The organism is Joostella atrarenae (assembly GCF_021764745.1).
Taxonomy (GTDB): Bacteria; Bacteroidota; Bacteroidia; order Flavobacteriales; family Flavobacteriaceae; genus Galbibacter; species Galbibacter atrarenae.
This window is the reverse complement of the sequence record NZ_JAETXX010000003.1, coordinates 1-57671: the sequence shown is the minus strand read 5'-3', so window position 1 is coordinate 57671 and position 57671 is coordinate 1. Positions and strand designations below refer to the sequence as shown.

The 57671-nt window shown below is 32.3% G+C and carries 57 protein-coding genes (1 of these 57 running past the window's edge); 19 read left to right on the top strand and 38 right to left on the bottom strand.

The window, feature by feature from the left end; genetic code table 11:
* From JM658_RS06940 to JM658_RS06930, 3 genes are all read left to right on the top strand, one after another.
* Nucleotides 1-77: the 3' end of an MATE family efflux transporter gene (locus JM658_RS06940; protein WP_236958527.1), read on the top strand. Its footprint begins 1300 nt before the window's first position; the window shows 77 of its 1377 coding nt (coding positions 1301-1377); the start codon falls outside the window, past its left edge; it ends in the stop codon at nucleotides 75-77.
* Nucleotides 78-157: 80 nt separating this feature from the next.
* Nucleotides 158-388: a hypothetical protein gene (locus JM658_RS06935; RefSeq protein WP_236958526.1), complete on the top strand. Its 231-nt coding sequence runs from the start codon at nucleotides 158-160 to the stop codon at nucleotides 386-388.
* Between the two features lie 3 nt (nucleotides 389-391).
* Nucleotides 392-958, top strand: coding sequence for a phosphatase PAP2 family protein (locus JM658_RS06930; RefSeq protein ID WP_236958525.1), 567 nt, complete (start codon nucleotides 392-394; stop codon nucleotides 956-958).
* A gap of 74 nt (nucleotides 959-1032) precedes the next feature.
* Here JM658_RS06930 and msrB read toward each other — a convergent pair whose 3' ends face one another.
* The gene (gene msrB, locus JM658_RS06925) at nucleotides 1033-1530 is read right to left on the bottom strand and encodes a peptide-methionine (R)-S-oxide reductase MsrB (RefSeq protein ID WP_236958524.1); all 498 of its coding nucleotides are present in this window, start codon (nucleotides 1528-1530) and stop codon (nucleotides 1033-1035) included.
* Nucleotides 1531-1662: 132 nt separating this feature from the next.
* On the opposite strand from msrB, the gene JM658_RS06920 reads away from it, so the two are divergent.
* Nucleotides 1663-2169, top strand: coding sequence for a GTP-binding protein (locus JM658_RS06920; protein WP_236958523.1), 507 nt, complete (start codon nucleotides 1663-1665; stop codon nucleotides 2167-2169).
* 60 nt (nucleotides 2170-2229) lie between these two features.
* Here JM658_RS06920 and JM658_RS06915 read toward each other — a convergent pair whose 3' ends face one another.
* Together JM658_RS06915 and JM658_RS06910 are read right to left on the bottom strand one after the other, a co-directional pair.
* A complete protein-coding gene (locus JM658_RS06915) occupies nucleotides 2230-2730 on the bottom strand; it encodes a hypothetical protein (RefSeq protein WP_236958522.1) in 501 nt (166 codons plus the stop codon).
* Nucleotides 2731-2800: 70 nt separating this feature from the next.
* The gene (locus JM658_RS06910) at nucleotides 2801-3670 is read right to left on the bottom strand and encodes an alpha/beta fold hydrolase (RefSeq protein WP_236958521.1); all 870 of its coding nucleotides are present in this window, start codon (nucleotides 3668-3670) and stop codon (nucleotides 2801-2803) included.
* Nucleotides 3671-3810: 140 nt separating this feature from the next.
* On the opposite strand from JM658_RS06910, the gene glgB reads away from it, so the two are divergent.
* The 4 genes from glgB (at nucleotide 3811) to JM658_RS06890 (ending at nucleotide 10499) form a co-directional block, all read left to right on the top strand.
* Complete coding sequence (glgB, locus tag JM658_RS06905) at nucleotides 3811-5721, top strand: 1,4-alpha-glucan branching protein GlgB (RefSeq protein ID WP_236958520.1); 1911 nt, start codon at nucleotides 3811-3813, stop codon at nucleotides 5719-5721.
* A gap of 58 nt (nucleotides 5722-5779) precedes the next feature.
* A complete protein-coding gene (locus JM658_RS06900; protein WP_236958519.1) occupies nucleotides 5780-8179 on the top strand; it encodes a glycoside hydrolase family 31 protein in 2400 nt (799 codons plus the stop codon).
* A gap of 61 nt (nucleotides 8180-8240) precedes the next feature.
* Nucleotides 8241-9062: a M48 family metallopeptidase gene (locus tag JM658_RS06895; protein WP_236958518.1), complete on the top strand. Its 822-nt coding sequence runs from the start codon at nucleotides 8241-8243 to the stop codon at nucleotides 9060-9062.
* A 129-nt stretch (nucleotides 9063-9191) separates the two neighbouring features.
* Nucleotides 9192-10499 carry an MFS transporter gene (locus JM658_RS06890; RefSeq protein WP_236958517.1) on the top strand — a complete coding sequence of 436 codons (1308 nt, stop codon included), beginning with the start codon at nucleotides 9192-9194 and terminating at the stop codon, nucleotides 10497-10499.
* Here JM658_RS06890 and JM658_RS06885 read toward each other — a convergent pair.
* Both JM658_RS06885 and clpB read right to left on the bottom strand, forming a co-directional pair.
* A complete protein-coding gene (locus JM658_RS06885; RefSeq protein WP_236958516.1) occupies nucleotides 10492-11085 on the bottom strand; it encodes a TetR/AcrR family transcriptional regulator in 594 nt (197 codons plus the stop codon). The genes JM658_RS06890 and JM658_RS06885 overlap by 8 nt on opposite strands.
* 295 nt (nucleotides 11086-11380) lie before the next feature.
* Nucleotides 11381-13987, bottom strand: coding sequence for an ATP-dependent chaperone ClpB (gene clpB / locus JM658_RS06880; protein WP_236958515.1), 2607 nt, complete (start codon nucleotides 13985-13987; stop codon nucleotides 11381-11383).
* Between the two features lie 213 nt (nucleotides 13988-14200).
* Between clpB and ytxJ the strand changes: the two genes are divergently transcribed.
* Both ytxJ and JM658_RS06870 read left to right on the top strand, forming a co-directional pair.
* Nucleotides 14201-14587, top strand: a complete 387-nt coding sequence (ytxJ, locus tag JM658_RS06875) for a bacillithiol system redox-active protein YtxJ (protein WP_236958514.1) — start codon at nucleotides 14201-14203, stop codon at nucleotides 14585-14587.
* A 3-nt stretch (nucleotides 14588-14590) separates the two neighbouring features.
* Nucleotides 14591-14989 carry a GNAT family N-acetyltransferase gene (locus JM658_RS06870; protein WP_236958513.1) on the top strand — a complete coding sequence of 133 codons (399 nt, stop codon included), beginning with the start codon at nucleotides 14591-14593 and terminating at the stop codon, nucleotides 14987-14989.
* A gap of 107 nt (nucleotides 14990-15096) precedes the next feature.
* Here the strand turns inward: JM658_RS06870 and fahA are convergent, their stop codons facing one another.
* Complete coding sequence (gene fahA, locus JM658_RS06865; protein WP_236958512.1) at nucleotides 15097-16401, bottom strand: fumarylacetoacetase; 1305 nt, start codon at nucleotides 16399-16401, stop codon at nucleotides 15097-15099.
* 111 nt (nucleotides 16402-16512) lie between these two features.
* Here fahA and glyA point away from each other — a divergent pair, with 111 nt between their 5' ends.
* A complete protein-coding gene (gene glyA, locus JM658_RS06860; protein WP_236958511.1) occupies nucleotides 16513-17787 on the top strand; it encodes a serine hydroxymethyltransferase in 1275 nt (424 codons plus the stop codon).
* A gap of 57 nt (nucleotides 17788-17844) precedes the next feature.
* Here glyA and JM658_RS06855 read toward each other — a convergent pair whose 3' ends face one another.
* The 4 genes from JM658_RS06855 to JM658_RS06840 form a co-directional block, all read right to left on the bottom strand.
* Nucleotides 17845-18375, bottom strand: coding sequence for a DUF3124 domain-containing protein (locus JM658_RS06855; protein ID WP_236958510.1), 531 nt, complete (start codon nucleotides 18373-18375; stop codon nucleotides 17845-17847).
* A 92-nt stretch (nucleotides 18376-18467) separates the two neighbouring features.
* Nucleotides 18468-19307, bottom strand: coding sequence for an OmpA/MotB family protein (locus JM658_RS06850; protein ID WP_236958509.1), 840 nt, complete (start codon nucleotides 19305-19307; stop codon nucleotides 18468-18470).
* A gap of 106 nt (nucleotides 19308-19413) precedes the next feature.
* Nucleotides 19414-20427, bottom strand: a complete 1014-nt coding sequence (locus JM658_RS06845) for a glycosyltransferase family 2 protein (RefSeq protein WP_236958508.1) — start codon at nucleotides 20425-20427, stop codon at nucleotides 19414-19416.
* 43 nt (nucleotides 20428-20470) lie between these two features.
* Nucleotides 20471-20917 carry a type I restriction enzyme HsdR N-terminal domain-containing protein gene (locus JM658_RS06840; RefSeq protein ID WP_236958507.1) on the bottom strand — a complete coding sequence of 149 codons (447 nt, stop codon included), beginning with the start codon at nucleotides 20915-20917 and terminating at the stop codon, nucleotides 20471-20473.
* Between the two features lie 59 nt (nucleotides 20918-20976).
* Between JM658_RS06840 and holA the strand changes: the two genes are divergently transcribed.
* On the top strand, nucleotides 20977-21981 hold the full coding sequence (holA, locus tag JM658_RS06835) for a DNA polymerase III subunit delta (protein WP_236958506.1): 1005 nt from the start codon (nucleotides 20977-20979) through the stop codon (nucleotides 21979-21981).
* A gap of 6 nt (nucleotides 21982-21987) precedes the next feature.
* On the opposite strand, the gene JM658_RS06830 is transcribed toward holA, so the two are convergent.
* Complete coding sequence (locus tag JM658_RS06830) at nucleotides 21988-23025, bottom strand: GMP reductase (RefSeq protein WP_236958505.1); 1038 nt, start codon at nucleotides 23023-23025, stop codon at nucleotides 21988-21990.
* Nucleotides 23026-23164: 139 nt separating this feature from the next.
* On the opposite strand from JM658_RS06830, the gene JM658_RS06825 reads away from it, so the two are divergent.
* Nucleotides 23165-24100: a mechanosensitive ion channel family protein gene (locus tag JM658_RS06825; protein ID WP_236958504.1), complete on the top strand. Its 936-nt coding sequence runs from the start codon at nucleotides 23165-23167 to the stop codon at nucleotides 24098-24100.
* A gap of 60 nt (nucleotides 24101-24160) precedes the next feature.
* On the opposite strand, the gene JM658_RS06820 is transcribed toward JM658_RS06825, so the two are convergent.
* Together JM658_RS06820 and JM658_RS06815 are read right to left on the bottom strand one after the other, a co-directional pair.
* Nucleotides 24161-26572 (bottom strand): alpha-ketoacid dehydrogenase subunit alpha/beta, encoded by a 2412-nt coding sequence (locus tag JM658_RS06820; RefSeq protein WP_236958503.1) that lies wholly within the window; start codon nucleotides 26570-26572, stop codon nucleotides 24161-24163.
* 305 nt (nucleotides 26573-26877) lie between these two features.
* Entirely contained in the window at nucleotides 26878-29697 is a 2820-nt protein-coding gene (locus JM658_RS06815; RefSeq protein WP_236958502.1) for a gluzincin family metallopeptidase, read from the bottom strand.
* 176 nt (nucleotides 29698-29873) lie between these two features.
* Here JM658_RS06815 and JM658_RS06810 point away from each other — a divergent pair, with 176 nt between their 5' ends.
* Complete coding sequence (locus JM658_RS06810; RefSeq protein ID WP_236958501.1) at nucleotides 29874-30401, top strand: DinB family protein; 528 nt, start codon at nucleotides 29874-29876, stop codon at nucleotides 30399-30401.
* A 68-nt stretch (nucleotides 30402-30469) separates the two neighbouring features.
* Here the strand turns inward: JM658_RS06810 and pheT are convergent, their stop codons facing one another.
* Nucleotides 30470-32896, bottom strand: a complete 2427-nt coding sequence (pheT, locus tag JM658_RS06805) for a phenylalanine--tRNA ligase subunit beta (RefSeq protein WP_236958500.1) — start codon at nucleotides 32894-32896, stop codon at nucleotides 30470-30472.
* 282 nt (nucleotides 32897-33178) lie between these two features.
* On the bottom strand, nucleotides 33179-35281 hold the full coding sequence (gene recG, locus JM658_RS06800; protein WP_236958499.1) for an ATP-dependent DNA helicase RecG: 2103 nt from the start codon (nucleotides 35279-35281) through the stop codon (nucleotides 33179-33181).
* A 161-nt stretch (nucleotides 35282-35442) separates the two neighbouring features.
* On the opposite strand from recG, the gene JM658_RS06795 reads away from it, so the two are divergent.
* From JM658_RS06795 to JM658_RS06775, 5 genes are all read left to right on the top strand, one after another.
* On the top strand, nucleotides 35443-36162 hold the full coding sequence (locus JM658_RS06795; RefSeq protein ID WP_236958498.1) for a response regulator transcription factor: 720 nt from the start codon (nucleotides 35443-35445) through the stop codon (nucleotides 36160-36162).
* A complete protein-coding gene (locus JM658_RS06790) occupies nucleotides 36146-37534 on the top strand; it encodes a sensor histidine kinase (RefSeq protein WP_236958497.1) in 1389 nt (462 codons plus the stop codon). The genes JM658_RS06795 and JM658_RS06790 overlap by 17 nt, the downstream gene beginning before the upstream one ends.
* Nucleotides 37535-37631: 97 nt before the next feature.
* Nucleotides 37632-38102: a hypothetical protein gene (locus JM658_RS06785; RefSeq protein ID WP_236958496.1), complete on the top strand. Its 471-nt coding sequence runs from the start codon at nucleotides 37632-37634 to the stop codon at nucleotides 38100-38102.
* Nucleotides 38103-38120: 18 nt separating this feature from the next.
* Nucleotides 38121-38597 carry a hypothetical protein gene (locus tag JM658_RS06780; RefSeq protein ID WP_236958495.1) on the top strand — a complete coding sequence of 159 codons (477 nt, stop codon included), beginning with the start codon at nucleotides 38121-38123 and terminating at the stop codon, nucleotides 38595-38597.
* Nucleotides 38581-39342: a YoaK family protein gene (locus tag JM658_RS06775; RefSeq protein WP_236958494.1), complete on the top strand. Its 762-nt coding sequence runs from the start codon at nucleotides 38581-38583 to the stop codon at nucleotides 39340-39342. Before JM658_RS06780 ends, JM658_RS06775 begins: the two co-directional genes overlap by 17 nt.
* 152 nt (nucleotides 39343-39494) lie before the next feature.
* On the opposite strand, the gene JM658_RS06770 is transcribed toward JM658_RS06775, so the two are convergent.
* The 23 genes from JM658_RS06770 to JM658_RS06665 all read right to left on the bottom strand — a co-directional run bounded on the left by JM658_RS06770 (nucleotide 39495) and on the right by JM658_RS06665 (nucleotide 57515).
* On the bottom strand, nucleotides 39495-40679 hold the full coding sequence (locus tag JM658_RS06770; RefSeq protein WP_236958493.1) for a YHYH protein: 1185 nt from the start codon (nucleotides 40677-40679) through the stop codon (nucleotides 39495-39497).
* 155 nt (nucleotides 40680-40834) lie between these two features.
* A complete protein-coding gene (locus JM658_RS06765) occupies nucleotides 40835-41743 on the bottom strand; it encodes a bestrophin family ion channel (protein ID WP_317207862.1) in 909 nt (302 codons plus the stop codon).
* Nucleotides 41744-41916: 173 nt separating this feature from the next.
* Nucleotides 41917-42315, bottom strand: a complete 399-nt coding sequence (locus JM658_RS06760) for a DoxX family protein (RefSeq protein ID WP_236958491.1) — start codon at nucleotides 42313-42315, stop codon at nucleotides 41917-41919.
* 802 nt (nucleotides 42316-43117) lie between these two features.
* Nucleotides 43118-43591 (bottom strand): cupin domain-containing protein, encoded by a 474-nt coding sequence (locus JM658_RS06755; RefSeq protein ID WP_236958490.1) that lies wholly within the window; start codon nucleotides 43589-43591, stop codon nucleotides 43118-43120.
* Nucleotides 43592-43745: 154 nt separating this feature from the next.
* Nucleotides 43746-44195 (bottom strand): glycosyl-4,4'-diaponeurosporenoate acyltransferase CrtO family protein, encoded by a 450-nt coding sequence (locus tag JM658_RS06750; protein WP_236958489.1) that lies wholly within the window; start codon nucleotides 44193-44195, stop codon nucleotides 43746-43748.
* Nucleotides 44196-44401: 206 nt separating this feature from the next.
* Entirely contained in the window at nucleotides 44402-44935 is a 534-nt protein-coding gene (locus JM658_RS06745) for a YcxB family protein (RefSeq protein WP_236958488.1), read from the bottom strand.
* 159 nt (nucleotides 44936-45094) lie between these two features.
* Nucleotides 45095-45655, bottom strand: a complete 561-nt coding sequence (locus JM658_RS06740) for a DUF1643 domain-containing protein (protein WP_236958487.1) — start codon at nucleotides 45653-45655, stop codon at nucleotides 45095-45097.
* A gap of 30 nt (nucleotides 45656-45685) precedes the next feature.
* Nucleotides 45686-46117 (bottom strand): hypothetical protein, encoded by a 432-nt coding sequence (locus JM658_RS06735; RefSeq protein WP_236958486.1) that lies wholly within the window; start codon nucleotides 46115-46117, stop codon nucleotides 45686-45688.
* A gap of 433 nt (nucleotides 46118-46550) precedes the next feature.
* Nucleotides 46551-47093: a hypothetical protein gene (locus JM658_RS06730; protein WP_236958485.1), complete on the bottom strand. Its 543-nt coding sequence runs from the start codon at nucleotides 47091-47093 to the stop codon at nucleotides 46551-46553.
* 116 nt (nucleotides 47094-47209) lie between these two features.
* On the bottom strand, nucleotides 47210-48067 hold the full coding sequence (locus tag JM658_RS06725) for an IS3 family transposase (RefSeq protein ID WP_236958484.1): 858 nt from the start codon (nucleotides 48065-48067) through the stop codon (nucleotides 47210-47212).
* Nucleotides 48067-48438, bottom strand: a complete 372-nt coding sequence (locus JM658_RS06720; protein WP_236958483.1) for a transposase — start codon at nucleotides 48436-48438, stop codon at nucleotides 48067-48069. Before JM658_RS06720 ends, JM658_RS06725 begins: the two co-directional genes overlap by 1 nt.
* Nucleotides 48439-48686: 248 nt before the next feature.
* Nucleotides 48687-49145 (bottom strand): hypothetical protein, encoded by a 459-nt coding sequence (locus tag JM658_RS06715; RefSeq protein WP_236958482.1) that lies wholly within the window; start codon nucleotides 49143-49145, stop codon nucleotides 48687-48689.
* Nucleotides 49146-49353: 208 nt separating this feature from the next.
* Complete coding sequence (locus JM658_RS17115) at nucleotides 49354-49593, bottom strand: hypothetical protein (protein ID WP_317207861.1); 240 nt, start codon at nucleotides 49591-49593, stop codon at nucleotides 49354-49356.
* Between the two features lie 41 nt (nucleotides 49594-49634).
* Entirely contained in the window at nucleotides 49635-50096 is a 462-nt protein-coding gene (locus JM658_RS06710) for a DUF4184 family protein (RefSeq protein WP_236958481.1), read from the bottom strand.
* Nucleotides 50097-50424: 328 nt separating this feature from the next.
* Nucleotides 50425-50877, bottom strand: a complete 453-nt coding sequence (locus tag JM658_RS06705) for a WapI family immunity protein (protein WP_236958480.1) — start codon at nucleotides 50875-50877, stop codon at nucleotides 50425-50427.
* Nucleotides 50878-51296: 419 nt separating this feature from the next.
* Nucleotides 51297-51821, bottom strand: coding sequence for a hypothetical protein (locus tag JM658_RS06700; protein ID WP_236958479.1), 525 nt, complete (start codon nucleotides 51819-51821; stop codon nucleotides 51297-51299).
* Between the two features lie 198 nt (nucleotides 51822-52019).
* A complete protein-coding gene (locus JM658_RS06695) occupies nucleotides 52020-52856 on the bottom strand; it encodes a toxin-antitoxin system YwqK family antitoxin (protein WP_236958478.1) in 837 nt (278 codons plus the stop codon).
* 206 nt (nucleotides 52857-53062) lie between these two features.
* A complete protein-coding gene (locus tag JM658_RS06690; RefSeq protein ID WP_236958477.1) occupies nucleotides 53063-53860 on the bottom strand; it encodes an HNH endonuclease in 798 nt (265 codons plus the stop codon).
* A 176-nt stretch (nucleotides 53861-54036) separates the two neighbouring features.
* Nucleotides 54037-54774: a TraB/GumN family protein gene (locus JM658_RS06685; protein WP_236958476.1), complete on the bottom strand. Its 738-nt coding sequence runs from the start codon at nucleotides 54772-54774 to the stop codon at nucleotides 54037-54039.
* 313 nt (nucleotides 54775-55087) lie between these two features.
* Nucleotides 55088-55372, bottom strand: coding sequence for an addiction module antidote protein (locus JM658_RS06680; protein WP_236958475.1), 285 nt, complete (start codon nucleotides 55370-55372; stop codon nucleotides 55088-55090).
* Between the two features lie 3 nt (nucleotides 55373-55375).
* Nucleotides 55376-55675, bottom strand: a complete 300-nt coding sequence (locus tag JM658_RS06675; protein WP_236958474.1) for a type II toxin-antitoxin system RelE/ParE family toxin — start codon at nucleotides 55673-55675, stop codon at nucleotides 55376-55378.
* A 346-nt stretch (nucleotides 55676-56021) separates the two neighbouring features.
* The gene (locus tag JM658_RS06670; RefSeq protein ID WP_236958473.1) at nucleotides 56022-56858 is read right to left on the bottom strand and encodes a uracil-DNA glycosylase family protein; all 837 of its coding nucleotides are present in this window, start codon (nucleotides 56856-56858) and stop codon (nucleotides 56022-56024) included.
* A gap of 228 nt (nucleotides 56859-57086) precedes the next feature.
* A complete protein-coding gene (locus JM658_RS06665; protein ID WP_236958472.1) occupies nucleotides 57087-57515 on the bottom strand; it encodes a hypothetical protein in 429 nt (142 codons plus the stop codon).
* Between the last annotated feature and the right edge of the window lie 156 nt (nucleotides 57516-57671).

The following is a 57671-nucleotide window of genomic DNA, read 5'->3' as shown; positions in this document are numbered from 1 at the left end:
GTCTCACCATTGCCGCGATATTTTTGTACTTTAGATTTAATTATCTAACAAAAAAACTCATTGCTTCTCAGGAATAAGTTCCTTTGAAGGGTAGAAGTATATTATATAATAGAAGTACTAAAATATTCAGAAATAACAAGAAATAATTACTTAAAAAATGGAATTACCAAAATTTATATTAGGAGATAACACAGACTATCCAGATGCTATTTTTATAATTCATACAGAATATCCGCAGTTTATAATTAACCTTGAGAATGACGAAGTAGAATGGTTAGAAGATTTTTCTGCTGAAGATGAAAAAGAACTTACGACAGAAGCGGAGAGTCTTATTGAAGCTGCAAATCAGTTCTACGATCGTGAGGTGAGTAGATACGGAGATGCTTAGAATATGGAGACGTTAATAGATAAAGATCAGCAGCTTTTTTTATACTTAAACGGACTAGGAAGTGAGCCGTATGATGCCTTTTGGATGTTTATGACAGATAAATGGTCTTCTATCCCTTTATATGTTTTTCTCCTCATTTTATGTCTTCGTACATTAAAATGGAAAAAAACAATTGTAGTTTTAGTATTAGTTGCTTTAATGATAGGTGTTACAGATCAATTAGCTAATGCCTTTAAATATGGTTTTGAACGACTAAGACCTTGCCATGAGGAGAATATTGTTCCTTTAATGAGGTTAGTAAAATCATATTGTGGCGGACAGTTTGGGTACTTTTCTGCACACGCATCTAATTCGTTTGCAGTAGTTACTTTCTTTTCTATTCTTTTGAATAAAAATTATAAATGGTTGCCAATGGTTTTGGTAATATGGGGAATTACAGTGGCTTATAGTAGAATTTATATAGGAGTACATTATCCATTAGATGTAATAACAGGTATATCTATTGGAATGATTTTGGGATTACTTTTCTCAAAACTTTTTAAGTATATAATCAAGCGTTTTGCTATATAGAAAAAGCAGTTACTTTTCTGTGTTTTAAATAGAAAAGTAACTGTTAATTACATAGTAATTATATACTGTAAATTTTATTTTTCGTCTGGAACAAAATTTAAAGCGACTCCATTTATACAGTGTCTTTTTCCAGTTGTTTCTCTCGGCCCATCATCAAATACATGGCCTAAATGTCCACCGCATTTTGCACAATGTTCTTCGTCTCTGGGAACACCAATCTTATTATCAACCCCATAGGCTACATTTCCTTTTATAGCTCTATCGAAACTAGGCCATCCAGTACCAGATTTAAATTTATCTTCACTTCTAAATAGTGGAGTAGCGCAGGCAGCGCATACGTATGTTCCTGTTTGCTTGTTTTCAAGAAGTTCACTCGTAAAAGGACGCTCTGTTGCAGCTTTTCGTAAAACAGCATACTCGTTTGGAGTGAGTATTTCTTTCCACTCAGCATCAGTCTTAGAAATAGGAAATTTAGAGCCTTCTTTAGTATTAGCTTCGTGTTTATTATCTTGAGCTTTAGTATTACAGCTAAACAGTAAAATAAGGATAAAAGGGAGAAATATATTTTTCATATAAATAATGTGTATTTTAAGGTTACTTACGTAGTTTTAGTCGAATTAGTTTTAAATTCCTTTCAAATTTATACTTTATATAAGTTACTTTTAGAGATATTATAATTTATAGGCTAAAAAATTAATATATAAATGTCTACAACTAACACGATTGTTTTAAGACCGAGGTTTAAAAAGGAATTATCTATAAGGAGTGAAACTGTTTTAAAGACCTTTGAAAATAGTAAAGTAACACAGCAAGATTTTATAATTACTCGTATCGATGATCATGTATTTATAAAATATCCTAAGGCAAAGCAACATTTTTGGTCTCCACAATTGCATTTAGAGATTAATGCTATAGATGAAAATTCTAGTTTGTTGTACGGACTCTTTGGACCCAATCCTACCGTTTGGAGTTTATTTATGTTCTTTCACTTTATGGTTGCGGCATTATTTATAGGAATTGCTGTTTGGGCTTATACAAATTGGTCTTTAGATAAAACTTATAGTATGCAATTGAGTATTATGATGCTATTAGTTTTAATATGGATAGCATTGTATTTTATAGGAAGCGTAGGGAAAAATTCAAGTAAGAAAGAAATGCACGAATTATATGCCTTTATGAATGTTATAATTCAGAAAGAGCGTAAGGAATAACTATTGTATAAAAAAAGCCCGAAGATATCTTCGAGCTTTAAGAATATATTATTTATTTTTTTAATTCATTTTCTGTATAGTGCTGATATTAGCAGCTTCCATAACTTCATTGATATTAGAAGTATCAACCTCGTTAATCAAATCTGAAGGTACTATAACAACTCTAAAAGTCTGATTGCTTAATAAATCTTCCCCAAAAGCTGAAAAATTTGAAGTTTCAGCAATAATATTGATATCACTTAGGGTAAAGTTAAATCGGTGTCTTAAGTCGTCTCCAGTATCAGGATTAAAGAATACTGTTGGTAACGGCTCCCATACATCTTGACCATTAAAAACCGATTCTAATCTATATGCGAGCATTACATCTCCTTCAACTAAAGGCGGGTCAAATGTAGCTTCGAATACATTGCTAGTTTCAGAGAAGCTTACATTATTATATTCAAATGTTTCTCCAACGATGTTAACACCGTCCATTCCGTCCAATCCATCTCGGCCATCTTCTCCACTACAAGAAGTAAGTATAAGTGCTGATACAAATAAAAGTGTGATTATTTTTTTCATAATGATTTGTTTTGTTAATCAATTGCAAATGCTATGCCATTATTTTTAATGGTTTAAAAATACTATTTTTTTATGAATGTTCTTTTATAAACTCCACAAGCTTCTGTATTACTTTTTGGTCTCCAAGGATCTTACGGTGCCCAAGTCCTTCGCTAACATACAGTTGTGAATTTTTTAAAATCTGGTGGATATTTTCAGATGAGGAAAGAGGGGAGTCTAAATCATTTTTATCATGCATCAATAGCACGGGAATATCAACTTTTTCAGCAACAATACTCGCTGAATAATTATTTACATCTTCCATAGCGAGCTTATCTAAATCTGTTTTGATGATATCTCCAATTTTCTCTTTCAGTCCTAATTTAGAGGTAAAGTCGTAAATAATATCATCTATTTTATCTCCGCTACCAATTAGCACCATAGCATTTAATTGGAGTCCATTTTTTACAGTGTTTAAAAGTGTCATGCTTCCAAAAGAATGACCTACGGCAGCTTCAAAAGGGCCAAAATTCTTATCGATTTCCATTACAGCATCAATAAACTCTAGCATATTTGTAGTTTTTCCACCAGAGAGACCATGTGCAGGGCCATCAAAACTTATCGTACTGTAGCCTTCTTCTAATAGTCTATCTGCAATTTTAGAAAGCTGTGTCCCGCGGCCGCTCCATCCATGAACAAGTAAAATCTTTTTAGAACTTACTCCATACTTATAAATTACAATCTCCCTGTTTATAGATGGAACAAACATCGGCTCTTTAATGGCCTCAGTTTTCATTTTTTGCTCTCTCTTAGGAGTAGGATGTTTTATTGGAGTTGCAAATAGTTTTGATACATATTTACTAGCTATCTTCGGAGAAATAAACTGTAACGTTTTTGCAGAATAGGTAATTAGTCTTGGAATTTTTATGGTCTGCTGATAGTTTTCTTTCTTAGTTGACATTTTAAAAATCGATTTAAGCTGCAATGTATTAATTTTAATTCCTTTTTTTATACATTTAAGAAGCAGAAAAAATAAAACCAAAAGATGAAAAATAAGCTTTGCAATGATAGAAACACCATTTTAAATAGCTATTTTGTAGTATGATGAAAGTGATACCACATAGTTTATTTACGGAATTTGACATCGATTTATTTAAATCAGGAACCCATTACCGACTTTATGAAAAGTTGGGAGCTCATATTATAGAAAAAGATGGCGTTAAAGGCTGCTATTTTGCCGTTTGGGCACCAACTGCTAAAGCTGTTTCTGTGGTTGGAGATTTTAATTATTGGCAAAAGGGAGAGCATCCTCTTCATGTAAGGTGGGATGAGTCTGGAATTTGGGAAGGTTTTATTCCTGGAATAACAAAAGGTACCATTTATAAATATAAAATAGTTTCTAACAATCAAGATATAGAAACTGAAAAGGCAGATCCATTTGCCTTTTATAGTGAGCAATCGCCAAATACAGCATCTGTAGTTTGGGATACTTCGCATAAGTGGAAGGATATCGATTGGATGGAGAACAGAAAAAATATTAATAATCTAGATAACCCTTTTTCTGTTTATGAAGTCCATATCGGTTCTTGGAAACGTAAAATTGAAGAGGCTGGTAGATCTTTAAACTATTTAGAGCTTGCAGAAGAGCTTGTTTCTTATGTTAAAGAAATGAACTTTACACATGTGGAGTTCATGCCTGTAATGGAGTTTCCTTACGATCCTTCTTGGGGGTATCAAATAACAGGCTATTACGCACCTACTTCTCGCTTCGGAAAGCCTGAAGAGTTTATGGTTTTAGTGGAAAAACTGCATGAAGCAGGAATAGGAGTTATTTTAGATTGGGTGCCTTCTCATTTCCCTGATGATGCCCATGGATTAGGATTCTTTGATGGTTCTCACCTTTATGAGCATCCCGATAGAAAAAAAGGATATCATCCAGATTGGAAGAGCCTTATTTTTAATTATGGAAGAAATGAAGTGCGTGCTTTTTTAATTAGTAATGCTATTTTTTGGCTTGATAAGTTTCATATCGACGGATTAAGAGTGGATGCTGTAGCTTCGATGATTTACCTCGATTATTCTCGTGAAGATGGGGAGTGGGATCCAAATATTTACGGGGGAAGAGAAAATTTAGAAGCTATTTCTTTTCTGAAGGAAATGAATAAAGCTGTCTACGCTAATTTTGAAGGAGTACAAACTATTGCAGAAGAATCGACTTCTTTTTCTATGGTTTCTAAGCCTGTTTATTTAGGTGGTTTAGGATTTGGAATGAAATGGATGATGGGATGGATGCATGATACACTAGAATACTTTAAAAAAGGTCCCGTTCATAGAAAGTATCATCAGAATGATCTTACCTTTAGTATGACATATGCTTTCTCAGAAAATTTTATGCTACCATTAAGTCATGATGAAGTGGTACATGGAAAGAGCTCTATTTTTGGTAGGATGCCTGGAGATGAATGGCAACGCTTTGCAAATTTAAGATTGCTTTTTGGGTATATGTATACACATCCAGGAACAAATCTTATGTTTATGGGAAGCGAGTTTGGGCAATCTGATGAATGGAATTTTCAAAGAAGCTTAGATTGGCATTTATTGCAGTATGAGGGACATAAAGGAGTGAAATCTTTTATTGCTGATTTAAATAAGCTTTACAAGGAAGAGCCTGCACTTTATGAGAAGCAATTTAGTAGTGAAGGCTTTCAGTGGATTAATTTTGACGATGCTAATAATTCTGTTCTCTCTTATATTCGTAAAGGGCATTATGTGGAGAACGATCTAATTGTAGTCTGTAATTTTACACCTATAGTTAGAGAGAATTATAGAATTGGATTACCGAGTAAAGGTAATTTAAAGGAGCTTTTTAATAGCGATAATACTAAATATCATGGTAGTGGAATTGAAAATAGTAAAACGCTTCAAATAGAAGAATTTGCCTATAATGGAAGAGATTATTCAGTAGAAATTACATTACCACCATTATCAGTTGTGGTTTTTAAAATTAAATAAATATAGTATTCAGTCTTGATGTTTTCTTTTTTTCAAAGGGACTTTAAAAAACAATTTTATGATTACTAATACTGAACTAGAGTATAAAGGAAACCTATTTCCTTCTCAGATTACATCTCATAAAAAAGAGGTAGATAAAATAACATTCTATACTAAAAATAATGTGGCGCTGCAGATTTCTTTTCTAAGAGATAGTGTATTGCGTTTTAGGTATGCTGCAGAACAAGATTTTGAAACAGACTTTTCTTATGCTATCTGTGATGATGCTACTTATGGATATAATTATCTTGGAATTGAAGAGAAAGAGGATCATTTTACCATGCATACTTCTAAACTGGAAGTTCGTGTATCTAAAAAAGACCTTCGTTTAGCAATTTTAGACCTTGATGGTAATATTTTAAATGAAGATGAATTAGGTTTCCATTGGGAAGAAAGTTATCATTATGGAGGGAATATTGTAAAAATGAGCAAGTTTTCCCAAGAGTCGGAAAGTTTTTATGGAATGGGAGATAAGCCTTCTCAATTAAATCTCCGAGGAAAACGTATTGAGAATTGGGTAACCGATCAGTTTGCGTATAGTAAAGACCAAGATCCTTTATACAAAAGTGTTCCTTTTTATATAGGAATGCATCACGATACTGCCTACGGTATTTTTTTCGATAATACCTTTAAAACTCATTTTGACTTTTGCAACGAAAGAAGAAATATAACAAGCTTTTGGGCAGATGGAGGAGAGATGAATTATTATTTTATCTATGGACCTTCCGTAGCGGAAGTTGTTGTAGGCTATACAGATTTAACTGGTAAGCCAGAATTACCTCCATTATGGACTTTAGGTTTTCATCAATGTAAATGGAGCTATTATCCAGAGAGTAAAGTAAAAGAAGTCACTAATAAATTTAGAGAATTGCAGATTCCATGTGATGCTATCTATTTGGATATCGATTATATGGATGGCTTTAGATGTTTTACATGGAATAAAGATTACTTTCCAGATCCTAAAAGAATGGTTGCCGAACTTGCTGAAGATGGATTTAAAACAATAGTAATTATAGATCCTGGTATAAAAATCGACAAAGATTATTGGGTTTATAAAGAGGCTGTAGAAAATGATTATTTCTGTAAACGTGCAGATGGCCCTTATATGAAAGGTAAAGTATGGCCTGGAGAATGTAATTTTCCTGACTTTACAAATCCTAAAGTTAGAGAATGGTGGTCTGGATTGTATAAAGAATTGATTGCAGATATTGGAGTAAAAGGGGTTTGGAATGATATGAACGAACCTGCAGTAATGGAGGTTCCTGGGAAAACTTTTCCAGATGACGTTCGCCATAATTATGAAGGTAATTTTTGTAGTCATAGAAAAGCACATAATATTTACGGTATGCAAATGGCGCGTGCTACATATGAAGGACTTAAAAAGTATTCTTTCCCAAAGCGACCGTTTGTAATAACAAGAGCGGCGTATTCTGGAACACAGCGTTACACTTCTTCGTGGACTGGAGATAACGTTGCTACATGGGAACATCTGTGGATTGCAAATGTGCAGGTGTTGCGTATGGCGATGAGTGGGATGTCTTTTACAGGCAGTGATATAGGAGGTTTTGCAGAGCAACCTTCAGGAGAATTATTTGCTCGATGGATTCAGTTAGGGGTTTTTCATCCTTTTTGTAGAGTCCATTCTAGTGGAGATCATGGAAATCAAGAACCTTGGTCTTTCGATGATGAGGTGACAAATATTACAAGGAAATTTATAGAGTTACGTTATCAATTACTCCCGTATTTGTATACTATGTTTTATGACTATACGGAAAATGGAATTCCAATGTTGAAATCGCTTGTTTATTTTGATCAAGAGGATCCGCATACACATTACCGTAATGATGAATTTATTTTCGGAAATCAGATATTAGTATGTCCTATTTTAGAACCCAACTCAAAAGGACGAAGAATGTATATTCCTAGAGGAAATTGGTATAATTATTGGGGAGGAGAGGTTTCTAAAGGAGGAAAAGAATGTTGGGTAGAGGCAGATATTGATAAAATTCCAATTTTTATAAAAGAAGGAGCCATTATCCCTAAATATCCTGTTCAACAATATGTAGGGGAGAAAGAAATCGAAGAGTTAACATTAGATGTTTATTATAAATTAGGAAAAGAAGAATCTAATGTTTTTGAAGATGCTGGTGATGGGTATGATTATAAAAAGGGACGTTATAGCTTAAGAACTTTTAAGTTAACAGGAAAAGAGAATCAGTTAATTATACAGCAATTTAAAGAAGGAAAATATGAAACTCCTTATGATTGTTTTAAAATAAATTTAATTGGTTTGCCGTTTAAAATACATGCAGTAGAAATTGATAATGTAGAAATTCTTATGGAAGAAGTAATGATTAATGGAGATGGTAACATGACAATTCAGAAAGAATTTACTCAACTTCATATAAAAGGATTCTAATATTTTATTATTTTCGTATTGTAAATAAATATCATTTTGTAAGTATAATAAATAAAAGATAATGAAAAAGTATATATCTATAGGGGTTTTTATCTTGTTAGTAATTGGTTGTTCAACGAATCCGTTTACAGGAAAGAGCACTTTAAACTTTAAGTCTAATGATCAGATTTTTCCAACTGCTTTTGCTGAATACGATAACTTCTTACAAACCAATAAAGTTGTAAAAGGTACCGCTGATGCAGAAAGTATAAATAGAGTAGGGCAGCGAATTGCTAAAGCAGCAGAACGTTGGTTCAATGCAAATGGTTATGAGGGGTATTTAAAAGATTACCGTTGGGAATATAACTTAGTAGATGACGAAACTGTAAATGCTTGGTGTATGCCTGGAGGAAAAATAGTTTTTTATACAGGGATATTGCCTATCACACAAACCGATACAGGAATAGCTGTAGTAATGGGGCATGAAGTTGCACACGCATTAGCAAATCACGGAGCACAACGTATGAGTGCTTCTACATTACAGCAATATGGAGCGTTAGCAGGAAATGTTGCATTAGGAATGAGCGGAAGTAGTGCTCAAACTTTAGACATTTTTAATCAAGCATATGGTATTGGTTCTCAAGTAGGAGTTATGTTGCCTTTTAGTAGAAGTCATGAAACGGAAGCTGATGCTATTGGGTTACGTTTAATGGCAATTGCTGGTTATAATCCAGATGAGGCTTCTAAGCTTTGGGAACGTATGAGTGCTCAAAGTGGAGGAGAAGCGCCTTCAGAAATAATGAGTACACACCCTTCTAACGAAAGTAGAATTCAGAATTTAAAAGCATTAGCACCAGCAGCAAAAGAAGAAGCTGCAAAGTTTGGTGTAACTTCATTTAAGTAAATATTTTTTACTTCAGAAGTTTTATAAATAAGTATATTTGGAGAGAGTGTCTGAAAAGTTGAATATCTCTAATGTTGTTTTGATAACAGCTTAGAAAACTTTTCAGGCTCTCTCTTTTTAATTATTATTATGGCAACATTACAAAAAGGAAGTAAAAAGTTACTTAATGCATGGGCATTCTATGATTGGGCTAACTCAGTTTATAGTTTAACAATAGCTTCCGCTATATTTCCTTTATTCTATGGGGCGCTATTTAGAGATGCTGGAATAGAAAAGATAACCATCTTTGGAGGAGAAATTGCAAGAGGTCCTTTAATTACATATGTAACTTCTTTTGCCTTTTTGGTAGTTTCTGTATTGACACCATTATTGTCTGGAATTGCCGATTATGCAGGAAATAAGAAGTTTTTCTTGAAAATGTTCTGTTATATAGGTTCGTTAGCTAGTATCGGACTTTATTGGTTTAATCTTGAAAATATCTATTTGAGTTTAACTATTTATTTCTTCGGATTGATTGGTTTCTGGGGGAGTTTAGTTTTTTATAATTCATATTTACCAGATGTGGCCTATCCTGAGCAGCAAGATAGATTGAGTGCCAAAGGGTATTCTTTAGGCTACATTGGAAGCGTATTTCTATTATTACTTAATTTAGTAATGATTATGAAATATGAATGGTTTGGGTTTTCTGGACCAGGAGAACCAACAAAAATCTCTTTTGTATTAGTAGGGGTATGGTGGGCAGTTTTTAGTCAATATTCATTTTATTATTTACCTAAAGGGAATGGTAATAAAGGGAAAATAACAAAAATAGTACTTTTTAATGGTTTTAAAGAGCTTAAAAAAGTATGGAATAAACTAGGAGAGAATATCAGATTAAAAAAATACCTAGCAGCATTCTTTGTATATAGTATGGGGGTTCAAACCGTAATGTTAGTAGCTTCTTATTTTGCAGAAGAGGAATTAGCTTGGGAAAGCGATAGCCAAAGAACTACAGGTTTAATAATTAGTATTCTATTAATCCAGTTAGTTGCGGTAGCAGGAGCGATATTGACCTCTCGTGTTTCTGAGAAAATAGGAAATATTAAAACCTTAATTATTATAAATATTATTTGGGTAGCTCTTTGTTGTACTGCTTATTTTGTAGTTACTCCAGAGCAGTTTTATGTTACTGCTGCTTTCGTAGGGCTGGTGATGGGAGGAATACAAGCTTTATCTCGTTCTACATATTCTAAATTTTTACCAGAAACAAAAGACACAGCATCTTTTTTTAGCTTTTACGATGTTGCTGAAAAAATAGGGATTGTAATAGGAATGTTTCTTTATGGTTTTATGGCGCAGATAACAGGAAGTATGCGTGCATCAATTCTTATTTTAGGACTGATATTTTTAATAGGAGTATTTTTATTGCTGAAAATTCCAAAAGAAAAAACTACTTAAACCGCTGATTGATGGTGTCTAAAATAACATTTAAGCAGTCGTTTATATAAGATTTGTCATTTGTAGTCTGACTCATAAATATGGCTCCTTGGATTAAGCTGAAGAATCTTTTACCATAAACATCGCCATATATTGTATTCCGGATTTCCCCTATCTTTTTTGCTTCATTTATTTCATGACTTATAAAACTTTCAATTTTATTAATGCTTTCTTGTACTTTTTCTAAAAGCTCAGGATGCATATTTTTAGCATCGGCACCTGTGTTTATAATTGGGCATCCTCCAAAATCACTTGTAAAATCATAATAGTTTTTATAAAATTTCACAAAAAATATAAGACGCTCTAAAGGAGTTTCTCCTTTATTCATATATAATTCTAGCCTTGAGAGGATGGTGTTTGAGTTGAAATCGAAAGCATATAAAGAGAGCTTTTCTTTGTTCTCAAAATTACCATAAATGGCACCTTTTGTAAGTCCTGTAGCCTTAGTGATATCGTTTAAACTAGTAGCAGTATATCCCTTTTTATTGAAAATTGGAGCAACTGTTTTAATAATAAACTCTGTAGTTTTCTCTGCTTTAGATGTCATTGTAAAAGGTGTATAATCAATCAAATATAATAAATAATACTGAAAGGTATCTTTTTTTGAAGACTTGAATTTATTTCTAGGAATACCGTATGGTTATTTCTGTTGTAACATGCTTATAAAATTCATCTATAAAATAAAACACCCGTGATATAAATACCACGGGTGCCTTAACTAACCAACCAACTTAAAATTAAATAATTCTCGAGGAATTATCTAACCTAATCTTAAAAACATATCATTTTAACTAACAGTTTATCAGTCGGTTAATATGTTTTAAACTTACACGCTTTGAATGTTAATTTTCTATTAAATCAGATTGATTTCTAAAAACTAGTTCTCCATCAAATTCATCTAATAGAATAATGCTATCAGCGTTGACTTCCCCTTTCAAGATTTCCTTAGAAAGGTTGTTTAAAACCTCTTTTTGGATAACTCTTTTTACGGGTCTTGCACCGTATTGTGGGTCGTAACCAAGTTTTGCTAAATGAGCAATAGCTTCTTCTGTAGCATCTAGCGTTATATTTTGTTTAGCAACCATTTTTGTAATTCCTTTTATTTGTAAGCGTACAATAGATTTAATATTGTCTGCAGTAAGTGGTGTAAACATTACTATATCGTCAATACGATTTATAAATTCTGGTCTTACACTTTGTTTTAGTAATCCTAAAACTTCAACTTTTGCAGCTTCTGTTGCACTTTCTACATCTTTGGTTGCTTCAAATTTCTCTTGGATAATATGACTACCAATATTACTTGTCATTATAATAATAGTATTCTTAAAATCAGCCAATCGTCCTTTGTTGTCTGTTAATCTACCTTCATCTAATACCTGTAATAAGATATTAAATGTATCTGGATGCGCTTTTTCTATCTCATCTAAGAGCACAACAGAATAAGGTCTACGTCTTACCGCTTCTGTAAGTTGTCCGCCTTCATCATAACCTACATATCCTGGAGGAGCTCCAACAAGTCTACTTACCGAATGACGCTCTTGGTATTCACTCATATCAATACGAGTCATCGCACTTTCATCGTCAAATAAGTATTCTGCTAAAGCTTTTGCAAGCTCAGTTTTACCAACTCCTGTAGTTCCTAAGAATAGGAAAGAACCAATTGGGCGGTTGGCGTCTTGTAATCCAGCACTACTTCTTCGAATTGCGTCAGAAACAGACTCAATAGCTTCTTCTTGTCCAACAACTCTTTTGTGAAGCTCACTTTCAAGGCGTAATAACTTCTCACGATCACTTTGTAGCATTTTAGTAACAGGAATACCTGTCCATTTACCTACTACTTCCGCAATATCTTCATTGGTAACCTCTTCTTTAATAAGCGTACTTCCATTAGATTGCTGTACTTCTAGTTGCTCTTTTAGTTTTTCTAACTTCTCTTGAGCTTCTTTTATTTTACCATATCTAATTTCAGCAACTTTCCCGTAGTCACCATCTCGTTCTGCACGTTCTGCTTCTGCTTTAAAATGTTCTATGCTTTCCTTTGTAGTTTGAATATCATCTACAATATCTTTTTCTCCTTTCCATTTCGCATAAATCTCATTTCGCTCTTCTTTTAAGTTAGCCAACTCCGCATTGAGCGATTTTAACTTACTTTCATCATTTTCTCTTTTTATAGCCTCAATTTCAATTTCCAATTGCATGATTTTTCGATCGAGAACGTCTAAATCTTCAGGTTTGGAGTTTATCTCCATTCTGATTTTAGAAGCGGCCTCATCCATTAAATCAATGGCTTTATCTGGAAGAAAACGATTCGTAATATAGCGTTGAGATAACTCTACAGCAGCAATAATAGCTTCATCTTTAATACGAACTTTATGATGTGTTTCGTACTTTTCTTTTATTCCACGCAATATGGAAATCGCACTTTCTGTATCAGGTTCGTCTACAATTACCTTTTGGAATCTACGCTCCAAAGCTTTGTCTTTTTCAAAATATTTTTGATACTCATCTAAAGTAGTAGCCCCAATAGCACGAAGCTCTCCTCTTGCTAATGCAGGTTTTAAGATGTTAGCAGCGTCCATAGCCCCTTGTCCACCTCCAGCGCCTACTAAAGTGTGTATCTCATCAATGAAAAGAACAATATCTCCATCTGAAGTAGTAACTTCTTTAATAACTGCTTTTAGTCGCTCTTCAAATTCTCCTTTATATTTTGCTCCCGCAATAAGAGCTCCCATATCCAAAGAAAAAATCTGTTTATCTTTTAGGTTTTCAGGAACGTCTCCTTGTATAATTCTATGCGCTAACCCTTCTGCAATCGCAGTTTTACCAACTCCTGGCTCTCCAACTAACATCGGATTATTTTTTGTTCTACGAGATAAAATCTGTAAAACTCTACGAATCTCTTCGTCACGGCCAATTACAGGATCTAGCTTTCCTTCGTCTGCAAGCTGGTTGAGGTTTTTAGCAAATTTATTTAGAGAGTTATAGGTATCTTCGGCACTGGCAGAAGTTACTCGATCTCCTTTTCTTAACTCATCAATTGCAGTTTTTAAAGCTTTCTCTGTTACTCCTTGATCTTTTAAAATCTGGGCGATTTTACTCTTAGATTTAAAAATTGCTAAGATTAAGTGTTCAACAGAAACAAATTCATCATTCATTTTTTTAGCAATGATACTAGCTTCGTTGAGTGTGCTTCCTGCGTCTCTAGACAACATAAGTTCTCCTCCTTCAACTTTAGAGAAACTGTTTAAGGTGCTATCTAATAATTGCTTTAATAGCGTAATATTTACATTTAGTTTCTTCAGAAGAAAAGGCAATACATTTTCGTCTACATCAAATAACGCTTTGAATATATGTTCGTTTTCTATTTGCTGGTGTCCATAGCCTTGCGCAATCTGTTGCGCTTGCTGTATGGCTTCTTGTGATTTTATGGTGAAATTATTTAAATTCATTATATCTATAGTTTATTTTTGTTTGGTATTAATCAATTAACGTACCTTTTTTAAATACTGTCTTTTTGGCGCATTTAAGAGTTAATGAGCTGACTTTTTGACTGGATGTAAGTTTTGTTATCTTTTGTCAACTAATGAAATAGCCTTATATTCTCAAATTAATTAGTTACTTTGAGTTTTAAATTTTGAATAAGAATTTTATACTATAAATTTATGAATTTTTTTAAATCGATCTTCGGAGGAACTGAAGAAAAAGATGATAAATCCCTTAATTGGAATCCTTTAATTGCTACTGATCAGTTTGCTGAAATTAAAGAGGAATCAAAATCTATATGTGTGGTTATATTTAAGCATAGCACAAGATGTGGTATCAGTAGGTTTGCACTTAATAATTTTGAAAACTCTTATGCTATTTCAGAAGAAAAAGCAAAACTTTATTATTTGGACATCTTGAGTCATCGTGATGTATCTAATGCACTTGCTCAGGAGTTTAATGTAATACATGAAAGTCCACAGTTATTGATAGTTAAAAATGGGAAGTCTGTTTATAATGAATCCCATGGGCAAATAGATGCAGATAAAATTGCTGAGTTTATATAGCAAATGATTCATTTAATTAAAACCGACGCTTCTAATCTTGATTTCATTGATTTAGTGAAGCATTTAGATGTCTATTTGGCTAAAATGGACGGTGATGCACATGAGTTTTATGATCAATATAACAGAATAGAAAACCTAAAGGAGGTAATAGTAGTTTATAAAAATGGGGAAGCTGTTGCTTGCGGTGCAATAAAACCTTTTGATGCTGCAACAGTAGAAGTAAAGCGAATGTATGTGAATCCAGATTATAGAGGAGAAGGAATTGCTACGACTGTTTTATTGGCATTAGAAAAATGGGCACTAGAACTAGGTTTTTCAGAAGCAATATTAGAAACTGGAAATAGTTATCATGATGCAATTGCACTTTATATTAAAAATGGATATTTTCAGATTCCCAATTAGGGACAATATGTGGAAAGCGATTTAAGCGTGTGTTATAAGAAGTATTTAAAAAGGTAAAATAAAATAGGCTGTCGAATTTGACAGCCTATTTTTATAAAAAAAAGATATTATTTCTTAACCTTTTTAGGATTGTTTGGATTGTAAGGAGGAAGTAGTTTATTAGAAACCTCTCCAAAACCAATTCGAACATTATCATTCTTACAATAACCTCTCATGGTAACAGTATCCCCATCATTTATAAACTTACGTTCAGTTCCATCTTTCATTTTAATAGGCTTTTCACCTCTCCAAGATAGCTCTAACATAGAACCGTAAGAATCTGGTGTTGGACCAGAAATTGTTCCACTTCCCATCATATCACCGCTATTTACTTTACATCCATTTATTGTATGGTGTGTAAGTTGTTGAGCCATGTTCCAATACATATGTTTAAAATTACTATTGGTAACGGTAAGTGGCTCGCCGTTTTCAGGAGTTACATCCACTTGTAAATTGATGTCAAAGCTTTTCTTTCCTTCATGAATTAAATACGGTAAAGGCTGTGGATCTTGTTTTGGACCTTCTACTCTAAAAGGTTCCAAGGCATCTAATGTTACGATCCATGGCGAGACAGAAGAAGCAAAATTTTTAGCTAAAAATGGTCCAAGAGGAACATATTCCCACTTCTGAATATCACGAGCACTCCAGTCGTTAAATAAAACCATTCCAAAGATATAATCTTCCGCTTCTTCTATCGGAATAGGTTCTCCTAATTGATTTGCATCTGTAGTAATAAAGGCCATCTCTAGTTCGAAATCTACAAGTTTTGATGGTCCAAATACTGGTTCCGTAGCGCCAGCAGGCATCGTTTGTCCTTTTGGTCTGTGAATCGGAATACCAGAAGGAACAATAGAAGAACTTCTTCCGTGGTATCCAACTGGAATATGTAGCCAGTTAGGAAGTAAAGCATTATCAGGATCACGAAACATAGTACCAACATTGGTAGCATGCTCTTTACTACTATAAAAATCAGTGTAATCTCCAATCTGCACAGGAAGTTGCATTTCTATTTCATCAAGTCCAAAAAGGACTATCTTTCGATGCTCTTCATTGTTTTTAAGAGTTTCATTTTTTATATCAAAAATCTCAGCGATTCTATTTCTTACCAGTCTCCATGTTTTTTTTCCATCAGAAATAAAATCATTTAAAGTATCCTGTAAAAAGATATCATCTGTTAATGGGATTTCATTAAAATATCCTAATTGATGCAGTGCTCCAAGGTCGATTGCAGTATCACCGATACGTGTACCGATAGTAATTACATCGTCTCTAGTTAAAAAAACACCGAAAGGAATATTTTGTATTGGGAAATCAGATTCTGGTTGAACTGTTAGCCAAGATTTTCTATTTGGATTGTTTGCTGTATCAGACATGACAATTTTGTTAATTATTGTTTGATAAATTAGAATTTAAAGGTAGCATTTTCTATTAATTAACCGAATCTATTTTATATTTTTGAGCATTCTTTAACGAAATATTCCGAAATGAAAAGAGACGAACAGATTTTTGATCTTATAAAGGCTGAAAAAAAGCGACAATTAGAAGGTATTGAGCTAATTGCATCAGAAAATTTTGTGAGCGAGCAGGTTATGGAAGCTGCCGGTTCTGTATTAACAAATAAATATGCTGAAGGATACCCTGGAAAACGTTATTACGGTGGGTGTGAAGTTGTAGATGAAATCGAAACTATAGCAATAGAGCGTGCTAAAGAGCTTTTTGGTGCAGCATATGCTAATGTACAACCACACAGTGGATCGCAAGCTAATACTGAAGTTTTTGCAGCTTGTTTAAAGCCAGGAGATAAAATTTTAGGTTTTGATCTTTCTCATGGAGGTCACCTTACACATGGGTCTCCAGTAAATTTCTCTGGGAAATTATATAATCCTGTGTTTTATGGAGTAGATAAAGAAACAGGGCGTTTAAATTATGATACTATTGCTGAGGTTGCAGAAAAAGAACAACCAAAATTAATTATTGCTGGAGCTTCTGCTTATTCTCGAGATATTGATTTCGAAAAATTCAGAAAGATAGCAGATAGTGTAGGAGCTATTTTAATGGCAGATATATCTCACCCTGCTGGATTAATTGCAAAAGGAATTTTAAATGACCCTATTCCTCACTGTCATATTGTAACAACTACAACTCATAAAACTTTAAGAGGACCTCGTGGTGGACTGATATTAATGGGGAAAGACTTTGAAAATCCTTTTGGATTAAAGTTGAAAAATGGTAATCTTAAAATGATGTCTTCTCTTTTAGATAGTGCTGTATTCCCAGGAAACCAAGGAGGACCTTTAGAGCATATTATTGCCGCTAAAGCAATTGCTTTTGGAGAGGCATTAAGTGAAAACTTCTTACATTATATCGTTCAAGTAAAGAAAAATGCAGCAGCAATGGCTCAGGCATTTGTAAAAAGAGGTTATAATATTATTTCTGATGGAACGGATAATCATATGATGTTAATCGACCTGAGAAATAAAAACTTATCAGGGAAAGAAGGAGAAGAAGCGTTAGGGAAGGCTAATATAACAGTAAACAAGAATATGGTTCCTTTTGATGATAAGAGTCCATTTGTTACCAGTGGTATTAGAATTGGAACTGCTGCAGTAACTTCTAGAGGTTTAGTTGAAGAAGATATGGAAGCTATTGTTAACTTAGTTGATGAGGTTTTAATGAATCGTGAAGATGATACTAAAATCGAAGCAGCTAAGAATCATGTATACCGATTAATGGCAGACAGACCTTTATTTAAGGCTTAAGCTGTAATTATTTATAATATTATACTAAAAGGCTCTGACCAAATGGTTGGAGCTTTTTTATTTTGTTCTTACTCCTTGTGTAGAAAAAGACAATCCTTGTTGTCCTGCAGTAGAAATCATTATTCCTTCAAAGTGTGGAATAGAACTGTTTTTTTGAGCTGCCCAATCAAAAATAAAATTAGCACCAGAACCTCCGTGGTTATCGTCCTTAGCAATTACAATCTCTAAAGTTTCTAAAGGAGCCATATAAACAGAACTTTTCATATAAGATCGTATTAACGCCCCTTTATGATCGTAATAATCTGCTTTTTTAATATAAATGGTGTCCTTGTCGCTAGTATTACGAATGCTAACCGTAGTTGTAAGATCGTGTTTACCGTGTAGCGTATAACTATATATTTGAGAATAGATAGATAAGTACGTCTGTCCGTTTATCAAAGAGTCTTTAGCGGGGATGGAAGCAGTTCTTTCGCTCCAATCTACCATTTGTATGGTTTCATCTGTTCCCTCTGTATTTGTTTCACAAGAAATCATAAGGAAGATGCTGAAGATTACTAATGTGTATTTTATAATGTATTTGTTGCTCATTTTGTGCGTTTGATAAATAGAAAAATAAAGATAATAAAAAAGCACCGCCAATGGCGATGCTTTGATATAATTTATCTTGTTAGAACGAATCCTTAGTTAATTTTAGGATCTTTCATTCCTTCTTCAATCATACTGTAGAATTGATCTAACTTAGGTAGAATAACAATTCTTGTTCTACGGTTTTTAGCTTTTCCGTCTTTAGTATCGTTAGAAGCTACAGGAACGTATTGGCTTCTACCAGCTGCAGTCATTCTTGCAGGAGCAACACCAAATTCATCTTGTAAAATTCTAACAACAGAAGTAGCTCTTAAAACACTTAAGTCCCAGTTATCTTTAATTGCAGCTGTACGGATTGGCACTGTATCAGTGTGTCCTTCAACCATAAATTCGAAATCTGGCTTGTTTTTAACAACAGTAGCAACTTTTCCTAATACTTCTTTAGCTCTTGAAGATACTGTAGTACTTCCGCTAGAGAATAATAATTTATCAGAAATGTTTACATAAACAACTCCTTTTTCTACGCTAATATTGATATCCTCATCATCTAAGTTACCCAATACACCTTTTAAGCTTTGTACTAAAGCTAAGTTTACAGAGTCTCTACGAGTAACAGCATTTTGTAATTTTCTGATCGTAAGATCTTTTTCTCTTAAACTTTCTAAAGATTTTTCTAAGTTATCTGCTCCTTTAGAAGTTAAGGTTGTTAAATTACCCATGTTGTTAATCAACTCCATGTTATTACTCTTAAGCAATTCCATCTGCTCTTTGTAATTTTCTTTTTCAGCTAGACAAGAGTTTAACTTAACAGTAGCAGAATTTAAAAGATCTTGAGTCTCTTTATGCTTAGATTGTAACTCAGCATACTTTTTAGAAGATACACAAGATGTTAGAAAAATGGCACTCATGGCACCTAATAAAAGAATTTTTTTCATAATTATAATTTTACTTAATTAACGTTTTAACATTTTAGAACAAAATTAGATAAAAAGCAAATGTAAGTACAGCGTTTTTAGTTAATTTTCTCTTAAATGAATGCGGTTATGACGGGCTTTTCTTGTTTGTAATTTCATCATAGAACCTCTCCTGTTTTAAGAAGTAACTAATTACCACAGAAGTACATTCAAAATACTTAATATCTTTGTTTATACAATCTCTCTTTTTAAAGATTTTTATAAAGTTGTAGTAATAACTGAAATGTGCTTTTATTATTGCAAATAGATGTAAGAATTTTAATTGAAATAAAAAGCGAACACCAGCAATACCATCTAAAAACAATCTAGCAATTATTAGTGGAAAAACCTTACGTTTTGGAAGATTTTTTGTAATTGAAAATAATGAGTTCCTAAAGTTTAAAAAAGTTTTTTTAGGATTCATATTTCCTAGAGTTGCTCCTCCTACATGGTAAACTTTTGAAGTGCCTATGTAAAGTATTTTATAATTTCTATTATGTGCCCTCCAGCATAAATCTATCTCCTCTTGGTGTGCAAAATAATCTTCATCAAAGCCTCCTAGAGAATTAAAAACTTCTTTTTTAATAAACATACAAGCTCCCGTAGCCCAAAAAATTTCTTTTACGTCGTTATATTGACCTTTATCTTCTTCTAACGTTTGGAAGATTCTTCCTCTACAAAAAGGATAACCTAAGCGATCCAAATAACCTCCAGCAGCTCCAGCATATTCGAATAAGTTTTTATTTTTAAAGTCTAATATTTTTGGCTGAAGTATAGCAACATCTTTATATGTTTTAAAAGCTTCTTCGATTGGAATTAGCCAGTTTGGAGTTACTTCAATATCTGAGTTTAATAGACAAAAAACATCTTCATCTACGTGTTTCAAGGCTTCATTATAACCTTTAGCATAACCTCCGTTGCTTTTATTCTGAATGATTTTAATAGCAGGGTAGTGCTCCTGTAAAAAAGAAATAGAATTATCTGTTGAAGCGTTGTCTGCAACATAAATTGTAGCATTTTGAGAATAACTGATTACTGATGGTAAAAACTTTTCTAAAAGTGAGCTACCATTCCAATTCAGTATAATAACAGCTATTTTCATTCGCAATATAAAATTCTATGTGAGAGATTTAAACGGTTGCAAATTAACGCATATATGATGGAATATCCTTTAGAAATATGTATTTTTCTTGTTCGTAATCCATTTTACAGTAATAGTGATCCAAACCATTGGTAACCATTAAATATTCTGCTTTTATGGTAAGATTATAACGTGCAATCTGATCAAATGTTTCTTGAGTGATTTTTATAGCAGGCGCTTTGCATTCTACAATCAATCGAATGCTTCCGTCTGAATTGTACACTAATACATCATATCTTTTTTTTAACCTGTTGATTTGTAGTTCCTTTTCAACATTTATTAATGATTTAGGGTAGTTTTTTTCAGCCATTAAAAAAGAAACTACGTGTTGGCGAACCCATTCTTCGGGTTGTAATTGGATAAATTTTTTACGGATAGGATCAAAAATATGGACTTTATTTTCGCTATTTTTGAATCGAAATGTATATGCTGGAAAATTCAGTTGTTGCATGATAACAAATATCAGAAATAACAATTTAAAGAGATAAAAAAAATATAGATTCTTTTTCTATGGATGAAATAAAAAAGATTGTGAATGATGTAAGGGCAGGGAATATAAAACCTATTTATTTTTTAATGGGGGAAGAGCCTTATTATGTAGATAAGATTTCACAATTCATGGAAAAATCTATTTTATCTGAAGAAGAAAAGGGCTTTAACCAAGTCGTTTTATATGGGAAAGATGTTACAATCGATGAGATTGTTTCTAGCGCAAAGCGTTACCCAATGATGGCAGAGCGCCAAGTTATTATTGTTAAAGAGGCGCAAAACCTTTCACGAGTAATAGATCAATTGGAAGCATACGCTTTAAACCCGCAGCCAACTACAGTTTTGGTAATTTGCTATAAGTATAAAAAGCTTGATAAGCGTAAAAAGGTCTACAAAGCAATTGCGAAATCTGGTTATATTTTTGAAAGTAAAAAGCTATATGAAAATCAAATTGGGGATTGGATCCGTCGTGTTTTAGCTGGGAAAAAATATAAAATAACTCCTAAAGCCACACAGATGTTGGTGGAGTTTTTAGGAACAGACCTTGGGAAGATTAATAACGAGCTAGAGAAATTACAACTTGTAATTCCGAAGGAAGAAGAAATTACTCCCAAACATATCGAAGAGAATATTGGGATTAGTAAAGACTACAATAACTTTGAGCTCCGTAAAGCAATAGGGGAGCGAGATGTTGTAAAAGCGACTAGGATTGTGACTTATTTTTCTCAAAATCCAAAAGATAACCCACTGATAGTAACAGTTTCTTTACTTTATAACTTCTATTCTCAATTATTACAATATCACGGTTTAAAAGACCATTCCAAAGGCAGTGTTGCCAGTGCTTTAAAAGTAAACCCATATTTTGTTGGAGAATATCAAACAGCAGCCAGAAATTACAATATGAAACAATGTAGCCATATTGTAGCCCACTTGCGAGACATCGATTTAAAAAGTAAGGGAGTTGGTGCTGGGAGTATCTCTCAGGCAGATTTATTGAAAGAATTGCTTGTTGCTATTTTTGGCTAACGCTTTCTATGAAAAAATCTCGTTGTGTTGCTCTTGCACTCTAATAAAAGTAGTGCGTTTAGTAAGCTCTTTTAATCTGCTAGCTCCAACATAAGTACAGGTAGATCGTAAACTTCCTAAAATATCTTGAACGGTGTGTATTACATCTCCACGATAAGGAATCTCTACGGTTTTTCCTTCGCTAGCTCTATAATTGGCAACGCCTCCAGCATGTTTATTCATGGCTGTTTCTGAGCTCATTCCGTAAAAAGCTTTATACTTCTCTCCATTTCTTGAAATTATCTCACCTCCACTTTCGGTATGTCCTGCTAACATTCCTCCAAGCATAACAAAGTCTGCACCACCGCCAAAAGCTTTTGCTATATCTCCAGGAATTTTACAACCTCCATCAGAAATAATATGTCCTCCAAGACCGTGCGCAGCATCTGCACATTCTATAATAGCAGAAAGCTGAGGATATCCAACACCTGTTTTTACGCGTGTTGTGCATACGCTTCCAGGTCCAATCCCAACTTTAATAACATCTGCACCTGCTAGAATAAGCTCCTCGACCATTTCTCCTGTAACTACATTTCCGGCCATTATTATTTTATCAGGATGGCTGTTACGTGCATACTTTACAAAATCTACAAAATGTTCGGAGTATCCATTAGCAACATCAATACAGATAAGTTTTATTCCTGTATGAACACTTAAAATCTCCTTTAGTTTTTTTGCATCTTCTTTGCTCGTACCAGAACTAATAGCGATATAATTAAAAATATCTTCATTTTTATCAGCTAAAAAAGAGGTCCAATCTTCAAGAGAATAATGTTTGTGAATAGCAGTTATAAGTTCTTGTTTAGTTAGAGCAGTGGCCATTTCAAAGGTTCCAACGGTATCCATATTCGCAGCGATTATCGGGACTCCATTCCAAATAGTATCACTGTGTTTAAATTTAAATGCTCTGTTGAGTGTAACCTCGCTTCTAGATTTTAAAGTAGATCTTTTAGGGCGAATCATTACATCTTTAAACCCTAACTTTAATTCGTTTTCAATTCTCATATCTACACGCTATAATTTGTTAATTTAAATTTAGGAAATTATATTCTGAATGTCGTGTATATAATCAATTTTAAAATATTTTCTAACAGTAGTTTTTATTTAGTAATTTTAAGAAGACTATTCATTTAAAATCAATTTCATGTTCTACTTACTAATCGTTAATCAGGGGGCTTATGAAAAAATATCTGACTCCACAGAGAATTACTTTCGTGAATTTATAAAAGCAGTTCCGCTATATATTTTAGGGTTGTTAATTTTAATATTAGGAATTTTTATCGCAGGATGGATTGGAGAGTTTGCTAAGCGAAGAATTCAGAAAAGAACACACGATCCATTAATGAGTAAGTTTCTAGGAAGAGGAATCCGCTTTATTCTTATTTTAATTTTTATCATGCTTGCATTGGATGCAGCAGGATTAGGTAATATTTCCGCGGGGATTTTGGCAGCAGCAGGAGCTAGTGCTGTAGTTTTAGGATTTGCTTTTAAAGATGTGGGTCAGAATTTTATTGCTGGAGTAATTTTAAGCTTTAATCGCCCTTTTGATGTAGATGACACGGTAGAAATTGGAGATATTTTCGGGAAAGTAAAGACCTTAGAATTTAGATATACAAAGTTGAAAACATTTGATGGTAAAGATGTGTATATTCCTAATAGTGATGTAATTACGCGTCCTGTTACTAATTATACGGAAGATGGATTTTTTAGGTATGACTTTATAATTGGGATTGCTTATGAGGATAATATTGATGGAGCTAAAAAAGTTGTATTAAAGGCTTTAAGCGAAGAGCCGAAGGTAATGAGTGATGAAATACATCAAAACTTTGTTACTGAAGACAAATTAGATACAAGCACAGTGAATTTAAAAGTTTTCTTTTGGGTAGATACGAAGGAATTTGGAATGCAAGCTCTAATAACAAAAGGGAATGTGGTTAGAAGAGTAAAAGAAGCCTTAGAAGATGCTGGTTATTACATGCCAGCAGATATCCAAGAAATTAAATTATATGGTAAGGAAGCCGAACTTCCAATTAGCTTTATAGATAAGCTTAAGGCAGATGAAAATAAGAAAAAAGAATAAAAAAATAGCAGCTATAGACAATAATCAGTAGCTGCTATTTATTATATTTCAATAAAGAAATTATCTTATTTTCGGATATTTCTCTGGGTTTGTTTCGTGCATAATAGCATATACTTTTTCAAAGATATCTTCTGCATTAGGTTTAGAGAAATAATCTCCATCACTAGAATATGCTGGTCTATGTGCCTTTGCAGTCAATGTTTGTGGAGCGCTATCTAAGTATTTATATGCATTTTGATTTTCTACAATCTCTTGTAAAATGTATGCAGAACATCCTCCAGGAACATCTTCATCTACAATTAGTAGTCTATTTGTTTTCTTGACACTTTTAATGGTGTCATGATTTATATCAAAAGGAAGTAAGGTTTGTGCATCTATAATTTCAACATTTATGTCAACTTCTAGAAGCTCTTTTCCTACTTGTTCTACAATTCTAAGAGTGGAACCATAAGAAACAATTGTGATATCTGTTCCTACTTTTACAGTTTCTACAACACCAATTGGAGTTCTAAGCTCGCCTATGTTTGTAGGTAACTTCTCTTTTAATCGGTATCCATTTAAGCTTTCGATAACAATTGCAGGTTCATCACTTTCCATCAAGGTATTATAAAAACCTGCTGCTTTTGTCATATTTCTTGGAGTAAGGATATACATTCCTCTTAAAAGATGTATTAATCCTCCCATTTGAGAGCCAGCATGCCAAATTCCTTCCAGACGGTGGCCACGAGTTCGAACAATTAACGGCGCTTTTTGTTTTCCGAGTGTACGATATAAAAGACTAGCTAAATCATCACTTAAAACATATAAAGCATATAAGATATAGTCTAAATATTGGATCTCAGCAATTGGACGTAGACCTCTTAAAGCCATTCCTATTCCTTGCCCAATAATAGATGCTTCACGAATACCAACATCAGAAACTCTTAATTCTCCATATTTTTTCTGAAGACCTTCTAACCCTTGATTTACATCTCCAATGTTTCCGCTATCTTCTCCAAATACAAGCGCATTAGGATTGTTTTCAAATAGCTTATCAAAGTTATCTCTTAAGATAATACGCCCATCTACCATTTCACTATCGTCTTGATAGGAAGCGGGTACTTCAGCGATATTTGTAACGTTATTTTTTGTTTCGCTATACAGATGAGAGCTATACTCTGGTTGTGTACGAGTGTAAAAAGATTCTATCCAATTTATTAATTCAGTCTTCGCCTCCGATTCTTCGTGTACAACGTAGCGTAATGCTTTTCTTGCATTAGAAAGAATATTTCTTTTAGAAGGTTCGTCTAAAGAAATAAGATCATTTTTTAATCTATTGATGAAGCTTTTATTACTGCTACTATTGGCAAGATCAGAAAGTAGAGAAACAACATGTTTTTTCTCTGATTTTATAGGAGTTAAAAATTCACTCCAAGCTTCTTTTTTACCATCGCGAACTTCTTTCTTAATCTGTTTTTCTAACTGACTAAGTTCCTCTTCTGTGGCAAAATTATTTTTTATTACCCACTCACGGAATTGAACATTACAATCGTATTCTTTTTCCCACTTAAGTCTATCTTCAGATTTATATCTCTCATGAGAACCAGAAGTAGAGTGTCCTTGCGGTTGAGTAAGTTCTATAACGTGCAATAAAACAGGAACATGCTCTTCTCTAGCAATAGCTCCAGCTTTATTGAAAGCTTCAATTAAAGCGGGGTAATCCCATCCTTTAACAACGATAATTTCGTATCCGTCTTGGGTTTCTGTTCGTTGAAAACCTTTTAAAACTTCAGAAATATTTTCTTTTGTAGTTTGGTGTTTTGCATGTACAGAAATTCCGTATTCATCATCCCAAACACTAATTACCATAGGAACTTGTAATACTCCTGCGGCATTTACTGTTTCAAAAAAGATCCCTTCACTAGTACTAGCATTACCTATAGTTCCCCAAGCTACTTCATTTCCGTTTACAGAAAAACCTTCATTATTCGTTTCTCCAACGTTTCTGTATATTTTAGAAGCTTGCGCTAACCCCAATAAGCGAGCCATTTGCCCTCCTGTAGGAGAAATATCGGAGCTACTATTTTTTTGCTGCGTTAGATCTTTCCATGTTCCGTCGGGATTATTACTTTGTGTAAGAAAATGACCTCCCATTTGCCTTCCAGCACTCATCGGTTCTTTTTCTATATCTGTATGGGCGTAGAGTCCGGCGAAGAAATTTTTAATACTTAATTCGCCAATAGCCATCATAAAAGTTTGATCGCGGTAGTATCCGCTTCTAAAATCACCATTCTTAAATGCTTTGGCCATTGCCAGTTGCGGAAGCTCTTTACCATCACCAAAAATACCGAATTTAGCCTTTCCGGTTAAAACCTCCCTTCTTCCTAATAAACTACATTCGCGACTAGTAACCGCGATTTTGTAGTCGTTAAGTATTTGATCTTTAAAATCTTCAAAGGAAATATCTTGTTTTGTTTCGGGTTTTGTTTGCATAGGTTTTTTTATGTGACGCTAGCAAAAATAGCCAAAAAGAATGGGTTATGCAATTAAAAAAAAGGCTTATAAAATGATAATATTTCAATATAAAATGTTAAAATTGAAATATCTTCAATAAAAGTGTTTTATAAGCGGTAAATAGTGCTTTTTTGTAATTTTTTTATGATTTTAAATGAAAGACTGTTTTTATAACAATAATTCTAATCTATTACATTTTACTACTTATTTCTGATATAATTAGAATAGCCTTTGAATGAGACCTTTTAATTTAAACTATTGATTGCTAAATTTCAGCTAAGCAATTAAAACCATTTTCTAGTAAAGAGACCGATTAGCGTTTTAGGACTTAACGTGACAATAAATCTAATTTTCTCATCATATCTCGGTTGTGCAACTTCCCAACCATTGTTGGAATAAACAGGGAAATAGAGTTCAAAATAATCGGTTACAAGGTTGAGACGTATTCCAGAATCATATACAAAGCGAGCGTTTTCATTCTTATTACGAATCATTCCTATATCCCCATAAACCTCTATCCAACGCCAAAGGTTAAAACTCGCATTAGAAGTAACAATCCAATCATTAGCATAAGGATTTGGGAGTTTAGACTTAAAACCACCTTCAGCAATTATGAGCTGCTGACTAAAAATACCAGTTTCTTCGGAACGCCCTAAATAATCATAATCGAATAGGTAATCTGTAGGTCGGTCTAAAGCAAAGCTGAAATAATCGGAGTTTGTTTCGTTATAAATAAATTTCCCAGCAAAGAAGCGGATATTTAATTGACGGTTGCTTTCAAATAACTTTCTGTATTCCCAGTTAAAGGAAACTTTTGAAAATTCGCTTGCAACCTGTAAATCTACAAACCAAGATTTATAGTTTATTATTCCGTTATTTCCGTATGCATAACGAGCATTAAAAACACTATAGTCTGGATCTGTATTGATGTCTGGAGAAAAATCTCTAATAACATTTACATACCTCATATTAAATAGCTCTCGCTCGTTAGAACGATAATCGTCATTTCTAAAGCGAAAAGTAAGTGAAGGTGTGATTGTGCTGTAGCGCAAACCATCTGCATAATGAAAGGATGATCCTGCAACAAATGCATCAATAAGATACATATTATCATGATTTACATACTTTCGATATCTTAGAGATCCAGAACCTACAAAGGCATTCTCTCCAAAGGCATAAGATGGTTGTAAATCATATATAAAAGGTTTTGCTAAGAATGTTTTGTTGTAAAGTCTTATTCCAGGCGTTATCCCATCATAAATATTAAACCTTAAAACAGGTACGTAAAAAATCTGGTTGTAGTATGGATCTTCAGTATCCTTAAAGAACTGAACTTTTAACTTTCTATTGGTGGAGAAAAATCCGTTAACAGACTTCCAATTATCACGCTCATTAAACTCTGGTATTACTCGGTCGTAATTTAGAACTAGCCTTTTTACGTCTTTCCTAGGAACCAATACATTTTGTGTTTTCTCAATGTCGGAATACCAATTTTTAAATAGAATAGAATCATTTTTATCGATTCCATACATAGTTATTGGAACATTTGTATTTCGCTTATTTTTTAAAGTAACTAATAGGGAATCGTCTGTTTTTTTAAAGCTCTTAATCTTAAAATCTATCTTCTTATCTGTAGAAACGTAGGTGTCAAAAAACCAATCTATATTTTTTGGAGCATCTTCCTTTAGAATAGCTTCAAAATCCTCTTCATGTGTTACTTCTGAATTATTTTCAGCATAGAACTGTTTTATTTTTCGATCTATATATCCATCTCCCAAATAGCTATTTAAATACGCTAAACCAACACCAGATTTGTAGCGGTTAGCAATCTTTTCATTGAATTTAATTAGCGAATCTCGGGGACTGTCCAAAGGCTGATCAGAATAAGTTCTAGCCATTAGCATATACAAATACGGATATTGATCGTTAAATGTCATTTGCGCCAAGTGGAAAGAGCGTAACCCCCATATATTAGAGAGCTTTCCAAGGAGTTTCATGTCTTTGTAGTAAGTATCTACATACTTCATTAAAAGATAAGTCTCAATACCGTCTTTTACCCAATTCTCTTTTCTATTGTCAAGATAGATAGTGTTATTTAAATATTCGTTTAGCGTTGTTTTAAGAAGCTTTAATTCGTACTGAAAGTCTTCAGGGAAAGGCCTTAAAAAAGCAGGTAATTGATTGAGGCCATAAAGAGGGTTTCTTTTATAATCTTCTTTAGAAACTAATATTCTTTTGTGAGGATAAGCTCCTAAATTACTATAGATAAAATCAACAACACGCTCGGCAGAAATTGTCTTAGTAACTTTATTAAGATCTTTACTTTCTATATTTGAAATGAGTTCTAATTTGTCATTCTTAAATATCGAATAATCGTGTTCTTTTAAAAGATAAAGTTTTAAATCTCCTCTATTTTCTCCTTTTAAGTGTGCCGTTGTAACAGAATCATTTTTTTTACTTTTATCATTCTCAAAATCACTAATCAGATTGTATTCAGTGGGGTAAGAGAAATCGACTTCAATCTCTTTTGTCAAGGTATTTAGGTCGTTTAAATTTTTGTTATGGTATTTTTTCCACCCATTATCATAAATAGCGGGTGTAATATGCCAATAACGAAGCTTGTAATTATTTTCATCTGTATATCCGTAACCAGTAAATTGTGTGCTCGGTAGATGTACTTTATAGGAGAGTTTTAAAGAATATGACTTTCCAGGGTAGATAGGAAATTTTAATTGAACTTTAATAAGGTCGTCTTCATCGGTACGTTTCCAATCTAAATAATTAAAATTTTTATCAGTAAGAGTTAGTATTTCAGTAATTCCACGATCTTCTTTTTTTGCTAGATGAAGACTTTTATTAAACTCTTCTCCAAAGCGTTTTGCAAGTGCTGTATTTTTATTAGAATATGCATTATTCCAATCGTATAAATACACAGAATTAAGGGTGTCGTTGCTTGTATTAAAGAAAGTTATTTCTTGTTGAATTTTTATAAGATGCTCTTTTGCAATAAGAGAGGCATTTATTTTCTGATTGCTTTGAGAATACATCGTGGCAATACATAACAAAGCAAATAGGAGGGAGTATGTTTTAGTCTGGTTCAACATTAACGATTATTCGGTTAAGGGATATTGTTTTTAAAAGTTTGGTTAAGGTTGAAACTCTTTCTCATTCTTAGGTTTTCTTGTGATGGTTACAATATTATGCAAAAAAAATTAGAATATAACATAGGTATATGAATAAGCATTGTTAAATTAGTGTCAATCATAAAATAGTAGTTTAAATGCATATTTCAGAATTAAATAAGTCAACATATAATGAGTACTATCAAACCTATATAAATACTTTAAAAGAAGTAGAATTAGTTTCTGAACTGCAAGCCCGTCTCGATTCTCTTGTGCCTATATTAGAAGCTATAAAAGTAGAAGATTATAATTATAGTTATGCAGCAGGTAAATGGAGTATTAGGGCCTTGCTTCTTCATATAATCGACACAGAACGTGTTTTACAATACCGTGCGTTTACATTTGCTAGGAATAATGGAAGTGCTCTTAATGGTTTTGAACAAGATGACTATGTTGTAAATTCTTATCCCAACTTAAGGTCTAAGTCAAGTTTAATAGATGAATTTATAACTGTTAGAAAGAGTTCTATTTCTTTATTTTCTTCATTTGATAAAGAAATATTTAATAATGCAGGAAAGATAGAAGGGAGTCCAATGTCTGTTGGTGCAGCTGGATTTATAATTTGTGGACACCAAAAGCACCACGAGAATGTTATTATTGAAAAATATTTACCTTCTTTGAAATAAGAATATAGAAGGCAATAAAAAAGAGGCTGTTAAAGCAGCCTCTTTTAATATTATATGAATAGAGTTTGTTACCTTAAAGTAGCTCCTAATTGATGCTCAAAACTACCTTGTAACTTTCTCATTACTTTGTCTATTTGTTTATCGGTAAGGGTTTTCTTTTCATCTTGTAAAGTAAAGCTAACCGCATACGATTTTTTACCTTCAGGAAGTTTATCACCTTCATAAACATCAAATAGGTTAACGTCTTTTAAAAGACTCTTCTCGCTATTTTTTGCAAGGTTATAAATTTCCTCAAAACTTGTACTCTTATCTACTAGCAAGGCTAAATCTCTTTTTACTTCTGGGAATTTAGAGATTTCAGAAAAAGAAACATGTTGTTCTTTCGCAAGCTCTATAATAGCATCCCATTCAAAATCAGCATATAAAACCTCTTGTTTGATATCAAAATGCTTTAAAATACGCTTGTTTACAATTCCAAAGGAAACAATCTTCTTCTTTTTAAGCTTGTAATTTAATCCTTCAGAAAAAACATCTGAAGTTACAGGCTCCGATTTAGGAATATCAAGACCTAAACGTTCCAAAGTTGTATTTATAATTCCTTTAAGGAAGAAGAAATCACTCTTTTCATTTTTTAATCTCCAGCTTTCCGAGTGCTGATCCCCAGTGATTAAAATACTCAAGTGCTTGTTTTCTATTCTACCGCTTTCATAATTATGATAGGTTTTTCCAAATTCAAAGAATTTTAAAGAACCACTTCTACGGTTAATATTATAGCTAAGCGCTTCCAATCCACTAAAAAGCATCGATTGGCGCATCACCGATAAGTCGTTACTTAAAGGGTTTAGCATCGTTACATCAAAAGTAGATTTATTATCATTGCTTAGCTCCATATATTTTGGAGTGGTAAGCGAATTAGCAAGAATCTCATAGAATCCTAATGCCGCTAATTGGTTCCCGACAACATTTTGTAGTTTATGATCTTCAAACTTAGAAGTGCTAGCAATAGAAGCGTTTAATTTTTGTGTAAAAGCTATATTGTTATAACCATAAACACGTAAAATCTCTTCTATAACATCAACCTCACGTTGAACATCTACGCGGTATGACGGAATTGTAAGTCCGATTCCTGTTTCTGTAACGTTATTAATTTTAATCTCAAGAGAACTTAAAATAGATTTAATAGTATCGGTAGGGATATTCTGACCGATAAGACTATTTACCTTTTCGAAAGTTAAGAACACTTGGAAATCTTCAAATTTCTTAGGGTAGAAATCTTCAGCATCACTAGAAATTGTACCTCCAGCAACCTCTTTAATTAATAATGCGGCTCTTAATAAAGCGTATCTTGTATTGTTAATATCAATTCCTCTTTCAAATCTAAAAGAAGCATCGGTATTTAAATTATGTCTTTTCGCTGTTTTTCTTACGGAAACAGGATTAAAGTAAGCACTTTCTAAAAATATATTTGTTGTATTTTCTGTCACTCCAGAATTTTCACCTCCTAAAACTCCAGCAATACAAAGAGGCTTATCTGCATCACAAATCATAAGATCGTCTTCATGTAGCTCTCTTTCTACTTCGTCTAGCGTAGTAAATTTAGTTCCTTTTTCTAGTGTTTTTACAACTACTTTATTTCCACTAATTTTATTAGCATCGAAGGCGTGTAATGGTTGCCCTAACTCATGTAAAACATAATTTGTAATATCTACAATATTGTTTTTGGGAGTAATTCCGATAGCTTTTAATCTATTTTTAATCCAATCTGGAGATTCTTGAACCTTAACTCCAGAGATAGAAATCCCACAGTAACGTGGACAAAGTTCTTTGTCTTTTACATCGACTTCCATTCTTAAAGTACGGTTATCCACGTGGAAACTACTTACAGAAGGAGTAATAAGTTCTTGAGAAATTTCCTTTTGTAGCAATCCTGCTTTAAGATCTCTAGCAACACCATGATGACTCATTGCATCTGCACGGTTTGGAGTAAGACCAATTTCAAAAACAACATCGTTTTCTACTTTAAATAATTCGGCACATAATGTTCCTGGCTCCAAACTCTCATCAAGAACCATAATTCCATCATGACTCTTTCCTAATCCGAGTTCATCTTCAGCACAAATCATCCCGAAAGATTCTTCCCCACGGATTTTACCTTTCTTTATCTGCCATGCTTCTCCTTTATCATCGTATAGAGTAGTGCCAATAGTTGCTACAGGTACTTTTTGTCCTGCTGCAACATTAGGAGCACCACATACAATTTGTAAAGGTTCTGCGGCTCCAATATCAACCTTTGTTAACTTAAGACGGTCTGCATTTGGATGTTGTTCACATTCTAATACATGCCCAACTACAATCCCTTTTAATCCTCCTTTTACTGATTCAAAAGTTTCAACGCTTTCTACTTCTAATCCTAAATCGGTTAAAAGTTCTGCTGTTTTATCTGCTTCCCAATCAAGATGAATAAATTGCTTTAACCAGTTGTATGAAATTTTCACTTGCTACTTTTATTTATATATGTTGCAAAGATAATAATCCACTTCATAATAAGAACCCATCAGCAATTTTTCTTTTGATAGAAATATGGCTTATACGTCTTGTCATATTTTTTTATTTCTGAATAAGAAAAGTAAGTTATTATGGATGTAACACAGACTTAGAATATGATATCGCAAACCTTTGTTTTGCTCTAAGTTTTTTATTTTCAGTTAAATATGAAGTATTTTAATAAAGGTTATTTGTAATAAAATCCCTCTATTATCTGAAGCGTCTAGAAAGCATCAGCTTATATAATTCCAAATATTCTTATATTTTACGAGCTGCTGATACGTATATCTTAGTATTTTATTTTTTTCTAATGCCAAACTAGGATCTTCTTTAAGCACACGAAGAGCATAATAACGAGCAGATTTTAAAATCTCATTATCTTTAATAATATCAGCAATTTTTAAATTTAAAACACCACTTTGTTGTGTTCCCATAATATCACCAGGACCTCTTAATTTTAAATCTACTTCTGCGATTTCAAAGCCATCATTTGTACTGACCATGGTTTCTAGCCTAGTTTTAGAATCGCTAGATAATTTATGACCTGTCATTAAAATACAAAAACTCTGTTCTGCACCACGCCCAACACGACCTCTTAATTGGTGTAATTGTGATAACCCGAAACGCTCAGCACTTTCAATAATCATTACGGAAGCATTCGGGACATTCACTCCAACTTCAATTACCGTTGTAGCAACCATAATTTGCGTATCGCCATTTACAAAACGTTCCATTTCATAATCTTTATCGGCAGTTTTCATTTGCCCATGAACAATAGAAACCTGATATTTTGGCTGCGGAAACTCTCTAGCAATGCTTTCGTAACCATCCATTAAGTCCTTATAATCGAGTTTTTCAGACTCCTGAATCAGTGGATATACCACATAAATCTGTCTTCCTTTTTCAATTTCATCTTTTATGAATCGGAATACCTTTAAACGATTGCTATCATAACGGTGAACCGTTTTTATAGCTTTCCTTCCTGGAGGAAGTTCATCGATTACAGAAATATCTAAATCTCCATACAAACTCATTGCCAATGTACGTGGAATAGGGGTTGCAGTCATTACCAATACATGCGGTGGAATACTATTTTTACGCCATAATTTAGCACGTTGTGCAACTCCAAATCGGTGTTGTTCATCGATAATTGCTAAGCCTAGATTTTTAAACTTTACTTTATCTTCTAATATAGCATGCGTACCTATTAATATATTTAGGGTCCCATCTTCTAATTGCTCGTGGATTTCTCTCCTTTGTGCTGTTTTTGAAGAACCTGTAAGTAATTTTACTTCAATATTTAATGGCGCTACAAGCTCTAAGATTCCGTTATAATGTTGTTGTGCTAAAATCTCTGTTGGCGCAACCAAACAAGCTTGGAAACCATTATCTATGGCCAATAGCATTGTCATTAAGGCAACAATAGTTTTTCCAGAACCCACATCTCCTTGAAGCAATCTATTCATCTGTGCATTACTTCCTAAATCATTTCTTATCTCTCTAACTACTCGTTTTTGAGCGTTTGTAAGCTCAAAAGGAAGATGGTCTGCATAAAAAGTATTAAAAAGTGTACCCACTTGATCAAAATTAAAACCTTTAATCTTGTTTTTATGGGTTAGATTTTTTGAAATAAGTTGCAGTTGAATGTAAAAAAGCTCTTCGAATTTAAGTCGGTATTGAGCTTTAGCAAGGAGCTCCTGACTCTGTGGAAAATGGATATTAAAGAGCGCTTTACTTTTAGAAATAAGCTTAAGTTCTGTTAACAATTCCTCAGAAAGAGTATCAAAAAAGCGTGCTTTAGTTTCAATAAAAAGCTGTTGCATTATTTTATTGATCACACGATTGCTAATCCCTTTATTGGAAAGTTTTTCCGTAGATGGATAAACAGGTTGCATGGCGGTACGGAGGTTATTTTCATGCTCCGAAAGTAGTTCCATTTCTGGGTGAGGCATTGTAAAACCATTGTACCAGTTTGTTTTTCCGAAGATAACATACGGCTGGTTTATTTTTATACTCTCACGAATCCATTTATGCCCACGAAACCAAACCAATTCCATTTGTCCAGTTTCATCTATAAAAGTAGCTACAAGTCGTTTTCCTCGCTTTTGTTCAACTGTTTTTAAGCTTGTTATTTTCCCAATTACCTGTACATCGGCATTGTTACGCTGCAATTCATTAATCTTATAATAGCGAGTTTTATCAATATACCGATTCGGGAAAAGGTTTACCAAGTCTTGGTATGTGTGAATGCCGAGTTCCGTACGCAGTAAATCAGCACGGTTTGGACCAACTCCCTTTAAATAATCTATAGGTGTTTGTAAGATACTCGGATTCATAATTACGAAGATAGGAGTTCCTTATAAAGTGTGAAAGTTTTATTCTTTCTGAAACATATAAAGTGTTTAAAAAAGCAGAAACTATTGATTGAATAATGAAAATTTGTATCTCAATGTGATGTAAAATGTAGTTTTATTTTGTGTATTTTTACGATCGCATTATGGGAAAAGAAAAGAAGAAAATTTTATTAGTGGAAGACGATCCTAAGGTATGTTCCTTTATAAATAAGGGGCTTACCGAGAAAGGCTTTGAGGTTTCTATCGCTTTAAATGGGAGTGAAGGGTTTCGTTTAGCTACTTCTTCTGAGTTTGATTTACTGATACTCGATATCATGCTTCCAGAAATGAATGGAATGGATATCTGTAAAGAAATCAGAAAAAATAATGCTAATATTCCTATTATATTTTTAACTGCACTTGGAAGTCCAGAAAATATAGCCTTAGGTTTAAATACTGGAGCTGATGATTATTTGGTTAAACCATTTAAATTCATTGAATTAACAGCCAGAATAAATAGTTTGTTAAGGAGATATACCAATAATAAAACTCTTGCCAATCAGGCATCTAATATATATACATTTGAAACTATTGTTGTAAATGACGCTGCTAAAACGGTTCATAGAGACGATATTAAAATAAATCTTACTTCCACAGAGTATAAGCTTTTATTGGCCTTTATAAAATCGCCAGGAATTTTACTTTCTAGAAATGAACTTTTGGATAATGTATGGGGCGTAAATTTTGATATAGGCACAAATGTGGTAGATGTTTATGTAAATTACCTTAGAAAGAAGCTAGAAAAAGAAAATCAAACACGTCTCATTCATACAGTTATTGGAATGGGATATATTTTAAGAACTAACGATGAAGACACAAAATAGGATAATAATATTTCTAACTTCTGTTTTCTTCGCTTATATCTTAATTTTTAGCGCAGTAATTTATTATTCTATAAGTAGTTACGCATATACCGATTTCTATAAAAGATTGGAGATTAGAGCTATTACAATGGCAAAAATTCAATTAGAGAATACTCAGGATATAGATGTTGTTAAAGAGATTCGCCAGGATTTTTTGGAAAAGCTTCCTGATGAAAAGATAACCCTTATTGATCTTGATAAAATCCACGATTCTGAAATATTACTTAAGAAAGCTAAAATTCCAGAATCCTTTATCCGACAGATAGAAGAGGAGGAGAGAGCTTTTTATAAGCAGAATAACACCTTTTATTCAGGGATAAAATACGAGAATTATATTGTGGTTGTTTCGGCGCAGAATTATTATTCTGAACACCACATGGTTCATTTAAGAAATCTACTATTCTTTTCTTTACTTATTTCGGTATTGATAATAATATTTATAGCGTATTTCTTTTCTAGGACTGTAATGCAACCGATAAGTAAAATCATTAAAGAAGTAAAAAAAATAGGTACAGAAAGTCTTAATTACCGTTTGGATGAGTCGCAAAGCAATGAAGAGATGAAAAGTTTGGCGACTACTTTTAACGATATGCTTAACCGATTGGAAACTTCTTTTGAAACGCAAAAGAACTTTATTAGCAACGCCTCTCATGAGCTTAATACGCCTTTAACTTCTATTATTGGAGAAGCAGAAGTTACTTTATCAAAAGATAGATCTTCCGAAGAGTATAAGCAATCGCTTATAACAATTTTAGAAGAAGCAGAGAAGCTGAATAAAAAGACCAAAGCCCTATTATTTTTAGCGCAAACGGGATATAATAAAGGGAAAATACAACAGGATAGTGTGATCCGTATGGACGAGCTTGTTATAGATGTAAAGACCACGGTTGAGAAGATATATCCGGAAGCCAATATTCATTTGGACTTTAATATGTTGCCCGAAAATCCTTATCATTTAAAGGTAAAAGGGAATGAACAGTTGCTACACTTAGCCATTTCTAATATCGTAATGAATGCCTGCAAATATTCTGATAACGCTCAAGTAGACATTATTTTGGCAGCCTCCGATGTTAATGTAATATTGATTATAAAAGATTTAGGAGTAGGAATTCCAGAGAATGAATTGGGTTATATTTACGATCCATTTTTTAGGGCTTCTAATACCGAAGAATTTTCTGGCTACGGAATTGGCCTGCCATTAAGTAGAAATGTTATTAAGCTTCACAGAGGAAATCTGGTTGTTAGCTCTAAAGAGAATGAAGGGACAACAGTAGAAATATCGATTCCTATAAACAGTGATTTCCTTCATAAGAGCTTTATAAAAACGATATAAAACATTAGAAAAGAGAAAATTCTAATGAGATTCTAATGTCGTCTTAATTCCTTTCTTAGACTGTAGATATAGTTTTGTTTTTATAAAATAACAAACTATGAAAAGAATATTAGTCCCTACAGATTTCACAATTCAGTTTTTATCCCTTTTAAAAAAAGTAATTAATAGTCAAACAGAAAAAGTAAATATACTTTTAATATATAATGCGCCTGTTTCTGGTTCTATAACCGAACTATTATTCTTTTCAAAGAAACAGCAAATAGAGAAACTTCAAGAGGAAAAATTTAATGAGGCTTTAGAGATCTTATCTAATAAGAATGCAAGTGTTATAAATTCTATTTCTATGGATTTATATCAAGGATTCACAAAAAATGCTTTTGATAGTTATATAAAGGCAAAGCGAATAGATGAAGCCTATATTCCTATGGCAGTAAAAAAAGAAAAGGAGAAGAACTTCCTTTTAATCAATACTATAAGAAGGGCTAATTTAACTATTACAGAAGTAGAAACTCCATTAGAAGTAATATATCAAGCTCAAGGATCTTTTGCAAAATTACTGACTTCATAGAACACAAAATTAAAAGATATGAAAAATAAAATCGCTGTTATCTATCTGCTTTCATTTACACTTATTATAGTAACGATAGCGCTTGTGTTAAAGTCAAGTACTTCACCAAATAAGGAAATAGTAGGGGTTTGGGAAGAAACTTCTTGGCGTTATGAAAAACTTCCTGTAAAGAATAATAAGTATATAGATGAAGCCATAAAAAAGGATATAACAGCGGGTTTAATTATTCATGAGGCAGAGACATGGGAGTTTTTACCAAACGGAGAAGTGTTACTTTCTAGTGATGATATAAAGAAAAAATTAGAGTGGAGGTTAAAGGGGAGAGGGCACATATTAAAATTAAAATATCCAGATTTTAAGAATGAACATTATAACCTCTATAAAATAAATGATAAAGAAATGGAGCTCCATTTCCAGTCTGATATTCAGGCAAGGGGAATAGTGAAGTTAACTTTTAAGAAAAAAGAAGCGATAGATTATGTTGAGAAAATTTAGTAATAGTAGAACCGTTAAGGATAATATTCAGTTAGGGTCGTTATCAGCTTTTTCGGCAGGAATGGTTAATGTTACTTCTGTAATTATATTCTTCGCATTTACATCGAATGTAACGGGTCATTATGCAATTTTTGCTGAAGAAGTAGCCAAAGGAAATTGGAATGGCGCTGTTATTGTTTTCGCTTGGATCTTTTTATTCTTTATTGGGAACTTTTGCTCCAATCAAATTATTATAAACTTCAATCATAAAAACTCCTATCTAGCTCATTCATTACCATTATTTCTTGAAATTATATGTCTTTTTGCTGTGGGAACTTACGGGGAGTTTTATTATCAAGAGACTTTATTGGAAACAGAAATTATGGTTGGACTCATGTTATTTGCTATGGGACTCCAAAATGGACTAACAGCTAGTATTTCCAACTTCTCAGTGAAAACTACACATATGACGGGGCTTACCACCGATGTTGGTATACTTGCTTCGATGTACACAAAAAAGAAGTATCGAAATAATAAACAGCTCAAAGAAAAAGGAAAAGTACTGCTTTCTATAGCGCTGGCATATATAACGGGGGGAATCTTTGCAGGAGTTATTTATCTTAAAATTCAGTTTATGGTATTTTATGTTGCTTGTTTTGCCATTTTTATCATCATTGGTTATGAGTATTATAAATTAAAAATAAACAAGCTTATTAGGCGTAGACGTAAGCAACCTATTTCAGCAAAATATAAAATAGTAGATTAAAAATTAGCAATAGCAGCGTTCCATTAGTACTGTGTTGTTTTGGTTAGTTAGGAGTGTTAACTCCGTGTATAAAATCAATCCATTTCCGCCAGAATGGATTGATTTTTTTTATAAATAGAAAGCTAATTAAATAGCAATATTATGTTACTTCTCTACTCGTTAACCTCTGTATATCCAGGCAATCCGTGCAGACATTTTATAATCTGATTTCCACCAGGTTCTCCAGCGTGGTAATGATATCCTCTAGTCTCATCTGCATGTCCGCCACATTCATCCAAATCATCTGGTTTATGTCCGTGCTCATTTGCTAACGCATAAATTCCAAATCCGTCGATGGCATATCCTATCATTGGAGCGTGTACATCTGTTTGAGAAATCTCTTTTGTAGAACCTGTTGCCGCATGGTAGTGGTAACCTCCGTGCGGGTTAACATGTCCGCCGTGGTCATCCAAAGGAGCAATTGTATGTGCCGCTAATATGGCATGCGTAGGCGCAGGCGGGTCGTAATTAACACCGTTAAATGCAATTCCTATTCCCCCTTGTCCAAAATCTTGAGTAGAATTAAGGTATTTTGGAGTAACAGGAATAACAAACGTTGTTACCTGATCTTTAAAATATTCTGGCAAACACTCTACGCAATAGTTATGATATTCTTCATCTACATTAGGTTTTGCAGCAGATAAGCATCCTTCTTCCGTATCTGTTACTTTTACCGTCCCATCTTCTCTATATAATTTCCACTGCTCATCACTATAAAACTCATCTAGGTTTGCGATAAAATGCCCAGAAACATCATACACTTTATCATCTTGAAACCATATTCCTGCTTTTTCCATTCCATCTTCAATATGCCTAGGACACCAAGGTCCCATTTGATGCTCTGTAGCTTGAGAGTTGGTCTTAATAACGTAGCAAAGCGTTTCAATTCCATTTAATTCTACCGTTTTCTTATTGATTCCTCCTATAATATTTTCAGCAATAAAGTAATCTGTATTTATAGGAATTACTTTAACAGTGGTATTTATTTCTGCTGATAAATCTTTTTCAGTATCATCTGGATGTGGAGGTCGATCTCCTTGATTTCGATCCGTTTTTTTGAGTTCCTCTTCAGTTAAGAAACCATCTTTATCAGTATCAATAGCATCAAAATCGTTTGATAACGGACCTTTTACCTCACCTTCGGATAATTTTCCGTCTTTATTGGTGTCCATTTCAGAAATTATATGTTCCAAAGAAGGTCTTTCTCCTTTAGATTGTTGTTCTTCGTTTTTTTTTTCGTTTGATTTACAAGAAACTAAGAATGTAAAAACTGCTATTAAGAGTAAAGTATTTTTCATTTTAGAGTATTTATATTGATGTGTTTTTTGTGCTACATTGTTCATTAACAACTAATTTAATGAATCTTGCCTAATCTTTGTCATTCATAAAAGGAAGGAATTCAGTAAATAGGAGTGTGGAGTGAGTCCGATGTATAAGTTTATAAATTATTCAACTATAATTTATAAAACTCCTTGTCAGCAATAGGCTCTGGTAATTCCTTTTCATCTAGTAATTGTCTAATATTTATATCGATAGTTCTAGAGATCGTACTCATAGGAGTATCTGTTGCTTTATTTTCAAAGGGATCTTGTAATCGGTAGGCTGCTTTTTCAAGAGAGAAAAATAATCCGGAGATTAAAACAAGAATTATAAGTTCCAATATAAAGTCTAGCCTAAAGGGTTCTGAGGTTGCTAAAAAGATTACAAATAAATAGATAGCGATGTACAGCGCGAATGAGTAGTTAGTAGGAAAAACAGTATTCTTTATCCGTTCGCATTTCCCCATCGATGAGGTCAGTCTAGTTATTGTTTCTTCTAATTGTGTTCTCGAAAAATCATTAATATCACCTTTTGAGAATAATTCTTTGACTGTATTAATCTGAAAACCTAGAATTTTAAGAGGTATGTTTTGCTGAGTTTCCAATGTTTTAATCTCTTTTGAAGATAGTAAACTCTTAATATCTTCTGATGCATCTTGCTTTCGTAAAGCCGCAGTTAATGCATAGCACCAAGCTATTTGGGTATGTGCCATCTTTTTTATTAAAGGATTTTTATGGTCTACATACACCTGTAATTGTAAAACGAGCGTACGAGAATCATTTACTATGGCACCCCAAACTTGCCTTGCTTCCCACCATCTACCGTATGACTGACTTATTTTAAATGAAAGTAATACAGATATTGCGATACCCAAGGTTGTAGCAATTGAAATTGGGATTTTTGGTAAACTGCTCGGCTCTATAATTAAAGGAGGTACTTCCGATAGCATTGCGATGAAAACAACAATTAATAGCGGAAATCTAATTTCTTTGAAAATGTATTTTATTGGGACTCTTTTTTTGGTAATCATAGATAATTTGATTGAACTGAAGCCTTTACTTTTTACATATAAAAGCCAATTGAAGATTTAATAAGCTTGTTTTTAAGCTTCTAAATATTTAAATAAATACTCCCTAGAATAGTAGTTATAGCTGTTATTGTAGGGAGTATCGGTTTTTTTATTTCTGAATTATTTTTGGAAGTAACGCTATTATGTTAATCCCATTTATTAGATGTAGAAATCGCATATTTACCAGCACCAGTAAAGAAGAATGCCAATGCTCCAAATGCGAATAGTAAAATAAGTTCAATTTCTAGACCTCCAGTTTTTGAAATCGCAAAGAGATTATCAGCATGTGCAAGCAGCATTGCAGCCATCATTCCGAAGAAAAATGCTAAGGAAGCTAATCTAGTTCTAAAGCCTATTAAGATCAAGGCAGGTGCAATTAATTCTGTAAAGTACACTCCGTATGCCATAACTTCTGGCAAACCAGCTGCTGCTAACATACCTTTAATACCTCCTAAGCCGCTTAATTTTGCTACTCCATGGAATAACATTAAACCAGCAATTGTAACCCTTGATATTAGTAATCCTAAGTCGATATTCTTTTTCATGTTTTATTTTTTATAATTGTTAGTTTGTAACCAAGATTTCTATTTTAACAACGATCTCCAATACTAATTGTGAGAGCTTTCTCTATAGTTAGTTCGCTGTTTACAGCAAACTCACTCACTTATAAAATAGCTAAAAGGGCACTTATTTTACATGCAAAGGTATATTTTTTAGAATATATACTACAACAGCTTTAATGTAAGTTTAAGATTTATAACCTAAAATAACCAATTATAAAAGATGTAAATAGATGAAATTGAGCGATTAATGTGTATTTATACGTGTTTTAATCATAATTATACGTTGGGTAACGTATCTGGACACGTCTTTGACGTCAAATTATACATTGGGTAACGTATCTGGATACGTCTTTAACGTCGAATTATACGTTGGGTAACGTATCTGGATACGTCTTTAACGCCAAATTATACGTTAGGTAACGTATCTGGATGTATATATTACGTCATCGAAGCACTGGAAGACGTCTCTATATGGGTTGATAACGTAGCGAGATAGTTAAAACACGCCACAGGAAGGCAACAGAACCCCAACGGATGGTTGTACAATGTAGCTTGATAAGTAAATTAATAAGAAATAGCAGTAATGTATTATATAGCTGATAATTTGAAACAGCTTTGGAGTGAATTTCTGTTTACACAGTTATTTGGATTCTAGCTCAGAATTGGGGACTTATTCTTAATCAGTTCTTAACTATATTTAAAAAAAGGGTCCAACTTTAATAAAGCTGAACCCGTTTATTTTTTGTTTACACAAAATTTTGGATACTGTCTTCTGAAGAAAAAATTACTTTTTTAGCTTTTTGGCAACTTCATCGTAATACTTTTGCGTAACTACTTCCGTCCAAGTAGTTGGTTGCCCGCCACCATATAAAGCCAGATATGTTACATCACTATATTTGGTGGAAGAATGCCAATGTTCGATATCTTTCTCACATTTAATAACATCCCCTTCCTTTAGAATTACAGGATCATTTCCTTTCTCCTGATAATAGGCTTCCCCATCTACAATGATTAAAACCTGGGCAGAACTATGCTTATGCCAATCTAAAGTAGAGTTGGCTTTGAAGGTTGCTTTTGTAATATTATAACCCAATTCAGCATCGTCATGTATAATACCATTTAGCCAGGCTTCCCCTATATAATGAGTATTTGGTGCTTTTGTACCTTCTGTATGATATGAGGAGACTTTGTATGTAGCATCTTGAGAAAATGCCGACAATGAAGCTACTATAAACAGGACTAATATTGATTTTTTCATTATATAATTTTTGTATTTATTATTTACTAATCTATAGAGTTTACTGGGGGTTTTCAGCTTCTAATTTAACAAATAAAAACCGAATAGAGAACCCCTGTCAGCCAACAGGCAAGCACAAGGATTTTCGTAAGTGGGCTATAACCAGTAATCAATTTTATGCGGTGTTGGCGGTAGTTTTTTTCTGTCGTTTTATTATTGTGTCAATTCGTCTTTTGTTTTCCTGTTGTAATAAAGTAGGATATAAATTCATAAATATATTCACAATCATTATGGTCAGACCGAATAAAAAGTCGTGAGTAATACTTTTATAAAGAGCAAAAAGAATAACGAATATAAATCCAATTAAATGACTTATTTCCGCAATTGTCATTTCCATTCGTATTTCAGTCAATTCCGTTTTTTTATTTTTCAATTTTATTTTCTGATTAAAAAACTTGAAAAATGAATTTTTCACAATCCATTTAAAATAGTCAATTCCAATAGTTTTATTTAAAGATTTGCTTTCAATAAAATTCAGATTTGATATTTTTTTGTAGTATTCAGTTTTGACAAGAAAACTATTAATTATCATTCCGACTATCCACGATATAAATGATATTGACATTCCGAATGTTAAATACTTAAGCATAATTCTCTTGAATTTCGTGATTTTTGAAATTGTGGCTAACGTGTTTTAAGCACTTAATTTAGCAAATAAAAACCGAATAGAAAATCCCTGTCAGGCAACAGGCAAGCACAAGGATTTTCGTAAGTGGGCTATAACCAGTAATTAATTTTATGCGGTGTTGGCGGTAGTTTTTTAAAGTCCAATTAATTCCATTTCCAATTCAAATGTTCAATAATTGGGATATTTAGTGCTTTCCATTTCTTCTTGAACTCGTCTAAATTGGCAAGTCCTTTTTTTGAAACAATAAAAGATGACCCGTTAGATAGTTTTATGAAAAAATTATTTGGAATTTCATTTACGCATTCTATTTCTGATAGTTTTGTCTTTCCTTGTCCAGTTTTATCTTCAGTTATTAGATAGTCGGGTGTAAATTCCATTGTCTCTTTTTCTCCGATTCTTTTTGAATAAGTGCTTTTAATAATTTTCAACTGGTGTTTTTTCATTCGAGATTTATAAAATTTATTAAAAAAGAGAATTGATAAAACTGCTAAAACTCCGAATAAAATGGCTAGTTCAATATTATCGGAATTATACAAATTCAAACCGAAGTATAAAAAGAGACCGGCAAGAACAAATTTGCCTATTTTTTCTATTTTTTTTGAATTTTTATTATCCGAGATTGAAAATAAATGATAGTCTAAAAAGTCATTTTCTTCAAGTATAAATTCTAATTTCATTTATTTGGTTTAAATTGTTGCCAACGTGTTTGTATATGGTTTGTTGCGTGGTTTAAGCACATAATTTAGCAAATAAAAACCGAATAGAAAATCCGCGAGGATTTTCGTAAGTAGGCTAGAACTAGCAATAAATTATATACATTGTTGTAAGTAGTGCTTTTATAATTCAGTTACTTTTTTCAATTGATTTTCGTAGCCCCAAACTTGTCCGTGTTTAGGGTTTCCAGCATTAGTCATTTTATCCACGTAGAAAACTTGATTGTTGTTTTTAGTCAAGATTTTTTTCGTTTCCTCTTTTAATTTTTCATATTCGTAGTACAGTCCGCTTGGGTGATTTCCCCAAGCAATTATTACATTCTTATTTTTACCGCAGTACTCATTTAAAGTCCGAATGTTTTCTTGGTCAATTATTGTTTCCTTAAATTCTTTCAATCCGCTTGAGTCTGTCAAGTAGTTCGGCATTAAATTCAGTATTGTAATATTTCCGACATTTTCAAGTACCGAATATTTTTCTCGGTTTCTGTAAATGTAATTTGAAACGTTAAAAACTGTTTTGTCCGAAATTGTTTCGTCCGCTCTACTTGGGTTTTTGAGTATAACCGTTATTCCGTCCGATTTGTTTTTGTCGATTTCTAAATCCAGCCAATATCGTTTTCCATTTTCGCTTTTCAAGTCCACGTTTGTCACGAAAGCAGGATATTTATAAATCGGTTTGCTCATTTTAAGATATATATGTTTTAGTTCGATAATTTAAGAACCCCAACCTGTAAATCCATTTCTCTCTGGATAATGATATTCACGGTCTTCATAATTCTCACTTTCTGAAATTTCTCCATTTTCATCAGAATCATATCCATTATATTCTACCACACTGAAAGAAGAACCACTTCCATCTTCATAAATTTCGTAAATTAAATAAAAATCTTGTATCCAATTATCACTTTCCATACTTCCGAGATATACAGGTTTTTGAAGATTACTGGAATAATTTAAATCAGCATATTCGGTGTTAGTTGCTTCATCAACTTCAAGAACTCCATTTTTATTCTTGTCTGTACCAAAATGGATAACTCTTTGGTCTTTTCCAGAAACATTAATGTAAATCTGCTGAACTACAATTATTTTGTAAGAATCAACATAAAAAACCTTATTGAATTCGTGTTTTTCAACTAAAGTCATCATAGTATCTTCTCCAAAGTAATTCGGTACTTTTTAGTTTGAGCATTGATTCCTAACACAAAAAGTAGAACCGAAAAAGATGTTATTGTTTTTAAAATTTTCATATTTAGTTTAATGTTCGGCATTATACACAACTATCTGATAAACGTATTCACGTTTATTTCTCTTTCAAATATATAGATTCCTTAGAGATATATTTTACGGAAAACCTTAAAAAGGCAATAAGCTGCTCAAAACAATGCTTTGCTATTGCGAAATCAGGCAGGCTCTAATATGAAATGTACGTTTCTGTATTACTCAAATAATTATGATGAATAGAATAAAAAAAAAGCTTACAAAATCAATTAATTGAATTTGTAAGCCTAATATAATAGTGTCTAATATTTTTGAAGAAGGGGGTTGTTTTTTAACTCAGTTCTTTGTTGTGTAATGTATTTTATTCACGGTTGTCAATTTCAATCGCTTTTTTGTAAAAGTTTTCAAATTCAGATTTATCATATTTCACTCGCATTGCTGATAAAACATCACTTAATCCCAAACTGCACCAATCCCAAAGCATTGTATCGAAGTTATATTTATACATCTGTTTTCCAACTTCTTTACGAATTTTGTCAGTTTCGGTTTTGTCAATTCCGACATCGGTTAGACATTTCTCAATTCTTTTTTCATTGTCAGCCGTAAATTCAGTATCGAGATATGGTTCTAAAATCCAATCCCAATTCCAGCTATGTTTTTTGAGTTTTATTCTATTGTTTTCCGCAAACTTTAGAATTTCTTCTTTTTGTTCTGCTGTAACGAAAACAATGTCATTTTCAACATATATTTTGCAAAGTCCAAAATCCGCACAGATAAAATCAATTTGATTAGCTTTTATTAGTTTGTTAGGATAAGCAACTGAAGGTTCAAATGGATATTCCGAAATATAAATTTCATTTTCTCGAATTTCTGATTTTCCAATTCCGCACAATAAGTTATTCATTTCGCAATCTGTTGAATTAAAAAATGCTCCGTTTTTCTTCTGTTTAAAAATGTTCTCAATGAAATTCACGGTTTTTATGTCACGTCCTAAAATACGGCTACAGATTAATATTAAATTTAAGCGGCATTTTGGTGCACGTAATTAGGTGTTTTATAATCTAAAGATAAATGTAATCTTTTAGAGTTGTATAATTTAATTGCATTTTTGGCCGCGCTTTTAGCTTGAACCATGCTGGTAAAGGTCTGGTCGAGATAAAACTCATCTTTGAGGATTCCGTTTACTCGCTCTGCCATTGCATTTTCATAACAATGATTTTCTTCGGTCATGCTTATTTCCATCTTTTTCCTTTTAAGAATTTGAGTATAAACATTGCTACAGTATTGAATTCCTCTGTCCGAATGATGAATGATACCTTTTGTAATTCTAGCATGATAAATGGCTTTATTAAGGGCTCTAACACAGCCATTAAGTTCAAGGCTATTACTTAGGTCATATCCTACGATTTTACGTGAATACATATCCGTTATAAGTGCCAAATAACAAAATCCTTTAATGGTTCTTATATAGGTGATGTCTGAAGCCCATACTTGATTAGGTTTATTGATTTCTAAGTCTTTTATAATGTTATTATACTTATAAAACCTGTGATATGAGTTTGTTGTCCTAGAAGAATATTTTTTTCTTCTTACCAGGAGCTCGTTCTCCCTCAGGATACGGAATAGCCGATCCCTACCAATTTTAAGGTGTTGCTTTTGAAAGTCTTTATGTAAGGACTTCATCAGTTTTCTAGTACCATCTCTGGGTAGTGTTCTTCTACTTTTTCGAACAAGTTCAACTATAATTTGTTCTACCTCCTTTTTAGCTAAGTAACGTTTGTGAAATTTGTAGTATGCATCTCTTTTTAAAGCGAAGGCAGCACAAATGGCGTCGATTGTGAAGAGTCTATCCTTTCTGTTTTTAGGTGCTGTTTTCATTAGGGCTCGATGTTTAAGTTTTTTTTTAATTCTTGCACATCTTTATATCCTAAGTTTTCAGCAGCTACTTCAAGATAGCTGTCTGTAACAAGCTTTTCTAAGTCCTTTTTAATAAGAAGGTCTTTGAGTTGCTTTAGCTCTTTTTGCAGGGCTTTAATACGGGTTAATTCATCATCTGTTTGCACGGTTACACGGGTGTTCATTAAATCTTTACGATCATACTTTTTAATCCATACATTAATTGTACTGGATTGTATCCCGTAAGTTAATGCAATTTGTCTTTTGGAATGGTTTCCTTTGGTAAGTTCTGCTAATACTTTGAGTTTAAAGCTTTCGCTATAACGTCTTACATATCCATCATTTTTATACATATACAATTGTTTTAGTGTATACATATTTCAGGACGGGTCATTATATGTTGCAACGTTACAGCTATGAGTAGTGCGGAGGCAAGGAAACTTTTTGTTTCCGTCTACGCACGTAGCAAAAGCTTTTTGTTTTGGTTTATTTTTTTGTTTTCAGAGCAAAATTCTAAAGATTTTGCGGACACTTAAATATACACAAACCTTGAATTAAACACCAAACTCCGCATTACTTATCGCTATTGTTGTCATTAGTTTTATTGCGCTAAAACTCCAATTGAAATATTAGTCCCAAAGACCTTTCCATAATCGTTTTGAGTCTCAACGAATCCACTAAAGAAGTTTTTTTCCTCGGTCAATTTGCGTTCAAGGATGAAAGCTCCATTTTCCATTTGAAGAGTGTCCTTGTACCCAGTCCCTTTTTCTTGAGATTCATTAAACATAACTCTACTTTTTCCACCATCATTATACGCGATAAATACAATTTCGTTTCTGGATAGGGAATTGAGTTTGTCGGTATTTTTATAACTAGGAATTGTTCTTACTGCAACATTATCGAACACATACTTTTCCTTTATTCCATTCACAATGTTTACCAGTGAATCATTACGCTTTTTTAATTCGTTAATTTCAGTTACTAACTTTTGCGTCTGATTTTTATTTTGACAACTAAAAAATACAATTGGCAAACATATAATTAGAATTAGTTTCTTCATTTTTTTTTAATTAATGACAACTATCTGATAAATGAACTTACGTTTATTTCTCTTTCAAATATATAGATTCCTTAGGAATATATTTTATGGTAAACCTTAAAAAGGCAATAAGCTTTAGGCTATATGCAGTGTGATAAATATTACATGTAGCTATAACTAACTTTCTATGCTCTATTTTTCAGTAGAAAATATAGAAGGGGTTATTAGTTTAGGATACATTGTTGTAAACAGTTTTTTTATTCAGTATTATTGATGTTAAAATCAAACTTAAAATTCCTGCCGAAATTGAGGAAACAATTACATTTCCATATTCTATGATTTCAAGTCCGCTTAAAAGTCTAATCAGGATAATTACAAAAGTTAATTCAACAAAAATGAGCCAATATTTTAAATTGATTTTTTTTGTTATATTTTTTTCTTTCGGTAATTGATAAATAGCAAAAGCAATTATTAATCCACCAATTAATGTACTTGAATGTTGTAGAATTTTTAAAACGGTATTTGCTTTCCTAAAATGTCAATTGTGTTTGATAATCCTGGAATTTTTTGAACGAAATATCCATTATCGTGAGTAAAACTGTCCCATGAAATATGAGAAATTGCTCCAATTAAAACTGAAATTATGATTATCAGCCATTTTTTTTTAAAGTTCTTATTCCAGTTAAATTGTTTTAAGTGCAAAAACCTTGACTTTAGAAAAATAGGTAAATTGTCAAATAAACTGTTCCGAATAATATTGTGAAAAATAAAAGCAAGTAAAATTCCTAATGGTAAGTCAAACCAAAAAAGTCCATCAAATGTGTGGCTATAATTGCTTTTAATTTTCATTCTCAAAAAATATTCAAAATCTGGTGTTAAACTCCCAATTATTAATCCAGTTAAAGAAATCCATTTTTTTGGTAGATAATTCAGCGGTAAAACTATTGCTGGATGTGAAAAAGTAAATGGCATTTATTTCTGTTCGTTTTTTTCAAATTACACATAACTATCAGATAAACGAACTTGCGTTTATTTCTCTTTCAAATATATAGATTCCTTAGATATATATTTTACGGAAAACTTTAAAAAGGCAATAAGCTGCTCAAAACAATGCTTTACTATTGAGAAATCAAGCAGGCCATATGATGAAATGTACGTTTCTGTATTGCTTAAATAGTTACAATAAAAAAAGCTTACAAATTCAATTAATTGAATTTGTAAGCCCAATATAATAGTGTCTAATATTTTTGGAGAAGGGGGGTGTTTTTTAACTCAGTTCTTTGTTGTAAGTAGGCTTTTCTTAATCAAACCCACGAGTGGGAAATGCATTCAGTTCATTTTTTAAATCCTCAGAAATTTTCTTCAGCTCTTCATTATTAAATTCAAAATCAACATAGTATTCTTTTTCATCGTTGGAATTTTTTGGTCGAGACTCATAGCCAAAAATTATTCTTATAATTTTAGAATTCTCATTAAAGTCTTTTAATTCAAACTCAATATTGGGTTCAATAAAACTTAAGCTATTTGAGTCTGGTTTTTTATTATTTGATAAATTTCCAAACCATTCTATTATAGCTTTCACTTCTTCAGTTAACAAAGATGGGTCAATAGTTTGCCATTTTCCGAAATTGCTATTTACTTTTAGATAAATCAACAACCAATTCGAGTCATATTGACAAGTCGTATTTTCAGGGAATTCATAATTTGTTACCTTGAATTCTACAGTTTGATTATCAATTCCGTTAAATATCATTTTATGTTTTCGGTTTTCAGCTTACTTACAACGGTCTCGGCAATAAGTAGTTTCACGGGTTAGCATTTAACCTTGCAAGTAGACACCAAACTGAAAATCCCTGTCAGCCAACAGGCAAGCACAAGTATTTTCGTAAGTGGGCTATAACCAGTAATCAATTTTATGCGGTGTTGGCGGTAGTTTTTTTATTTCAAAAATGTTAATCCTGTTTCTGCTTTTACATACAAGTCTCCTTGTTCCGAATATTTTGTTTCAACAATTTTGTGCGAAGTTGATTGGTTTTATTCCTCCAAATATGTTGTTACTTTATTTATATCCATTTCTAAAAGTTCATTATCTATGAAATTTTGTAATTCAGCCTTTTTTTCTTCTGGTCTTTCAATTATGTGCATTTTTATTTTTTCTCTATAAGTCATATTTTAATTGAATGTTTTTCTAATTATTTTACTTATTTCCTCAAATAAAATTTCGTTTTCTTCAAGTTTAGAATCTCGAACGAAACCAAATTCATTTGATTTAATTGTTATAGATGTTTCTTTGTCGTATTTAAAGTAAATTGAATTTAACTTCCCATTTATATTTATGACATTTTCCAGAATCTCTTTAAAAAGTTGATGCTCATTTTTGGAAAAATAAATTTGAAGTTCTAAAACATTTTTTCTCAGCTCATTTATTGGGCTAAAAACTATTTCATCAATTTCTGTTGTATCAAACTGATACTCAAGAATGGGAATTATTGATAAATCTCTCCACATTCTTTCCGTTTTAGCATAAGATGTGAAAAAATCATTAACTGCTTTTAATCTATTTTGTTGAAATAAATTATGATTAATTTCTCTTTTGTTTGAAATATTGTCAGAAACTCTTTTTATGAAATATCCAACTCCTATAAGTAAAAGTGTTAATTGACTCCAATATGTTGTTAATAATTCCTCTATTTTCATTTTTTTGGTAATTGGTTACAACGGACTTGTGTATGAAACGTAGCGTGCAAAAAGATACTAACTTTTCGGATTAACACAGAGCCGAATTTTTATATTATTCATTTTAAAAGCCAAATCCAAAAGATTTGGCGGACTTTCTAAATATGCACAGACTTTGGATTAAGCACCAAAACCCGTATTAACTATAGCCATTGTTAGCTACAGTATTTCTTTACCATTAATATCCCACTTTCTGATAATTTCTCCAATTTTTTCTGTTTTAATCTGACCATTTTCAAACCAATATCTATAATCAGAGTCATTTATTTTTTCAAATTCAATTTGTCCATTTTCAAACCATTTTTTGAAAGAGTCTTTATCATAGTATCCGTCTTTATAAGATAATTCTCTTTTATTTCCGTTATTGTCATATTCGATAAACTCACCAAGTATTTGACCTTTTACTATTGAATATTCATATTTCAGAATTCCTGTTTTTAAATAATGTTTAAGTTTTCCTGTAAAATTTGAGTCAATAAAATCTCCATTTTCATCTCTACAGAAGTCATTGGGTTTTTTTATAATATTGTTAGCTACTATTTCTATAGCTTGGGAGTAATAATAATTATATTCTGATTGTAGTTTTTGGAGTCTATCCCACCAGTCATCATTTTCTTGATTTTCAGAAAGTTCTCTTATTTCTGATTCATTTTCAATGTAAAATTTTATTGTTTTTTGAAAATTAGGAATAAGAGATTTAAATCCAAATTCATTTGCAAAAAGAGTTAGTTTTTTATAATAATCTTCTATAATTTTCTTGTCTGAAAATTCAAAGAAAAATTGAATTTTTCCATTTCTAGAATTCCATTCATCTTCAAATAGTATTTGACAAAGCTCTATTCTTTTGGATAAAGCTTCTTGTTCTAGAGAGCTTAAAGTAATATCTTCAAAATATTCATTTGAATGAGCTATTAATTGGAGTAAATTATTAGGATTATCAACATTAGAGAAATCAGAATATAAGTAGAAATCGTATTTATTTACTTTTGGAATCATTTTTTTTATTGTAGCTAACGTTAAGTGTAATGTGCGTTTTAATGCAATTTATATAGTGTTATAGGTGTATTTCCCTAAAAATATGAAATATATCCTTAAAGTTGAGAAACAGTAGTTCCAAAAGTGAACATTCCAGCTACTATTTATCCGAATCACTTTTGTAATTACCTATACCATTGTTGTGTGCAGTAATTTATTCATAATTTTTAATCGATAGCTAAAGATATTAAATGTTGGTTTCCGTTTAAAGTAAACTCAATTTCCTCATCCGTACGCTTAGTTATTTCGCAGTTTCCTAAATCAAATTCCTTATGATGATTTGGACAAAGTAAAATTATATTTTCAGGGTTTTCATTTCCTTGTTTATGTTTTGGGACTATGTGAGCTGCTTCAATATATCTTGAGCCATCTTTTTTTAAAATAAATTGTCCGCAAATCTGACATTTAAAATCTCGTAATATTTTAATCAGCGCAACAATTTTATTATTCCGTTTGTAACTTTTATGGTTTACAGTAACCTTTTCCGAACTATTATTTTCTGAGTTTTTTAATTCATTGATTAAATCACTTTTAGATTTGTCTTTTAAATGATTAGCAATTTCTGACTGTTCAATTTCGTCAATAATTGAAGGTTCATCATTTATTGATAAATCATCTAAATAGCGTTGATAAATTTTCCGCAATTTTATTTTGGCATCTCCTTTTTCTTTAATATAATCAATATGCATCTTTAGGGCAGAAAGTGATTTTTTTAGTCTTTCTGCTCCGTAATCTTCAAGAATAAATCGCAAAAAACTATTAAATAAATCAACACTTAATGTCCTTGTAAATTGGTCGCCATCCAAAAGTTTTGGAAAAATCTGAACTATAATCATTTGAGCCGAACCTCTGTTCATATTCAAATCTCGAACAAGAGAATTTATTCCGTCATTCTTTGATAAATTTCCTTCGTAAACTTTTTTCGCAGTATTGAAAATTATTCGATTTGGATTTAGTTCCTCCATTAGTTTAATTGAATTTTGAGAGTTTTGTTGTTATTGCACACAACGGTAACGTATAAGAATAGTAGCAGATTTTATATGACTTATTTTTAGCTTGTTACTATCGATTGATTTATAAATTTTATAGTCGTTTTAGCGATTAAACCGCTATTATTTTTATACAATGTTAGGCGGCGTATTTATTTTATTCGTTCTAATTTGTATTCCTTATCTTTTAGCAATTTAAGAAGTCCATTTTCACCACCTAAATGCCCCATTCCAACAGCAATAAAAGTTGATTTATTTTCGACTAGATTAATAATATCCTCAATCCAATTTTGATTTCTTAAATTGATGCTCAAATCGACCATTTTTGTCGGCATTTGAGATATCATACTATCTTTGAAAATCAAAATCTGTTCTTTTTTGTATAAATTAAGAGTGTGTTGATAGACTTCAATTATTTTATCTTTTTCAAATTCTGATTGAGGGAATTCAATTTTACCCATTTCCGTCATAATTGCCAAAATTTCGTTTGTCGATTCAAGTCCCGAGATTTTAATTCCATTTTTTTTGGCGATTTTGATTAATTGCCCTTCCATTGAAACCAATTCGTTCCCGTATTCGAGTGTCAACGCTCTGTAGCTTTCTATGAAATACTGGGGAAGTTCAAAATTTAAAAATTTTTCTTGTTCAGCTGAATCAGTTATATCTCTTTCAAGAGCGAGTACTTTACAATTTTCGAGTTTTGATATAATTTTTTTAGAAAGTTCTAACTCATTTTTTGGGTAAAGATGAACCGTTCCGTAGACGTAAGATTCAATTCCACTTTTAGATGTTATTTTCCACAAATTCCCAACTTCAAATTCGCTTGTTTCATTTTGAAAACAAGAATTTAATAGAATCAAGTTTAATATTAAAAGTAATTTTATCTTCATATGACGCCTAACTATCAGATAAACGAACTCACGTTTATTTCTCTTTCAAATATATAGATTCCTTAGGGATATATTTTACGGAAAACCTTAAAAAGGCAATAAGCTACTTTAACAATGCTTTGCTATTGCGAAATCAAGCAGACTCTATAATGAAATGTACATTTCTGTATTGCTTTAATAACTATGATAAATAGAATAAAAAAAGCTTACAAAATCAATTAATTGAATTTGTAAGCTTAATATAATAGTGTTTAATATTTTTGGAGAATGGGTCTGCTTTTTATCTTAGGTTTTTGTTGGTAGTAGATTTTATTCAGTTAGATGCTGGATTTATTTGAATTTGTCCTCCGATAGCTTTTAATACTTTCATAATAGTCTCAAATTGAGGTTTCGCTCCATCCGATAACGCTTTATACAAACTCGGTCTACTTAAACCAGTTTCTTCCGCAATTTTGGTCATTCCGATGGCTTTTGCAATGTGTCCAACTGCATTGATAATATCGGCATTATTTCCCTCTTCCAAAACTGTATTAAGATATTCTGCAATCATTTCTTTGCTTTCCAAATAATCTGCTATTTCAAATTTTGAAGTTTCCATTTTCTATTTATTTAATTTTTTCCAAATCGCCTTTGCTTTGACAATGTCTTTTTGTTGGGTAGATTTATCGCCACCGATTAAAAGAACAATAACCTTTCCGTCCTTTTCTTTGAAGTAAACTCTGTAGCCTTTAGCAAAATTTATCCGCATTTCCCGTATTCCGTCGCCGACAGCTTGACAATCGCCAAAATGTTCATCAATTTCTAATTTTTGAATTCTGAACAATATTTTTGCCTTTGCCCTAAAGTCTTTTAATTTTCTCAGCCATCTGTCAAATTCTACTGTTTTTTCAATAAAGAACATAATATTGTATCTACTTGGATACAAAAGTAATGATAAAATCTGGATTATTCATATTGAAATTAAGCTTTCAACATAGTTAGTTTATGTCACAACACGTTTGTCTTGGCTATGATAAACTGTGTAGTTTAGCAATGATTTTTTATTTAGAAACGATATATAATCTAATTCAGTAGGAGGGTAGGCGAGACTCTATAATAAGATGTACGTTTCTGTATTGCTTAAATAATTACAATAAAAAAAGCTTACAAAATCAATTAATTGAATTTGTAAGCCCAATATAATGGTGTCTAATATTTTTGAAGAAAGGGGTTGTTTTTTAACTTAGGTTTTTGTTGTGGGGAGTAATTTATCTGTTTATGTAATTTTTTATAATTGTTGAATACCCTAATCCGTATTGCCATCTTTTTTCAAAATTGGAAGTGTTCAAATTATTAGCAATCATAAAATCTATGATATTTGCCTTTCTTGTTGCTCCTGAAAGATGCACTAAAGGAATAATAGGAATGTTTGGAAAGCTTTTTAAATGAGTTTTATTTAGTGAGATATTACGAGATAGTTTATTACATTTCTGTTCTGTTAGTTGAACAATACTTTCTTTTCCGAGAGTAATTATTAAATCAGGCTTTAGAAGTTCTATTTCTTGCTCTAAAATATTTTTTATTGAACTCAGTTTAGAGGGATGTTGTTTATAATAGACATAACTTCTTTCTTTTTTTGAAGAATCTGTATAAAAAAAAGTTTTATAAATATCTGTAAGATAAACAAAATGGTCTTGTGATAATGAGTTTATGAATTCCCAATATGGACGAGTTCTTCCCTCTCTCATTTTTATTGAATGAAGAGCATAAGGTGTTCCAATTAATACATCGTTATTTTTATCAGCTTTAACTTTATTGAACACATTTTCATTTCTTAATGGATCAATGCCAATCACCATTATTCTTTTTTTAGCTGAAATATTTCCAAACCAGTAGGGGAAATCAATTCCTAATAAATATGGATTTAGTGGTAAAAATTGTTTCTCCGAAATATTTTTTTTATCAAAAACCCATTTTGAAGATTTTTCATTTGTTTGTGACCAAGATTCATATAAATCTAATATGTTCTCTTTGGGAATATTAATTATATCAGATTGAATGATTTTTATAAGCTCTTCAGTTAAGTTTTTTATGGTAATTATCATTTGTTCATTATTACTGCCAACGTAGCTAAAGCTTATTGTTTAGTTTTATTTATTCTTGTCCAAAGCTAAATCCATAAGTTTTAGCTACATTATAAATATACACAGACCTTTCGTTTTTGCCCTAAAGTCCGCATTTCGTTTAGGCTTTGTTGTCATTAATTTTTTATTCAGCTTGGTGAGATTTGCATTTAATTTAAAGCCCAAAACACCAACCTCCACAATATTTAATTATTTCAATTTATGTTCAACAGTTTTATTGGAAAACAACGAAAAATAATATAGGATATTTCCCAATAATACACCTCCTAACGTTGCGTAAATATCTTCAATATCATAGTATAATCCAGTTCCTTTTTGCAAAACCTCATGTCCAATTAACCCAACAATAGCTATAATATTTGTGGCTAATAAAACTAGTAGTTTTTGTTTCTTAGAAATTGTTAAGGACAGTAAGGATTCTCCAACTATTAAAATTACCGCACTCCAAGACAGTATTCCTAATCCTGCTAAAAAGTTTGGTAACCATCCGAGTATATTGTTGATTATGGGATGTTCATTTCGGTTATAAATAGGTCTAATATACGTTCTAATTAATTCAGACCCCACAAAAATAATAGCTGGGATAAAAGAGAAATAGGTTGCTTCTTTCTTAGTCATTTGGATAAGATGCTTAGCTGTATGTTTGATTTTTGAAAATTAACGCCAACGGTTTCGGCTATGAGTAGTTACGTGGGTTAGCACTTAACTTTACTAGTACACACCAAGTTGGAAATTCCTGTGGAGTTTCCAAAGTAGGCGAGAACAAGCAATTAC

Excerpts from the sequence above, each read along its gene's own strand:
- JM658_RS06935 (WP_236958526.1), top strand. The coding sequence starts at position 158 with ATGGAATTACCAAAATTTATATTAGGAGATAACACAGACTATCCAGAT.
- JM658_RS06930 (WP_236958525.1), top strand. The coding sequence starts at position 392 with ATGGAGACGTTAATAGATAAAGATCAGCAGCTTTTTTTATACTTAAAC.
- msrB (WP_236958524.1), bottom strand. The coding sequence starts at position 1,530 with ATGAAAAATATATTTCTCCCTTTTATCCTTATTTTACTGTTTAGCTGT.
- JM658_RS06920 (WP_236958523.1), top strand. The coding sequence starts at position 1,663 with ATGTCTACAACTAACACGATTGTTTTAAGACCGAGGTTTAAAAAGGAA.
- JM658_RS06915 (WP_236958522.1), bottom strand. The coding sequence starts at position 2,730 with ATGAAAAAAATAATCACACTTTTATTTGTATCAGCACTTATACTTACT.
- JM658_RS06910 (WP_236958521.1), bottom strand. The coding sequence starts at position 3,670 with ATGTCAACTAAGAAAGAAAACTATCAGCAGACCATAAAAATTCCAAGA.
- glgB (WP_236958520.1), top strand. The coding sequence starts at position 3,811 with ATGATGAAAGTGATACCACATAGTTTATTTACGGAATTTGACATCGAT.
- JM658_RS06900 (WP_236958519.1), top strand. The coding sequence starts at position 5,780 with ATGATTACTAATACTGAACTAGAGTATAAAGGAAACCTATTTCCTTCT.
- JM658_RS06895 (WP_236958518.1), top strand. The coding sequence starts at position 8,241 with ATGAAAAAGTATATATCTATAGGGGTTTTTATCTTGTTAGTAATTGGT.
- JM658_RS06890 (WP_236958517.1), top strand. The coding sequence starts at position 9,192 with ATGGCAACATTACAAAAAGGAAGTAAAAAGTTACTTAATGCATGGGCA.
- JM658_RS06885 (WP_236958516.1), bottom strand. The coding sequence starts at position 11,085 with ATGACATCTAAAGCAGAGAAAACTACAGAGTTTATTATTAAAACAGTT.
- clpB (WP_236958515.1), bottom strand. The coding sequence starts at position 13,987 with ATGAATTTAAATAATTTCACCATAAAATCACAAGAAGCCATACAGCAA.
- ytxJ (WP_236958514.1), top strand. The coding sequence starts at position 14,201 with ATGAATTTTTTTAAATCGATCTTCGGAGGAACTGAAGAAAAAGATGAT.
- JM658_RS06870 (WP_236958513.1), top strand. The coding sequence starts at position 14,591 with ATGATTCATTTAATTAAAACCGACGCTTCTAATCTTGATTTCATTGAT.
- fahA (WP_236958512.1), bottom strand. The coding sequence starts at position 16,401 with ATGTCTGATACAGCAAACAATCCAAATAGAAAATCTTGGCTAACAGTT.
- glyA (WP_236958511.1), top strand. The coding sequence starts at position 16,513 with ATGAAAAGAGACGAACAGATTTTTGATCTTATAAAGGCTGAAAAAAAG.
- JM658_RS06855 (WP_236958510.1), bottom strand. The coding sequence starts at position 18,375 with ATGAGCAACAAATACATTATAAAATACACATTAGTAATCTTCAGCATC.
- JM658_RS06850 (WP_236958509.1), bottom strand. The coding sequence starts at position 19,307 with ATGAAAAAAATTCTTTTATTAGGTGCCATGAGTGCCATTTTTCTAACA.
- JM658_RS06845 (WP_236958508.1), bottom strand. The coding sequence starts at position 20,427 with ATGAAAATAGCTGTTATTATACTGAATTGGAATGGTAGCTCACTTTTA.
- JM658_RS06840 (WP_236958507.1), bottom strand. The coding sequence starts at position 20,917 with ATGCAACAACTGAATTTTCCAGCATATACATTTCGATTCAAAAATAGC.
- holA (WP_236958506.1), top strand. The coding sequence starts at position 20,977 with ATGGATGAAATAAAAAAGATTGTGAATGATGTAAGGGCAGGGAATATA.
- JM658_RS06830 (WP_236958505.1), bottom strand. The coding sequence starts at position 23,025 with ATGAGAATTGAAAACGAATTAAAGTTAGGGTTTAAAGATGTAATGATT.
- JM658_RS06825 (WP_236958504.1), top strand. The coding sequence starts at position 23,165 with ATGTTCTACTTACTAATCGTTAATCAGGGGGCTTATGAAAAAATATCT.
- JM658_RS06820 (WP_236958503.1), bottom strand. The coding sequence starts at position 26,572 with ATGCAAACAAAACCCGAAACAAAACAAGATATTTCCTTTGAAGATTTT.
- JM658_RS06815 (WP_236958502.1), bottom strand. The coding sequence starts at position 29,697 with ATGTTGAACCAGACTAAAACATACTCCCTCCTATTTGCTTTGTTATGT.
- JM658_RS06810 (WP_236958501.1), top strand. The coding sequence starts at position 29,874 with ATGCATATTTCAGAATTAAATAAGTCAACATATAATGAGTACTATCAA.
- recG (WP_236958499.1), bottom strand. The coding sequence starts at position 35,281 with ATGAATCCGAGTATCTTACAAACACCTATAGATTATTTAAAGGGAGTT.
- JM658_RS06795 (WP_236958498.1), top strand. The coding sequence starts at position 35,443 with ATGGGAAAAGAAAAGAAGAAAATTTTATTAGTGGAAGACGATCCTAAG.
- JM658_RS06790 (WP_236958497.1), top strand. The coding sequence starts at position 36,146 with ATGAAGACACAAAATAGGATAATAATATTTCTAACTTCTGTTTTCTTC.
- JM658_RS06785 (WP_236958496.1), top strand. The coding sequence starts at position 37,632 with ATGAAAAGAATATTAGTCCCTACAGATTTCACAATTCAGTTTTTATCC.
- JM658_RS06780 (WP_236958495.1), top strand. The coding sequence starts at position 38,121 with ATGAAAAATAAAATCGCTGTTATCTATCTGCTTTCATTTACACTTATT.
- JM658_RS06775 (WP_236958494.1), top strand. The coding sequence starts at position 38,581 with ATGTTGAGAAAATTTAGTAATAGTAGAACCGTTAAGGATAATATTCAG.
- JM658_RS06770 (WP_236958493.1), bottom strand. The coding sequence starts at position 40,679 with ATGAAAAATACTTTACTCTTAATAGCAGTTTTTACATTCTTAGTTTCT.
- JM658_RS06760 (WP_236958491.1), bottom strand. The coding sequence starts at position 42,315 with ATGAAAAAGAATATCGACTTAGGATTACTAATATCAAGGGTTACAATT.
- JM658_RS06755 (WP_236958490.1), bottom strand. The coding sequence starts at position 43,591 with ATGAAAAAATCAATATTAGTCCTGTTTATAGTAGCTTCATTGTCGGCA.
- JM658_RS06750 (WP_236958489.1), bottom strand. The coding sequence starts at position 44,195 with ATGTCAATATCATTTATATCGTGGATAGTCGGAATGATAATTAATAGT.
- JM658_RS06745 (WP_236958488.1), bottom strand. The coding sequence starts at position 44,935 with ATGAAATTAGAATTTATACTTGAAGAAAATGACTTTTTAGACTATCAT.
- JM658_RS06740 (WP_236958487.1), bottom strand. The coding sequence starts at position 45,655 with ATGAGCAAACCGATTTATAAATATCCTGCTTTCGTGACAAACGTGGAC.
- JM658_RS06735 (WP_236958486.1), bottom strand. The coding sequence starts at position 46,117 with ATGATGACTTTAGTTGAAAAACACGAATTCAATAAGGTTTTTTATGTT.
- JM658_RS06730 (WP_236958485.1), bottom strand. The coding sequence starts at position 47,093 with ATGAATAACTTATTGTGCGGAATTGGAAAATCAGAAATTCGAGAAAAT.
- JM658_RS06725 (WP_236958484.1), bottom strand. The coding sequence starts at position 48,067 with ATGAAAACAGCACCTAAAAACAGAAAGGATAGACTCTTCACAATCGAC.
- JM658_RS06720 (WP_236958483.1), bottom strand. The coding sequence starts at position 48,438 with ATGTATAAAAATGATGGATATGTAAGACGTTATAGCGAAAGCTTTAAA.
- JM658_RS06715 (WP_236958482.1), bottom strand. The coding sequence starts at position 49,145 with ATGAAGAAACTAATTCTAATTATATGTTTGCCAATTGTATTTTTTAGT.
- JM658_RS06710 (WP_236958481.1), bottom strand. The coding sequence starts at position 50,096 with ATGCCATTTACTTTTTCACATCCAGCAATAGTTTTACCGCTGAATTAT.
- JM658_RS06705 (WP_236958480.1), bottom strand. The coding sequence starts at position 50,877 with ATGATATTTAACGGAATTGATAATCAAACTGTAGAATTCAAGGTAACA.
- JM658_RS06700 (WP_236958479.1), bottom strand. The coding sequence starts at position 51,821 with ATGAAAATAGAGGAATTATTAACAACATATTGGAGTCAATTAACACTT.
- JM658_RS06695 (WP_236958478.1), bottom strand. The coding sequence starts at position 52,856 with ATGATTCCAAAAGTAAATAAATACGATTTCTACTTATATTCTGATTTC.
- JM658_RS06690 (WP_236958477.1), bottom strand. The coding sequence starts at position 53,860 with ATGGAGGAACTAAATCCAAATCGAATAATTTTCAATACTGCGAAAAAA.
- JM658_RS06685 (WP_236958476.1), bottom strand. The coding sequence starts at position 54,774 with ATGAAGATAAAATTACTTTTAATATTAAACTTGATTCTATTAAATTCT.
- JM658_RS06680 (WP_236958475.1), bottom strand. The coding sequence starts at position 55,372 with ATGGAAACTTCAAAATTTGAAATAGCAGATTATTTGGAAAGCAAAGAA.
- JM658_RS06675 (WP_236958474.1), bottom strand. The coding sequence starts at position 55,675 with ATGTTCTTTATTGAAAAAACAGTAGAATTTGACAGATGGCTGAGAAAA.
- JM658_RS06670 (WP_236958473.1), bottom strand. The coding sequence starts at position 56,858 with ATGATAATTACCATAAAAAACTTAACTGAAGAGCTTATAAAAATCATT.
- JM658_RS06665 (WP_236958472.1), bottom strand. The coding sequence starts at position 57,515 with ATGACTAAGAAAGAAGCAACCTATTTCTCTTTTATCCCAGCTATTATT.